Annotated in this window: 46 protein-coding genes and 1 pseudogene (1 of these 47 running past the window's edge); 30 read left to right on the top strand and 17 right to left on the bottom strand. The window is 68.7% G+C overall.

Annotated elements, in window-relative coordinates:
- The 8 genes from ACFFGN_RS22990 to ACFFGN_RS22955 all read left to right on the top strand — a co-directional run.
- A protein-coding gene (locus tag ACFFGN_RS22990; RefSeq protein WP_380051128.1) for a S1 family peptidase crosses the window boundary here: on the top strand, positions 1-759 show its 3' portion. 387 nt of this gene lie to the left of the window's left edge; only the last 759 of its 1,146 coding nucleotides appear in the window; its start codon lies beyond the left edge, outside the window; its stop codon occupies positions 757-759.
- 143 nt (positions 760-902) lie between these two features.
- On the top strand, positions 903-1,727 hold the full coding sequence (gene folP / locus ACFFGN_RS22985; RefSeq protein ID WP_380051126.1) for a dihydropteroate synthase: 825 nt from the start codon (positions 903-905) through the stop codon (positions 1,725-1,727).
- The gene (locus tag ACFFGN_RS22980) at positions 1,724-2,191 is read left to right on the top strand and encodes a nuclear transport factor 2 family protein (RefSeq protein ID WP_380051124.1); all 468 of its coding nucleotides are present in this window, start codon (positions 1,724-1,726) and stop codon (positions 2,189-2,191) included. Before folP ends, ACFFGN_RS22980 begins: the two co-directional genes overlap by 4 nt.
- Before the next feature lie 95 nt (positions 2,192-2,286).
- Entirely contained in the window at positions 2,287-2,649 is a 363-nt protein-coding gene (folB, locus tag ACFFGN_RS22975) for a dihydroneopterin aldolase (protein WP_446685217.1), read from the top strand.
- Complete coding sequence (gene folK / locus ACFFGN_RS22970) at positions 2,646-3,212, top strand: 2-amino-4-hydroxy-6-hydroxymethyldihydropteridine diphosphokinase (protein ID WP_380051120.1); 567 nt, start codon at positions 2,646-2,648, stop codon at positions 3,210-3,212. The genes folB and folK overlap by 4 nt, the downstream gene beginning before the upstream one ends.
- 179 nt (positions 3,213-3,391) lie before the next feature.
- Complete coding sequence (locus ACFFGN_RS22965) at positions 3,392-3,844, top strand: DUF3180 domain-containing protein (RefSeq protein ID WP_380051118.1); 453 nt, start codon at positions 3,392-3,394, stop codon at positions 3,842-3,844.
- A gap of 95 nt (positions 3,845-3,939) precedes the next feature.
- Positions 3,940-4,296, top strand: a complete 357-nt coding sequence (locus ACFFGN_RS22960; RefSeq protein WP_380051116.1) for a hypothetical protein — start codon at positions 3,940-3,942, stop codon at positions 4,294-4,296.
- A 342-nt stretch (positions 4,297-4,638) separates the two neighbouring features.
- Positions 4,639-5,460, top strand: coding sequence for a PDDEXK-like endonuclease domain-containing protein (locus ACFFGN_RS22955; protein ID WP_380051114.1), 822 nt, complete (start codon positions 4,639-4,641; stop codon positions 5,458-5,460).
- A 152-nt stretch (positions 5,461-5,612) separates the two neighbouring features.
- Here the strand turns inward: ACFFGN_RS22955 and ACFFGN_RS22950 are convergent, their stop codons facing one another.
- Entirely contained in the window at positions 5,613-6,818 is a 1,206-nt protein-coding gene (locus tag ACFFGN_RS22950; RefSeq protein WP_380051112.1) for an NADH-quinone oxidoreductase subunit D, read from the bottom strand.
- A gap of 26 nt (positions 6,819-6,844) precedes the next feature.
- Between ACFFGN_RS22950 and ACFFGN_RS22945 the strand changes: the two genes are divergently transcribed.
- Positions 6,845-7,333: a PH domain-containing protein gene (locus ACFFGN_RS22945; protein ID WP_380051110.1), complete on the top strand. Its 489-nt coding sequence runs from the start codon at positions 6,845-6,847 to the stop codon at positions 7,331-7,333.
- Positions 7,330-8,748 (top strand): PH domain-containing protein, encoded by a 1,419-nt coding sequence (locus tag ACFFGN_RS22940; RefSeq protein ID WP_380051108.1) that lies wholly within the window; start codon positions 7,330-7,332, stop codon positions 8,746-8,748. Before ACFFGN_RS22945 ends, ACFFGN_RS22940 begins: the two co-directional genes overlap by 4 nt.
- 107 nt (positions 8,749-8,855) lie before the next feature.
- On the opposite strand, the pseudogene ACFFGN_RS22935 reads toward ACFFGN_RS22940, so the two are convergent.
- A pseudogene (locus tag ACFFGN_RS22935) lies at positions 8,856-9,269 on the bottom strand (SAM-dependent methyltransferase); the annotation flags it as partial.
- Positions 9,270-9,536: 267 nt separating this feature from the next.
- Between ACFFGN_RS22935 and ACFFGN_RS22930 the strand changes: the two are divergent.
- From ACFFGN_RS22930 to ACFFGN_RS22880, 11 genes are all read left to right on the top strand, one after another.
- Positions 9,537-12,377, top strand: coding sequence for an AAA family ATPase (locus tag ACFFGN_RS22930; RefSeq protein WP_380051106.1), 2,841 nt, complete (start codon positions 9,537-9,539; stop codon positions 12,375-12,377).
- A gap of 105 nt (positions 12,378-12,482) precedes the next feature.
- Positions 12,483-13,445: a Rossmann-like and DUF2520 domain-containing protein gene (locus ACFFGN_RS22925; protein WP_380051104.1), complete on the top strand. Its 963-nt coding sequence runs from the start codon at positions 12,483-12,485 to the stop codon at positions 13,443-13,445.
- Positions 13,442-14,269 (top strand): pantoate--beta-alanine ligase, encoded by an 828-nt coding sequence (gene panC / locus ACFFGN_RS22920; protein ID WP_380051102.1) that lies wholly within the window; start codon positions 13,442-13,444, stop codon positions 14,267-14,269. The genes ACFFGN_RS22925 and panC overlap by 4 nt, the downstream gene beginning before the upstream one ends.
- 491 nt (positions 14,270-14,760) lie before the next feature.
- Positions 14,761-16,437 carry an L-aspartate oxidase gene (locus ACFFGN_RS22915; RefSeq protein WP_380051100.1) on the top strand — a complete coding sequence of 559 codons (1,677 nt, stop codon included), beginning with the start codon at positions 14,761-14,763 and terminating at the stop codon, positions 16,435-16,437.
- The gene (nadC, locus tag ACFFGN_RS22910) at positions 16,430-17,278 is read left to right on the top strand and encodes a carboxylating nicotinate-nucleotide diphosphorylase (protein ID WP_380051098.1); all 849 of its coding nucleotides are present in this window, start codon (positions 16,430-16,432) and stop codon (positions 17,276-17,278) included. Before ACFFGN_RS22915 ends, nadC begins: the two co-directional genes overlap by 8 nt.
- A gap of 2 nt (positions 17,279-17,280) precedes the next feature.
- The gene (locus ACFFGN_RS22905) at positions 17,281-18,045 is read left to right on the top strand and encodes a type III pantothenate kinase (RefSeq protein ID WP_380051096.1); all 765 of its coding nucleotides are present in this window, start codon (positions 17,281-17,283) and stop codon (positions 18,043-18,045) included.
- A gap of 86 nt (positions 18,046-18,131) precedes the next feature.
- The gene (locus tag ACFFGN_RS22900) at positions 18,132-19,445 is read left to right on the top strand and encodes a hypothetical protein (RefSeq protein ID WP_380051094.1); all 1,314 of its coding nucleotides are present in this window, start codon (positions 18,132-18,134) and stop codon (positions 19,443-19,445) included.
- A gap of 243 nt (positions 19,446-19,688) precedes the next feature.
- Positions 19,689-20,537: a phosphoribosylaminoimidazolesuccinocarboxamide synthase gene (locus ACFFGN_RS22895; RefSeq protein ID WP_380051092.1), complete on the top strand. Its 849-nt coding sequence runs from the start codon at positions 19,689-19,691 to the stop codon at positions 20,535-20,537.
- A gap of 93 nt (positions 20,538-20,630) precedes the next feature.
- Positions 20,631-22,151, top strand: a complete 1,521-nt coding sequence (lysS, locus tag ACFFGN_RS22890) for a lysine--tRNA ligase (RefSeq protein WP_380051090.1) — start codon at positions 20,631-20,633, stop codon at positions 22,149-22,151.
- Positions 22,152-22,411: 260 nt separating this feature from the next.
- Entirely contained in the window at positions 22,412-22,747 is a 336-nt protein-coding gene (locus ACFFGN_RS22885) for a histone-like nucleoid-structuring protein Lsr2 (protein ID WP_380051088.1), read from the top strand.
- Between the two features lie 328 nt (positions 22,748-23,075).
- On the top strand, positions 23,076-25,619 hold the full coding sequence (locus ACFFGN_RS22880) for an ATP-dependent Clp protease ATP-binding subunit (RefSeq protein ID WP_380051086.1): 2,544 nt from the start codon (positions 23,076-23,078) through the stop codon (positions 25,617-25,619).
- 970 nt (positions 25,620-26,589) lie between these two features.
- On the opposite strand, the gene ACFFGN_RS22875 is transcribed toward ACFFGN_RS22880, so the two are convergent.
- The 3 genes from ACFFGN_RS22875 to ACFFGN_RS22865 form a co-directional block, all read right to left on the bottom strand.
- A complete protein-coding gene (locus ACFFGN_RS22875; protein WP_380051084.1) occupies positions 26,590-27,780 on the bottom strand; it encodes a hypothetical protein in 1,191 nt (396 codons plus the stop codon).
- Between the two features lie 120 nt (positions 27,781-27,900).
- Positions 27,901-28,551, bottom strand: a complete 651-nt coding sequence (locus ACFFGN_RS22870) for a hypothetical protein (RefSeq protein ID WP_380051082.1) — start codon at positions 28,549-28,551, stop codon at positions 27,901-27,903.
- Positions 28,548-31,541 carry a hypothetical protein gene (locus ACFFGN_RS22865; protein ID WP_380051080.1) on the bottom strand — a complete coding sequence of 998 codons (2,994 nt, stop codon included), beginning with the start codon at positions 31,539-31,541 and terminating at the stop codon, positions 28,548-28,550. The genes ACFFGN_RS22870 and ACFFGN_RS22865 overlap by 4 nt, the downstream gene beginning before the upstream one ends.
- 126 nt (positions 31,542-31,667) lie before the next feature.
- Between ACFFGN_RS22865 and ACFFGN_RS22860 the strand changes: the two genes are divergently transcribed.
- Entirely contained in the window at positions 31,668-32,471 is an 804-nt protein-coding gene (locus ACFFGN_RS22860; RefSeq protein WP_380051078.1) for a hypothetical protein, read from the top strand.
- Positions 32,468-33,463 (top strand): hypothetical protein, encoded by a 996-nt coding sequence (locus tag ACFFGN_RS22855; RefSeq protein WP_380051076.1) that lies wholly within the window; start codon positions 32,468-32,470, stop codon positions 33,461-33,463. The genes ACFFGN_RS22860 and ACFFGN_RS22855 overlap by 4 nt, the downstream gene beginning before the upstream one ends.
- On the opposite strand, the gene ACFFGN_RS22850 is transcribed toward ACFFGN_RS22855, so the two are convergent.
- Both ACFFGN_RS22850 and ACFFGN_RS22845 read right to left on the bottom strand, forming a co-directional pair.
- The gene (locus ACFFGN_RS22850; protein ID WP_380051074.1) at positions 33,460-35,991 is read right to left on the bottom strand and encodes a glycosyltransferase family 4 protein; all 2,532 of its coding nucleotides are present in this window, start codon (positions 35,989-35,991) and stop codon (positions 33,460-33,462) included. The two genes, ACFFGN_RS22855 and ACFFGN_RS22850, sit on opposite strands and share 4 nt — an antisense overlap.
- Positions 35,988-36,803 (bottom strand): hypothetical protein, encoded by an 816-nt coding sequence (locus tag ACFFGN_RS22845; RefSeq protein ID WP_380051072.1) that lies wholly within the window; start codon positions 36,801-36,803, stop codon positions 35,988-35,990. Before ACFFGN_RS22845 ends, ACFFGN_RS22850 begins: the two co-directional genes overlap by 4 nt.
- Before the next feature lie 122 nt (positions 36,804-36,925).
- Here ACFFGN_RS22845 and ACFFGN_RS22840 point away from each other — a divergent pair, with 122 nt between their 5' ends.
- The 3 genes from ACFFGN_RS22840 (at position 36,926) to ACFFGN_RS22830 (ending at position 40,829) form a co-directional block, all read left to right on the top strand.
- Positions 36,926-37,318, top strand: coding sequence for a VOC family protein (locus tag ACFFGN_RS22840; protein WP_380051070.1), 393 nt, complete (start codon positions 36,926-36,928; stop codon positions 37,316-37,318).
- 162 nt (positions 37,319-37,480) lie between these two features.
- Positions 37,481-39,799 carry a kinetoplast-associated-like protein gene (locus ACFFGN_RS22835; protein WP_380051069.1) on the top strand — a complete coding sequence of 773 codons (2,319 nt, stop codon included), beginning with the start codon at positions 37,481-37,483 and terminating at the stop codon, positions 39,797-39,799.
- A gap of 79 nt (positions 39,800-39,878) precedes the next feature.
- Positions 39,879-40,829, top strand: a complete 951-nt coding sequence (locus tag ACFFGN_RS22830) for a DivIVA domain-containing protein (protein WP_380051068.1) — start codon at positions 39,879-39,881, stop codon at positions 40,827-40,829.
- Positions 40,830-40,885: 56 nt separating this feature from the next.
- Here ACFFGN_RS22830 and ACFFGN_RS22825 read toward each other — a convergent pair whose 3' ends face one another.
- Positions 40,886-41,863, bottom strand: coding sequence for an iron-sulfur binding domain-containing protein (locus tag ACFFGN_RS22825; protein WP_380051067.1), 978 nt, complete (start codon positions 41,861-41,863; stop codon positions 40,886-40,888).
- Between the two features lie 32 nt (positions 41,864-41,895).
- Between ACFFGN_RS22825 and ACFFGN_RS22820 the strand changes: the two genes are divergently transcribed.
- On the top strand, positions 41,896-42,522 hold the full coding sequence (locus tag ACFFGN_RS22820) for a hypothetical protein (RefSeq protein ID WP_380051065.1): 627 nt from the start codon (positions 41,896-41,898) through the stop codon (positions 42,520-42,522).
- On the opposite strand, the gene ACFFGN_RS22815 is transcribed toward ACFFGN_RS22820, so the two are convergent.
- The gene (locus ACFFGN_RS22815) at positions 42,519-43,994 is read right to left on the bottom strand and encodes a DHA2 family efflux MFS transporter permease subunit (protein WP_380051063.1); all 1,476 of its coding nucleotides are present in this window, start codon (positions 43,992-43,994) and stop codon (positions 42,519-42,521) included. The two genes, ACFFGN_RS22820 and ACFFGN_RS22815, sit on opposite strands and share 4 nt — an antisense overlap.
- Positions 43,995-44,007: 13 nt before the next feature.
- Positions 44,008-45,102, bottom strand: coding sequence for a DNA integrity scanning diadenylate cyclase DisA (disA, locus tag ACFFGN_RS22810; protein ID WP_380051061.1), 1,095 nt, complete (start codon positions 45,100-45,102; stop codon positions 44,008-44,010).
- A gap of 138 nt (positions 45,103-45,240) precedes the next feature.
- Here disA and ACFFGN_RS22805 point away from each other — a divergent pair, with 138 nt between their 5' ends.
- A complete protein-coding gene (locus ACFFGN_RS22805; protein ID WP_380051059.1) occupies positions 45,241-46,029 on the top strand; it encodes a GNAT family N-acetyltransferase in 789 nt (262 codons plus the stop codon).
- 94 nt (positions 46,030-46,123) lie between these two features.
- On the opposite strand, the gene ACFFGN_RS22800 is transcribed toward ACFFGN_RS22805, so the two are convergent.
- From ACFFGN_RS22800 to ACFFGN_RS22780, 5 genes are all read right to left on the bottom strand, one after another.
- Positions 46,124-47,062, bottom strand: a complete 939-nt coding sequence (locus tag ACFFGN_RS22800; RefSeq protein WP_380051057.1) for a beta-ketoacyl-ACP synthase III — start codon at positions 47,060-47,062, stop codon at positions 46,124-46,126.
- Positions 47,063-47,191: 129 nt separating this feature from the next.
- The gene (gene radA / locus ACFFGN_RS22795; protein ID WP_380051055.1) at positions 47,192-48,592 is read right to left on the bottom strand and encodes a DNA repair protein RadA; all 1,401 of its coding nucleotides are present in this window, start codon (positions 48,590-48,592) and stop codon (positions 47,192-47,194) included.
- A 39-nt stretch (positions 48,593-48,631) separates the two neighbouring features.
- The gene (locus ACFFGN_RS22790) at positions 48,632-49,333 is read right to left on the bottom strand and encodes a class I SAM-dependent methyltransferase (RefSeq protein WP_380051053.1); all 702 of its coding nucleotides are present in this window, start codon (positions 49,331-49,333) and stop codon (positions 48,632-48,634) included.
- Positions 49,333-50,667, bottom strand: a complete 1,335-nt coding sequence (locus ACFFGN_RS22785; protein WP_380051051.1) for an alpha/beta fold hydrolase — start codon at positions 50,665-50,667, stop codon at positions 49,333-49,335. Before ACFFGN_RS22785 ends, ACFFGN_RS22790 begins: the two co-directional genes overlap by 1 nt.
- A gap of 229 nt (positions 50,668-50,896) precedes the next feature.
- Positions 50,897-52,174, bottom strand: coding sequence for an MFS transporter (locus ACFFGN_RS22780; RefSeq protein WP_380051049.1), 1,278 nt, complete (start codon positions 52,172-52,174; stop codon positions 50,897-50,899).
- A 188-nt stretch (positions 52,175-52,362) separates the two neighbouring features.
- Here ACFFGN_RS22780 and ACFFGN_RS22775 point away from each other — a divergent pair, with 188 nt between their 5' ends.
- Positions 52,363-53,766 carry a beta-N-acetylhexosaminidase gene (locus ACFFGN_RS22775; protein WP_380051047.1) on the top strand — a complete coding sequence of 468 codons (1,404 nt, stop codon included), beginning with the start codon at positions 52,363-52,365 and terminating at the stop codon, positions 53,764-53,766.
- Between the two features lie 18 nt (positions 53,767-53,784).
- The gene (locus tag ACFFGN_RS22770; RefSeq protein ID WP_380051045.1) at positions 53,785-55,164 is read left to right on the top strand and encodes a WS/DGAT/MGAT family O-acyltransferase; all 1,380 of its coding nucleotides are present in this window, start codon (positions 53,785-53,787) and stop codon (positions 55,162-55,164) included.
- 24 nt (positions 55,165-55,188) lie between these two features.
- Here the strand turns inward: ACFFGN_RS22770 and ACFFGN_RS22765 are convergent, their stop codons facing one another.
- Together ACFFGN_RS22765 and ACFFGN_RS22760 are read right to left on the bottom strand one after the other, a co-directional pair.
- Positions 55,189-56,379 (bottom strand): MFS transporter, encoded by a 1,191-nt coding sequence (locus ACFFGN_RS22765; protein WP_380051043.1) that lies wholly within the window; start codon positions 56,377-56,379, stop codon positions 55,189-55,191.
- On the bottom strand, positions 56,376-57,155 hold the full coding sequence (locus ACFFGN_RS22760) for a DeoR/GlpR family DNA-binding transcription regulator (protein ID WP_380051041.1): 780 nt from the start codon (positions 57,153-57,155) through the stop codon (positions 56,376-56,378). Before ACFFGN_RS22760 ends, ACFFGN_RS22765 begins: the two co-directional genes overlap by 4 nt.
- Positions 57,156-57,671 lie beyond the last annotated feature (516 nt).

The raw sequence follows: 57,671 nt of genomic DNA, 5'->3' as shown, positions 1-57,671 counted from the left end.
GTCCGGTCCTGGTACGTCGATCCCGCCAGCGGCACCGTCGTGGTGAAGGTGACCGCCGGCGCCAAGGACGCGGCCACCCAGCAATTCCTGCGTCAGGTCAAGGCCCACGGCGCGAAGGTGAGCGTGAAGCCCGCCTACGGCAAGGTCCGCACCACCGCCGATCTGCTCGGCGGCCACCAGGTCAACATGAGCAACGGATACCTGTGCTCGCTCGGCTTCAACGCCAAGACGTCGAACGGCACTCGCATCTTCATCACCGCGGGCCACTGCACCGACGGCCGCCCGTCGTTCTCCCGCAACGGAGTGGCGATCGGCACTACGAGGTCCAGCAGTTTCCCCGGTAACGACTACGGCGCGGTGAACATCACCAGCACCAGCTGGACCCAGCGCGGTCTGGTCGAGCGCTGGAGCGGTACGGATGTGCCGGTCCGTGGCCGCAGCGACGCGCCGGTGGGTTCGCCGCTGTGCAAGTCCGGGCGCACCACGCACTGGACCTGCGGCGTGATCGTGGCAAGGAACGTCTCCGTGAACTACGGCGGCGGTGAAGTGGTCAGCGGTCTCTACGAGCACACCGCGTGTGTCGAGGGTGGTGACTCTGGCGGAGCCAACCTTTCCGGTAACTACGCGCAGGGTGTCACCAGCGGCGCGGGTCTGATCGGAGGCCTCTGCCTGGAGAAGTACGGCCAGCAGAACGAGTCCTTCTCCCAACCGATCGGTGAGGCGCTGTCCGCTAGCGGCGCCTCATTGGTGCTGGGTTAGCAAACGTCGGCGGGCAGCCGGCGATTGATGGGGGCCCAGGCACCTAGGTGGGGCAGTTCGTGAACGGCCACTACGGTGGTCGCGTGCGAACTGCCCCACCAACTAACGTTCAAGGCCTTCCCACGCCCGGCAGATGCCTGGTGATGGGGGTCGTCAACGTGACCCCTGATTCCTTCTCCGACGGCGGTGAGTGGTTCGAACCCGCCGCCGCCATCAAGCACGGCCACGAGCTGCTCGCCGAAGGCGCGGACCTGCTGGACGTCGGTGGGGAGTCGACTCGGCCCGGCGCCGAACGGCCTACCCGCGCGGAGGAACTGCGCCGCGTGCTGCCGGTGATCGAGGCCCTCGCGGCCAAGGGCGCCGTACTGTCGATCGACACCATGCGGGCCGACGTGGCCGCGCTGGCCCTCGACGCCGGGGCCTCGATGGTGAACGACGTGTCCGGCGGCCTGGCCGATCCGGACATGCTGGCGCTGATCGCCGAACGCCAGGTCCCGTTCGTCTGTATGCACTGGCGCGGGCATTCGGCCGACATGCAGGACCGGGCCCGGTACGACGATGTGGTGACGGACGTGATCGCCGAACTCCGGCTGCGGATCGACGCGATCGCCGCCGCCGGTATCGACCTGAACCGGGTGGCGCTGGACCCGGGCCTGGGGTTCGCGAAGAACGCCGATCACAACTGGGAGATCCTGCGCCGGTTGCCCGAGTTCGCCGTACTGGGATTGCCGTTGCTCGTCGGTGCCTCCCGGAAGGCGTTCCTGGGTAGGCTGCTCGCCGACGCCGCAACCGGCGCGCCACGTCCTGCCGTTCGCCGGGACGACGCGAGTGCGGCGGTTTCGGCACTGGCGGCGGCGGCCGGTGCCTGGTGTGTCCGCGCCCACGCGGTGGCGGCCAGCGCCGACGCGGTACGGGTGGCGGCGCGATGGAGCTCTGGAGTGAGGACCGAGGACATGGGGAATGGATGACTGAGGAGCAGGGCGGAGCCCGTCAGCAGCGGCCGGCGGCATCGGCCGAAAGCGTTGTGCTGAACGCGAACACCACGTTCTACAACGCCTTCGAGGCCGGTGACCTCGATCTGATGGCCGCGGTCTGGCTGCCGGAACCCGATCCCGTCTGCATTCATCCGGGTAACGCGGCCATCTACGGCTATGCCGAGATGATGCGGGCCTGGGCGATGATCTTCGCGAACACGCCCTACATCCAGTTCTTTCTGACGGACGTTCAGGTACGAGTGGATGAAGACGTGGCATACGTCACGTGTACGGAGAATGTCCTTTCCTCCGGAGAAGGCGCCCCGGAGGAGGGTTTTGCGGGTGGCAAGGCGCTCGCGACGAATGTGTTCCGCCGGACGAAGTCCGGGTGGAGGTTGTGGATCCACCACGCCTCCCCGGTACTGTCGTCTGGGGGTCGACAGGAGGAGGCGGAGTGAGCGGTTCCTCGACGTCCGCGGCCAGCCCGGACACGGGGCCTGATTCGGTGGTTGGTGCAGCGCCTGTTCCGGCGCCTGCCGCAGGGCCTGCCGACGTGATCGAGATCCGGGGTATCCGGGGATTCGGGCGGCACGGCGTGTTCGACCATGAGCGGGCCGACGGGCAGGAGTTCACCGTCGACGTCCGGCTCGAACTGGATACCCGCAAGGCCGCCGCGTCCGATCTGCTGGCGGACACCGTCGACTACGGCAAGATCGCCGAGCAGGTGCACGCGGCGATCGAGAACGACCCCGTTGACTTGATTGAGACACTGGCCCAACGCATCGCGGACATCTGCCTCGCCGACAACCGGGTGAGCGGAGCCGCGGTCACCATTCACAAACCCTCGGCACCGATCACCGTGCCGTTCGACGATGTTGTCCTGACAGTGCAGCGTAGACCCGGAGAAACCTCGTGACTGAGACCCCAAGTCCCCACGTGATCGACGCGGACACCCTGAGCGGTGGCCTGAAACCGATCCGCCAGGTGATCCTCTCCCTGGGCAGCAACCTCGGCGATCGCGAGGCGAACCTGCAGGGTGCGGTCGACGCGCTGCGGGATACCCCGGACGTCGTCGTGGTCGACGTCTCGCCCGTCTACGAGACCGTCCCGGTCGGTACGCCGGACGACTCGGGCCCCTTCCTGAACATCGTGCTGCTGGCCGACACCACCGTTGCGGTGGAGACCCTGCTGGACCGCGCCCACGCGGTGGAGCAGGCCTTCGGCCGCGAGCGCAGCGTGCCCGGCGCCCCGCGCACGCTGGACGTGGACCTGATCACGTACGGCACCAAGGCGATCGAGACCGATGAGCTCACCGTGCCGCACCCCCGTGCGCACGAGCGGGCCTTCGTGCTGGCGCCCTGGCTGGACATCGAGCCCGAGGCCGTTCTGCCGGGCGTGGGCCGGGTCGCCGACCTGCTCGCCGAGATCGGAACCGACGGGGTCAAGCGCGTCGACGACCTCGTCATCGAGCTCCAGTAGTGGCTTCAGGTAGTCCCGGCTCAGGCAATCCCGGCGCGGGCCGCTCGGGTTCCGGTGCGGGTCGTTCCGGCCCGGGGTCGGGCGGCTCCGGCCGCTCGGGCTCGGGTCGCTCGGGCGGTTCGGGTTCGGGCGGTTCGGGCGCAGGTGGTTCCGGGTCTGGTGCGGCGCGGCCGGGAAGTGTGCGGCCGACGTCGCGCCGGCTGCTGGTGGCCCTGGCCGTCCTCGGTACGGCCGTGGGCTGGACGATCATCGGCGCGATCGAGAGCAACGGTGGCGTCGCGCCTTCGCTGTCCTGGCTGACCCCGGTCGCCTGGGCGTTCCTCGCCGCGCTGCTGTTCGCCGCCGCGCGCAACACCCACCAGCGGATCCAGCTCCGCCGCGAACGCATGGAACCCAGTCGCGCCGTCTTCCTGTTGATGCTCGCGAAAGCCAGCGCGATTGTCGGCGCGTTGTGCACAGGGGTTTACGCAGGGTTCGCGTTACGCTTCGTTGACGCCTTGAGTGTCGCGGGTCCCCGGAACCGCGTTGTGGCGGCCGGAATCACGGCCGCGATCTCCGTACTGGTCGTGGTGGCCGGATTACTGCTCGAACGAGCGTGTCGTATCCCCGAAGACGGTGCCGACGTCCCCTAAGGTGTGCATCCATGGGGTCAAGGGGTAGCCGCCGACGCGCCAGGGCCACAGTCCTCGCCGTAGCTTACGGATTGCTGGTCATCGTCTGTCTGGGTGTGAGCATCGCGCTCTTCGCCCAGTCCGCCTGGGTGCTGCGCGCCGCCGCGGCCGGTGCCGCACTGGCCGCGGTCGCCGCCACCATGCTGGTCAGACACCAGCTCCTGATCGAACGCCTGGCCCACAGCGACGACCGCGTCCAGGTAGCCCAGGAGTACTCCCGCATCACCAGCGCCCGCGTGGTCGAGAACGCCGAGTTCGTCGACCTGATGCAACGCCGCCTGGACCGCATCGACGAACGCCTCGACAAGATCGACGAGGAAGTCGCCACCGTCATCGCCGCCGGCGACAAGCACTCCGTAGCCGACGCCCCCACCGTCGTAGACCTAAAACTCCGCGCCCAAGCCGCCTCGTAGCCCCTCCCGGCGTGTCACACATCCATCATCGGACCCTTGTGACGCGGCGTGTCGCCCATCATCGGACGCTTGTGACCATCCCCCGGCGCGTCGTCGGACTCTTGTGACGCGGCGTGTCGGGCATGATCGGACTCTTCTGACCACGGCCTGTGGATAACTCGACCTGCCCAGTGGGCTCTCAGGGCCATCTTCTCTGGCATGGAACTCTCGCCACCGGCGCTGTTGACGCCCTTCTCACACTTGTTCATGGACGGCCTTCCGTTCACTCGCGCAGAGGCACGCGCGCACGGCTTCGAGGCCGCGCATCTTCGCCGCCTTACTAACCTCCACCAGATTCGTTCCGTGATTCGCGGGGTTTACATCGACACCCTCGTTGAGGATTCGCTGCCGTTGAGGGCGGCAGCCGTTGCCAAAGTCGCACCACCCGACGCCGTCGTCTGCCGCCGTACCGCAGCCTGGCTGTACGGCGTGGACGTGCTCGCTTTGCAGGAGCTGGCGGAGTTGCCGAGTCCCGACTTCGTTCGCCCGACCGACGAACGAGCCTTGCGCTCCACCAGTGCTAGCGGTCACTCGCAGACCTTGTTGACGGATGACGTCATCGATTGGGGCGTTCTACGAGTCACGTCGCCGCTCGCGACTGCGGTTCATCTCGCGCGCCATCTCCAGCGCCCGTTCGCCCTGTCCGCCCTCGACGCGATGGCCCGGGCCGAGCTGATCACCCTCGACGGCGTGCAGAACGCCGTACGGCGGTATCCGCATCATCCGGGCATCGTGCAAGCGCGGGAACTCGTCAATCTCGTAGATCCGGCAGCCGAGTCGCCGGGGGAATCCTGGCTGCGGTTGCGCATGATCGACGCGGGCTTTCCGCATCCGGTCCCGCAGGTGCGAGTCAGCGATGGGGTCAACGCCTACCGGCTGGACCTGGGCTTTCTCGATCCGCTGCCCGGCACCAACGGGCGCCATCTCGGTCTGGAGTACGACTCCGACCAGTGGCACGGTACGGCGGAGCGGCGAGAGGCCGACACCCGTCGACGGCGAAGGCTGGACGGACTCGGCTGGGAGATCGTCTCTGTCCGGCGGTGGCAACTGTGGAGTCGGGAGAACGACCTCGAGCAGGAGGTCGGGCGTCTGCTTGGTATCCGTCCACAGCAGCGGACGTGGTGAGGCCGTGGTCACAAGCGTCCGATGAACGGCGACACGCCCTGCATCTAGCGTCCGACGACACGCCGGGAGGCGGGCACAAGCGTCCGATGAACGGCGACACGCCTGGTAACTGGCGTCCGGTGACACGCCGGGAGGCGGGCTGGCCGGAGGGGTTATTTGTCGATGTCGCCTACTACGAAGAACATGCTGCCGAGGATGGCGACCATGTCGGCTACTACTTCGGAGGGGAGCATTTGGGGGAGTACGGCGATGTTGTTGAAGCTGGCGGAGCGGAGTTTGAGGCGCCAGGGGGTTTTGTCGCCACGGGAGACCAGGTAATAGCCGTTGATGCCGAGGGGGTTCTCGGTCCAGGCGTAGGTCTGGCCTTCGGGGACCTTGAGGATCTTCGGGAGGCGGACGTTGACCGGGCCGGCGGGCATTCCCTGCAGGCGGTCGATGCAGGCGTCCACCAGGTTGAGGGAGACCTTCACCTGTTCGAGCAGTACGGCGAACCGGGCGAAGCAGTCGCCGTCGGTCCGGGTGACCACCTCGAGTACGCCGTCGCGGGCCAGTTCCTCGTAGGCCAGGTACGGCTCGTCCCGGCGGAGGTCGGCGTCCACGCCGGAGGCACGGGCGATCGGGCCGGAGACGCCGTACGCGTTGATCAGTTCGGGGGAGAGCCGGCCGACGCCGACCGTACGGGCCCGGAAGATCTCGTTGCCGAGGATCAGGTTCTCGATATCCGGCAGGCGCTTGCGAACGGCGGCGACGGCGGCACCCGCGCGGCCGAGCCAGCCGAGCGGCAGGTCTTCCTTCAGCCCGCCGACGCGGTTGAACATGTAGTGCATCCGGCCGCCGGACAGTTCCTCCATCACGGCCTGCACGGTCTCCCGCTCGCGGAACGCGTAGAAGACCGGGGTGATCGCGCCGAGTTCGAGCGGGTACGACCCCAGGAACATCAGGTGGTTCAGCACCCGGTTGAGCTCGGCCAGCAGCGTACGGAGCCAGACGGCCCGGATCGGTACCTCGAGGCCCATCATGCGTTCGACGGCCAGGACCACGCCCAGCTCGTTCGAGAAGGCGGAGAGCCAGTCGTGGCGGTTGGCCAGTACGAGGATCTGGCGGTAGTCCCGGACCTCGAAGAGCTTCTCCGCGCCGCGGTGCATGTAGCCGATGATCGGTTCGCAGGCGAGGATGCGCTCGCCGTCGAGGGTGAGGCGCAGCCGCAGTACGCCGTGCGTGGCGGGGTGTTGCGGGCCGATGTTCAGCACCATGTCGGTGGTCGGCAGCTCGGAGCCCGGCTGCGTGCCGCCACGTTCGTACAGGGTGTCCAGCCCGGCCGACCCGGCGCCGATTCCGACCACTCGTTCGGTGCTCATGACCCCTATCGTGACAGGCTGGCAGTGTGAACGAACTCTTCGCTCCGTCCGACGTCACCTGGACGCCGGTATCACCGAAGCTCGCGAACCTGCGCCGGGTCAACGCCGGCATCACCTTCGGCGTGATCGCGCTGGTCGCGGTGCCGTCGCTCGGGTTCCTGCTGAGCTGGGCATGGGCGGTCGTGGCGCTGGTCGCGCTGGTGGCCGTGTTCGCCTGGTCCTGGGTGCTGATCGGCCGCAACCAGCGTTCCTGGATGTACGCCGAGCGCGAGGACGAGTTGCTCGTCAGCCACGGGGTGATGTTCCGCCAGTTGGTCGTCGTGCCGTACGGGCGGATGCAGTTCGTCGACGTCGCCGCAGGTCCCTTGGAGCGCTCATTCGGCCTGGCGACGGTTGAGCTTCATACGGCTACTCCGGCCACTGATGCGAAGATCCCCGGGCTTACGCCGGATGAGGCGGCCCGACTGCGCGACAGGCTGTCCGCGCTCGGCCAGGCTCAGGCGTGGGGCCTGTGAGCACACCCGCCCCACTGCCTTCGGCGCCACCTGTAGCGCCCCCGAAGCAGGGTGTACGTCTCCACCCGCTCACGCCGTTCGTGCGTGGCTGGGGCTATCTAGCCGTCGCCGCCGTCGCCATGGTCAACAACGAAGGCCTGCGCAGCGATCTCAGGATTGCCGGGCTCGGGCTGCTCGCAGTACTTGTAGGCGGGATCCTGCTCGGGGCGCTCTCTTGGTGGTTTACGAAGTACCAGTTGACCGACGAGGCTCTACGCGTTGACAGCGGGTTCTTGTTCCGCCGGACGCGCATCATCCGGTTCGACCGCATCCAGGCGATCGACGTGGCGCAGCCGTTGGTGCCCAGGTTGTTCGGGATGGCCGAGCTGCGGATGGATGTGGCCGGTGGAAGTAGTAGCGACGGGCGGTTGAGCTACCTGACGTTGGACCACGCTCAGCAGCTTCGGGCCACCTTGCTGGCTACAACGCATGGCGCTCGCCAGGAGGAGCAGGCCGAGGTTCAGGACGCTAGGCCGGCACTGCTCGTCGTACCGACCTCTAGGTTGCTCGGGTCTACCCTGCTGTCCTCGACCGTCCTTGGTTCGGTGGCGGCGCTGGTATGGCTCGTGATCGCTACGACGGTCTTCGAGTACCACGTTGGTCTGTTCGCGGCGATCCCGCTGCTGCTGGGTGTGTTCTCCCCGATCTGGAAGCAGGTCGTCGGCAACCACAGGTTCACCCTCACGGAGGCGGACGGCGGCTTGCAGACGAAGCGCGGGCTGTTCGACTTGCAGCGCCAGACGGTGCCAGCAGGTCGCGTACAGGGCCTGCTGATCTCGGAACCACTCTTGTGGCGTCGACTCGGCTGGTCCCGGGTAGAACTCGATATCGCCGGTGTAGCCGGCTCCAGCGGTGACGGCGAGGACGAGTCGGGTGGAGCCCAGCTACTGCCCGTTGGTACGACGGCCGAGGTGGCGGAGGTTCTTGGCCGGGTATTGCCGGGGCTGGACTTGAGCCGGATCGAGATGCACCAGGCGCCGGAACGGGCTAAGTGGCTCCGGCCGATCGGGTGGCGGTATCTCGCCTACGGGAACGACGAGCAGGTACTGGTGACTACCCAGGGCTGGATCAACCGGCGTACGTCGATCGTCCTGCACCACAAGACCCAATCGGTACGGCTAGAACAAGGCCCACTGCAACGCCGCCTTCGTTTGGCCAGTGTGCACGTGGATACTCCGGCGGGCCCGACCAACGCCGTAGCCCTCCACCGGGACATCGACGACGCCGCCCAGCTCCTAGCGGATCAAAGCGACAGAGCCCGCGAGGCCCGTCGTACCTCGGCACTACCGCCCGCAACCACCCAGACGAACGAACCAAGTCCGGAGGGGTCTAGTAGTTCGGCGGCCTCGCCGGCGGAGGAGAGCTCGGCCACGTAGCGGAGGGGTTCGGACCGGGCTAGGTCGTACGACGGTCGGGTGCTACTGATGCCGAGAGCCTGGAGCGCCTCGCGTTGGGTAAGTCTCAAACCGCCTTCGAGCGAGTCCACCGCCACGTGGGCGGTGATGTCGCAGGAGCCGTCTGGAACCGGGTCACACTCGCGGCCTTGGCGGAAGCCCGTCAGCGTCCCGTACGGCGGTCTGGAGCGTACGTCGTGCCCGTAGTCGATGGCGATGGCCAAACCGCCTTGTAGGCGCCGTACGACGTCTGCCCAGGCGAGGTCCCGCGGAAGGCCTACCTCGGCCCGGTCTCCTGGTTCCGCCAGTGGCCACCACTGGTCCAGCCAGGCGCGGTCAGGGCCCTCGACCGGATCACCCAGGCTTAGGTCTTCTAGGACGTAGCAGGGAGTTCCGGAGGGCGAGAGCTCTACGACCGGGCAAGGGATGTTGTCGAGCCACTCGTTGGCTATGACCAGTCCGGACAACTCATCCGGCAGTACGTCGTCCAGCTCGATGTTCATGACGGTGAAGTCGGGTAGACCCGCGCCGAGTTCACCTTCGCCCGCTCCGATGTCCGTGACGGTCGAACAGCCCAGGGACGAGGCGAGCCGCCCGATGGCCGTCGCGAACAGCGCGGAGGCGTGAACGGACGTGCGGAAGTGCGCGGCCGGGCGGTTGCGGCGGTAGAACCCGTCCGGGCCGTACAAGGCGTCGGCCCAGGCCGCTTCGAATGTCCTCATGATCTGCCTCGATCCTAGGATCAGGCCAGACGCGATCCGAGAGGGACCATGCCCGAGCTGCCCGAACACCTGCACGTTCTGCTGACCGATGAGCCGCATCTGCACATCGCCGGCCCGATCGACCCCTGGCGGGTGCCGGACGGATGGCTGGAGGATCGCCGGGCCCGGCTCAGGGTGCTGGTGGACGATCCGGCGTTCGACACGCCCGAGCTGCTCAAGACCTGGGCACCGAAGGTGATGCGGCCGGATTCGCCGTTCCTCGCTCGGGCGTTCTTCACGCTGGTCTGGGACATGTTCCCGCCGGTGGGCCTGATCACGGGCCCGGCCAGCGACTTCTACGCCCAGCTCTCGAACGAGTACCTGATCAAGCCGCGCAAGCTCGGCAACTTCGACAGCTGGGTGGTGGGCCTGGCCAACCCGACCTTGCCGCGCGGGTACTACGGCCGGATCAAGAGCCCGGAGCTGCGCGAGAAGCTGGTTCTGTTCTACCGCGAGGCGCTCGACCTGCTCGCGGACGTTCCGCCGTTCGAGCCGCGCCGCCAGGTGCTCGTCGCGGCGTACGACCGGATCGCCGCCGACGAGCGGTTGCTCGAGGGCCATCGCAGCTTGAGCCAGGACGACCTGGTGAAACTCTGGCGGGACGAGATCTTCGTCGACGACGCGGCGTTCGACGCGTTCCCCGAGCAGACCGGTAATCCGCTGGAGCTGCTGGTCTGGGCGATGGGCCGGCTGCGGGTGGCGTTCGACGCGATGTCGGCCGTCACGCCGGAGAAGGAGGAGTCCTTCGAGCAGCATGTGGCGGGCCACCTGCATCAGGTCAGACGGCTCGACCTGCCCGCGGGCTTGGCCTTCACCGAGCTCGGGTCCGAAGGCGCAGTCGAGGTTCAGCGGATTTTCGAACGTACAGCGGACAAGGTCGACCGGTCCGCCTGGCTGGCCGCCCGACGGGCCTGGCTGGCCCGAGCCGCCGAGGCGGGCGGAGCGGACGCGGCCCGGCACTGGCTGGCCGCGTCGTACCTGACGGGTGCCGCGCTCAAGGGGCTCCCGGGCGAGTCGAAGGAGTCCGAAGACCTGCGGCTGGTGATCAACCACCTGCGCGATCTGCGCAACATCTTCCGGATCCGCCGGATCGCCAAACCCGCGCCGATGCTCACCCCCACGGCGCCCGACGCGAGCAAGACGACCGATACGGCTGAGACGAAGGCCGAGGAGCCCACCGAAGGCAGCCTCGCCGATCCGATGGGCGAGCTCGACGCGATGATCGGACTCACGCCGGTCAAGGCGCGGGTGCGCGAACTCGCCGCCCAGGCCAAGGTCGCGAAGCTGCGCCACGACGCGGGGATGGCGGTCGGCTCGCAGGCGGGCCACCTCGTCTTCACCGGTAACGCCGGAACGGGCAAAACCACGGTGGCCAGGCTGCTCGCCGCCATCTACAAGGACCTCGGCCTGCTGTCGTCGGGCCACCTCGTCGAGGTCAGCCGCGCGGATCTGATCGGCCGGTTCATCGGGGAGACCGCGCCCAAGGTGGAACAAGCCGTGCAACGGGCGCTCGGCGGCGTGCTGTTCATCGACGAGGCCTACGCGCTGTTCAACGAGTCTGAGAAGGACTTCGGACATGAGGCGATCGCGGTCCTGATCAAGCTGATGGAGGATCATCGCGACGACCTCGTGGTGGTGCTGGCCGGTTATCCGCGCGAGATGAGCGATCTGCTCGACGCCAATCCGGGACTGCGCTCGCGCCTTCCGGTGACGCTGGCTTTCCCGGACTACTCCGATGACGAGTTGCACCGGATCTTCCTGCACCTGGTCGACGAGGCCGGATTCACCTTGGCCGAAGGCATTTCCGAACGGGTCGCCGCCACGCTCCGAAGGTTGCCGAGGGCCCCTGGTTTCGGAAATGCCCGGGCAGTTCGTTCACTGCTGGAGCAGATCGCCACCCGCCAGGCCGTACGGGTCGCGGGTAGCGAGGCGCCCACACCCGAGGAGATCCGCCAGATCACCGCGGCGGACCTCCCGACGGTCGAGTCGACGGCCCTGGCCACGGGTGGCGTCGTACCGCAGGTTGATCCGCTTACCGCGCTCGACGGCCTGATCGGGCTGACGGACGTAAAGGACGTCGTACGGCGCCTGTCGGCTGAGGCCGAAGCGGAGGTACTGCGGATCAAGGCCGGGCTGAAGCCGTCGACCCGGTCCCGGCACATGGTCTTTCTCGGCAATCCCGGCACGGGCAAAACGACGGTGGCCCGGCTGATCGCAGGGATCTACCGCGATCTCGGGCTGCTCGGGACAGGCCAGCTGGTCGAGGTGAGCCGCGGCGACCTCATCGCGCCGTACGTCGGCCAGACCGCGCCGCGCGTCCGCAAGGTGGTGGAGAAGGCCCTTGGCGGGGTGCTGTTCGTCGACGAGGCCTACGCGTTGTACGACGAGCACTTCTTCGGCGCCGAGGCGATCGCGACGTTGCTCCAGTTGATGGAGGAGTGTCGCGACGACCTGATCGTCGTACTCGCCGGGTACACCTTCGAGATGGAGCAGTTGCTCGACGCGAACAGCGGGTTGCGTTCGCGAGTGCCGACGCGGCTGGAATTCCCTGACTACTCGGTGGAGGAGCTGGGGGAGATCTTCACGAAGATCGCGACCGAGGCCGGGTACATCCTCGAGCCCGGGATCGCCGAGCGGGTGGGCCAGTTGCTCGCGCCGCTGCGCCGGGAGCACGGATTCGGCAACGGGCGCCAGGTGCGGAACGTGTTCGAGGACACGATCGCCCGCCAGGCCGTCCGGATCACCGCGCTGACAGGTCCGACTGTCGAGCAGATCCGCCAGCTACTCGTCGCCGACCTCCCCAGCAAGGTCACCGGCCCGCAAAGCAACGGCCCCGGCTTCAAGGTCTGACCGCTTTCCTCCCTTTTGAACGCAAAGGGGAAGGGCCCAAGTAAGCTGGGGCGAACCGCACGATCCGTCTGGTACCCGCCATGGGACTGGAACGTAAGGGCAGGTATGGAAAGCATCGGCATCATCGGTGCCGGCCGAGCAGGGACCGCCGTTGGGCAGGCCCTGACCGCCGCCGGGTACCGCCTCACCGGCATTACCGCGCGCACCCCGGCCTCGGCCGAACGCGCAGCCCGGCTTCTGCCGGGTATCGCCGTCCGGCCGCTCGAGGAACTCGCGGCCACCTCCGACGTACTGCTGCTCGCCGTACCGGACGAGGCCATCGCCACCGTGGCGGCGCAGCTCGACCTCCGGCCGGGGCAGTACGTCGTACACCTGTCCGGGGCGCACGGAACCACCCCGCTGGCCGCGGCCGGGGGTGTTCCGGTCGCGCTGCATCCGCCGATGACGTTTCCCCGTACGACGGGTACGGCGGCGCCGGAGCTGACCGCGGTGACGTTCACCGCCACCGCGCCGGACGAGGCCAGGCCGTTCGTGGAGCGCCTGGTGAAGGACCTCGGCGCGGAAGTTCAGTGGGTGCCGGAGGACCAGCGCGCGGCGTACCACGCGGGCGTTGTGCACGGCGCGAACCATCTGGTCACGCTGCTGGCCCAGTCGTTCGAGGCGCTGCGCGCGGCCGGGATCACCGATCCGTCGGCAACAATGCGGCCACTGCTGCAGGCGACTCTCGACAATGCCCTGCGGTCCGGTCATGATGCGCTCACGGGGCCAGTGGCTCGGGGCGATGCCGGCACGGTGGAAGCGCACCTGGCGGCACTACCGCCGGACACGGTGCCCGCGTACGTCGCGCTGGCCCGCGCGACCGTGGAGCTGGTCGCCGCGGACGGGCGGATCGACGCGTCTGCGGCGCAGCGGCTTCGCGCCGTACTGCCCGCGACAACAGACGAACTGCCCGCAACGAACGGCACGGCGACCGCGGCGAACGGTATGGCGAACGCAATGACCGCGGCGAGCACGGCGGGCGGTACGGCGACCCTGGCGGCAAACCCGGGACGGGAGGCGGCACGGTGAGGCTCACCCAGACGAAGGCCGAACTGAGGGCCGCCGCGGCGGTCCGGCCACGCGCGGTCGTGATGACGATGGGCGCGCTGCACGACGGGCACGCGGCGCTGCTGGCCGATGCCCGCGATCGCGTCGGGCCCGAGGGCAGCGTGGTGCTGACGATCTTCGTGAATCCCCTGCAGTTCGGGCCGTCCGAGGATTTCGAGCGCTATCCCCGCACGCTCGCGAGCGACCTGGCCGTCGCCAAGAACGAAGGCGTGGACCTGGTTTTCAACCCGTCCCGCGAGGAGCTCTATCCCAGCGAGCCGTCGATCACGGTGCATCCCGGGCCGCTGGCCGACGAACTCGAAGGCACGTTCCGGCCCGGGCACTTCGCCGGCATGCTGACGGTCGTCGCGAAACTGCTGCACCTGACCGCGCCGGATATCGCGCTGTTCGGCGAGAAGGATTACCAGCAGCTGACGTTGATCCGCGAGATGGTGGCGGATCTCGACTTCGGCGTCGACATCGTCGGCGTACCGACGGTGCGCGAGCCGGACGGCCTGGCCCTGTCGTCGCGCAACCGCTATCTCGAGGAAGACGAACGGCGCGAGGCCCTGGTGCTGCATCGGGCCTTGACCGCGGGCGCGAAGGCCGGCGGATTCGGTCCGGACGCGGTGCTCAAGGCGGCCCGCGACGTGCTGAACTCGGCCAAGGGCGTCGAGGTGGACTACTTCGCCCTGCGCGCACCCGATCTCGGCCCGGTCGTCGGTCCCGGCGAAGCCCGCATGCTGGTCGCCGCCCGCGTCGGCGGCACCCGCCTCATCGACAACATGTCCGTAACCCTCCGCTAAGCCCCTCCGGCGTGTCTGCATCCCGTTCATCGGGCGCTTGTGACGCGGCGTGTCGCCGTTCATCGGACCCTTCCGACCACGGCCCGGCGTGTCGTCGGACCCTCGTGACGCGGCGTGTCGGCACTCATCGGACCCTTGTGACCAAGGGACGGCGGGTCCAGTGGGCTTGCCTCATCGTCGGAATCTGCCCTCCATCCCGCCGCGAACCAGCGAAGCTCGCCGGTTGGGAGGGCGGATTCCGACGAATGAACGCCAGGGGAAGGTGGCCGGCGGATGCGATGGGAAGCCGGATCGTGCCCATCGTCAGAAGAGTCCGATGAACGGCGACGCGCCGCGTCAGAAGGGTCCGATGACATGCCGGGCCTTGGTCACAAGGGTCCGATGAACGGCGACGCGCCGCGTCACAAGGGTCCGATGAACGGGATACCGGTGGGTTGGGGAGGGGTGGACCGATGGAAGGGGTGGGCGGGGTGGATTGGTACGGTCGCGGGATGATTGCTCCTGCCGTGCCGCAACGGCTGGCCGCGCCGGCTCCGGGCTGGACCGACTCCGTCGACTTTGTCGTGATCGGGTCGGGAATCGCCGGTTTGACCGCGGCGCTTCGGCTGCGTTCGGCCGGTTCGGTGCTGGTGGTGACCAAGGACGTGATCGCGTCCGGATCCACCCAGTGGGCCCAGGGCGGGATCGCTGCCGCGCTCGGTCCGGGGGACACCCCCGAGGACCATCTCCAGGACACGCTGGTCGCCGGGGCGGGCCTGTGTGACGTGGAGGCCGTCCGGGCGCTCGTGACCGAGGGGCCGGCTGCCGTGCGGGAGCTGATCGATCTTGGCGCGCGGTTCGACGAGTCCGCCGCGGGGGTGTTGTCGCTGACCCGCGAGGGCGGGCACCACCGGAACCGGATCGCGCACGCGGGTGGCGACGCCACCGGGGCCGAGATCGAGCGGGCCCTGGTCGACGCGGTCACCCGGGCGGACGACATCCGCATCATCGAGCACGCGCTGGTACTCGATTTGCTGACGGCCGCCGATGGCGCTGTCGCCGGGGTCACCCTGCACGTGATGGGCGAAGGTCAGCTCGACGGCGTTGGCGCGATTCGCTGCCGTGCGGTTGTTCTGGCGTCCGGTGGCATGGGTCAGATCTATGCGGCGACCACCAACCCGAGCGTTTCGACGGGTGACGGAATGGCGTTGGCTCTCCGGGCCGGCGCGAAGATCCGCGATCTGGAGTTCGTGCAGTTCCACCCGACGGTGTTGTGGCTGGGCAAAAGCGCGAAGGGTCAGCAGCCGCTGGTTTCCGAGGCGGTTCGCGGCGAAGGCGCCGTCCTGGTGGACCACGAGGGCAAGCGGTTCATGCAGGGGCAGCACGAGCTGGCCGACCTGGCGCCGCGCGACGTCGTGGCCAAGGCGATCATGCGGCAGATGCTTGCCTCGGGCAAGGACCATATGTTGCTCGACGCCCGGCACTTCGGCGACGAGAAGTGGCGGGTGCGGTTCCCGACCATTCTGGCTTCGTGCCGTTCGCACGGTATCGACCCGGTGCGCGAGCTGATCCCGGTCGCGCCCGCCTGTCACTACTCCTCGGGTGGTGTGTGGACGGATTTGCAGGGTCGTACGTCGGTTCCCGGGCTCTACGCCTGCGGGGAGGTCGCGTGTACGGGCGTGCACGGCGCCAACCGGCTCGCGTCGAACTCGCTGCTCGAAGGGCTCGTATTCGCCCGGCGCATCGCCGTACTGCTGGCACAGGACCTGCCCGAATTCCGTGAACCGATCGAGGACGACCGGGTGGCCGGTCTGGTCGACGCGGACGTCGTACCGGAGCTGCAGCGGGTGATGACGATCGGCGCGGGCGTGATCCGCAGTGCGCCTGGGCTGGCCGAGGCCGCGGGGGCCGTGGCGAAGCTGATCGAGCAGACGCCGGGGGAGCCCGGAACGCCCGCTTGGGAGGCCACGAACCTGGTCACGGTCGGTTCCGCCCTGATCGCGGCGGCGCATGCTCGGGAGGAGAGTCGCGGTTCGCATTGGCGCGAGGACCACCCGGACCGGGATGATTCGGCCTGGCTCGGCGGTTTGGACATCACGCTGGCCGGTCAGAATGACGCAGCCCGCCCGGTGACGGCTTTTGCCGGCCGGGACTTCCCCTCAGATGCGGAGATAGCCAACCATGGATGACGCGCTCGACAGGCAATGGGTCGAGGACCTCGTCCGAGCCACCCTGGAGGAGGACCTCGACGGTGGCGTCGATGTGACCAGTACCGCCACCATCGACGCCGAGCAGGTGTCGGTCGGTGATTTCGTTGCGCGCAGCAACGGTGTGGTGGCCGGGCTGGAGGTGGCCGCGCTGGTGCTGCGGCTGGTGAACGACGAGGTCGAGGTCGAGCAGAAGGTTGCCGACGGCACCCAGGTGGCGACCGGTGACGTGCTGATGACAGTGCGCGGCAAGACCCGCCAGCTGCTCACGGCCGAGCGGACCGCGCTGAACCTGCTCTGCCACCTGTCCGGCGTCGCGACCCAGACGGCGTTGTGGGTGCGCGAGCTCGAAGGCACCGGCGCGGCCGTGCGTGACACCCGCAAGACGATGCCGTTGCTGCGCAGCCTGGAGAAGTACGCCGTGCGCTGTGGCGGCGGGGTGAACCACCGGATGTCGCTGTCCGACGCCGCGCTGATCAAGGACAACCACGTGATCGCGGCGGGTGGCGTGGCCGAGGCCTTCGCGCTGGTTCGCAAGGCCTTTCCGGACGTACCGGTCGAGGTCGAGGTGGACACCGTCGACGACGCGATCATCGCGGTCGAGGCCGGCGCCGATCTGATCCTGCTCGACAACATGGACGTGCCCGAGCTGCGTGCCGCCGTCGAGAAGGTGGCGGGCCGAGCCAAGCTGGAGGCCTCCGGTGGGCTCACGCTCGCGACCGCCCGGGCCGTCGCCGAAACCGGCGTGGACTACCTCGCGGTGGGCGCGCTGACGCACTCGGCACCCGTGCTCGACATCGCGCTGGACCTGCGGGAAGCCTGACGATGCTGCTGGCCGTCGCCGTTGAGAACACCCGCACCCTGGTCGGCGTACTCGATCAGGGTGAGGTCCAGCGGCACTGGTGGGTCGGCACCGATCCCCGGCGTACGGCGGACGAATGGGCCGTTCTGCTCAGCGGGCTGCTCGGTACGACGGAGATCGACGGAATAGCCGTCTGTTCGGCCGTGCCGAGCGTGCTGCACGAACTGCGCGAGGTGGTCGCCCGGTACTACGCCGAGGTCCCCGGTCTGGTGGTCGAGCCCGGGGTCAAGACGGGCCTGCCGGTGCTGGTGGACAATCCGCGCGAGGTCGGCACGGACCGGATCACCAACGCCCTGGCCGCGGTCAAGCTGTACGGCGGCCCGTGCGTGGTGGTCGATTTCGGTACGGCGACCACGTTCGAGGTGGTGAACGCGGCCGGCGCCTACATCGGCGGGGCCATCGCGCCGGGTATCGAGACCTCCCTGGAAGCGCTCGGGCGGCACGCGGCCCAGTTGCGCCGGGTCGAGCTGGTCCGGCCGCGCGCGGTGATCGCGAAGAACACGGTCGAAGCCCTGCAGTCCGGCGCGGTTTTCGGTTTCGCCGGTCAGGTCGACGGCATCGTGACCCGGATCGTCGCCGAACTCGGGGCCGACCGGGCAGACGTCACGGTCGTCGCGACCGGCGCGCTCGCCCCTGCCGTACTGGCGGAGTGCCGCGAGGTGGACCAGCACGAGCCGTTCCTGATCCTCCAGGGCCTCGCCCACGCCTTCAGCCGGAATCATCCGTAACAGGTTGGACGCGGGGTTATGGCTGTTGCCTTGTCAGTAGGTAGGGTCTGCGACGCGACGGATGCGCCGGCGCGGAAGTGAGGTTGGTGGCTTTGGGTACGTTCCGCCGCCCCTGGAGCCTGCCCGCCCTCGTGGCGATCGTGGTTCCGGTTCTGTGCGTGGCGGGCTGTTCGACCGAGCCCTCGCCAACCTCCGTCACGGTCGCCTGGTCCGACGCGAGCCGCCGGGGCATCACCGTCAGCTGGGCCGAGCCCAGCGACGTACCGAACAAGGTCTCGATCGAGGGCGTGGTCACGGCTTCACCGTCGTACCTGAAGTACACCAAGGCCGGCGAGCCGAACACGGTGACGCTGCCGCGGTCGGCTTTCCCGGTTGACGGGAACTTCCGGATCGCGGTCACGCACGGCACGCCGTCGTCCGGTTCGTTGAGTAAGCCGGGCCATTCGCCGATGTTCGACACCGACGGGCCGGTCGAGCCCGTCGTGACCGGGGTGACCCGCAGCGGCAACGCCGTACTGGTGCGCTGGCGGGCCGGGTCGCGCACGGTGGACTACACCCCGGGTGACCCGCTGGACCTGCCGGCCGGGCGACAGCTGTTCAGCCCGGCGGTCGGTCAGGCCGGCAAGGCCCTGCGGATTCTCGGCCGGAACACCTCGGCCACCCAGCGGCTGATCACGAACGTGCGGCCGCCGTACCGGTTCCAGGTGATGGCCGCGAACGAGTGGGGCACGACCTGGGGCGCGGTGGTGACGGCCGACACGACCGCGATCAAGGCGCAGATCCCGGGCACCGCGGCGTACGGAGCCTCGACGCTGGTCCGCGGTCAGGTCACCCAGAACCGGCTGGTCTGCCAGACCTCCAAGTGCGGTGTGCAGCCGGTTCCGGCCGAGGCGGGCATTCTCGTCGTGCTGCACGCGCGGGACCGGATGAGCGCGCCCTGGCGGGCCGTCGGCCGGACCCGGACCAAGCCCGGCGGTTTCTACTTCATCAGCGTGCCCTCACCCGGCACCCGGATGTACCGCGCGGTGGCCCCGACCTCCATCCGGTCCGCCGCCCAGGTCGCGGTCGGATCGACCAGCACCGCCAAGGTGACCCGGACCCGGGTGCGGCTGATCGCCGCCGGTTTCGCCGGGGGCAACGTGAAGCGCCGGGGCCAGGCGGCGCTGGCCATGGTCTCGTTCGCGCCCGCGATCAACGGCCGGGCCATGCTGCAGTACTGGAACGGCCGGGCCTGGTCGAACGCCGGCTGGGTTCCGGTCCGGGCCGGCCGCGCGGTCAAACAGTTCGGCGCCACCCGGCCGGGCGTCGCCGGTTACCGCTACGTCATACCGCCGCTGGTGCACGCCGGCCGCCCGATCGAAGGTGTCGCCACCGGAAGTTTTGTGCTGCGCACCTTCTGATTAGCCGGCCGGCAACCTTTTCGCGAATTCGTGCATCAAAGGTGTGTCAGCACGACCGAGGAGGGGTGGTTCGGGCTCGATGACCGTGGGGGCGCGGTTCATCGGCGATATCCGGACCCACCGTGCTGGTCGGGCGACAGCCCGGACCCTGGCGGCGGGCGGCCGCCACGGTCCGGGCACGCCTTGTGTCGCCGCGCTGGCCCGGCTGTCGGGCCGGCGTACCGGGCAGGCCACAATGTCCGGGTGAAGCATCTGCATACGGGCAAGGTCCGCGACCTCTACAGCGACCGGGACGGCGAACTGCTGCTGGTCGCGTCCGACCGCGTCAGCGTGTACGACGTGGTGCTGCCGACACCGGTCCCGGGCAAGGGCAAGATCCTGAACCAGCTCTCGCTGTGGTGGTTCGAGCAGCTCGCGGACGTGGTGCCGAACCACGTGATCTCCGCCACCGACGTACCCGCCGCGTTCGCCGGCCGCGCGATTCGCTGCCGCCAGGTGGACGTGATCCAGGTCGAGTGCATCGCCCGCGGCTACCTGGCGGGCGGCGGCTGGGCGTCGTACCGCGAGACCGGGCTGGTCTCCGGCGTGCAGTTGCCGCCGGGCCTGGTCGAGGGCGATCGGATTCCGGCCGGGCCGATTTTCACGCCGACCAGCAAGGTCGCGCCGGAGGTCGGTCACGACGAGCAGATCACCTTTGCCGAGGTGGCCGAGCTGACCGGTCCGGAACTGGCGGCAAAACTGCGCGACACCACGCTCGCGCTGTACAACCGGGCGTCCGCCATCGCCGAAAAGCGCGGTGTCATCCTGGCCGATACGAAATTCGAGTTCGGACTCGACGCGGAAGGCGAACTGATCGTCGCCGACGAGGTCTGTACGCCGGACTCGTCGCGTTACTGGCGGGCCGACGAATGGCAGCCCGGACACGCCCTGCCGAGTATGGACAAGCAATACCTGCGGGACTGGTCGTCGGCCGTGGAAGGCTGGGACAAGACCGCCCCGGGACCGGAAATTCCAGCCGAGGTGGTGGCCGAGCTGAAACGCCGGTACGTGGCGATGTACGAGCAGCTCACCGAGACGCCCTGGCAGGAGTGACCCGGCATTCGGGTGCGGTATTTACCGCTGCCGGTCTCACCGGCGGCTTAACGATTCGTTTCCAGGGGTGTGGAGTCACTAGCCTTTGCAGTTATGAGCGAACCACGTGAGAACCCGGTGACCCCCGACCACGGGCAGGACGACCTGCCCGAGCAGATCAGGGTGCGCCGGGAGAAGCGTGACCGCCTGCTGGCGGAAGGAGGTGCGGCGTACCCCATCGAGGTGCCCAGAACGCACACCCTGAAGGAATTGCGGGAGACCTACGACCCGCAGGAGCTGGTGCCGGATACCCGCACCGGCCAGCAGGTCGCGGTCACCGGCCGGGTCATCTTCCTGCGCAATACCGGCAAGCTGTGCTTCGTCCGGCTGCGCGAAGGCGATGGCACGGAAATGCAGGTGATGTTGTCACTGGCCGATCTGGGCGAAGAGGAATTGGCCCGCTTCAAGGCGCTGGTCGACCTCGGTGACCTGCTGGCGGTCGAGGGTGAGGTGATCACCAGTCGTCGCGGTGAGCTGTCCGTGCAGGCTTCGAGCTGGCAGATGGCGGCCAAGACGCTGCGCCCGTTGCCGAACGAGCACAAGCCGCTGAACGAGGAGGCCCGGGTCCGGCTGCGCTATGTCGACCTGATCGTGCGGCCCGAGGCCCGCGAGATGGTCCGGATCAAGGCCGCCGTGCTGAAGTCGCTGCGCGCCACGCTGGACGCGCAGGACTACGTCGAGGTCGAGACGCCGGTGCTGCAGCTGACCAACGGTGGCGCCGCGGCCCGGCCGTTCCGCACCCACCTGAACGCGTTCGACCAGCCGATGTTGCTGCGAATCGCGCTGGAGCTCGATCTCAAGCGCGCCATGATCGGCGGCGTCGACCGGGTGTACGAGATCGGCCGCACATTCCGTAACGAGGGCCTGGACTCCACTCACGCGGCGGAATTCTCGATGCTCGAGGCCTATCAGGCCTATGGCGATTACAACACGATGGCGACGCTGACCCGGGAACTGGTGCTGAATGCCGCCCGCGCGGTCGGCCGCACCGTGGTGACCGCGCGCGACGGTTCCGAGATCGACCTGGAACAGCCGTGGCGGACGGCGCGTGTTTTCGACCTGATCAGCGAAGCGGTCGGTGCGGCCGTCGACGCTGGAACCGACGCGGCCACGTTGACGAAGCTGGCCGAAACCCATGATGTCGAGTTGCAGCCCGGCTGGAATGCCGGCGAGATCGCACTCGAGCTGTACGAGAAGCTGGTCGAGCACACGTTGATCCAGCCCACCTTCGTGACCGATTATCCGGAGTCGGTGCGGCCGCTGGCCAAGCCGCACCGGGAAATCCCGGGTCTGGTCGAGGCGTGGGACCTGATCATCAACGGCGTGGAACTCGCGCCCGCCTACAGCGAACTGAACGATCCGGTGATTCAGCGCGAACGTTTGGTGGCGCAGTCGTTGCTGGCCGCCGCCGGAGATCCCGAGGCAATGGAACTGGACGAGGATTTCCTGCGTGCGATGGAGTTCGGTATGCCGCCGGCCGGCGGTGTCGGTATGGGCGTGGACCGGCTGGTGATGTTGCTCACGGGTGCCGGCATCCGCGAGACGATTCTGTTCCCGTTGCTGCGGCCGGAATAATCCCCGCCTTCGGCGCTGGTTCTGGTGCTTTCGAAACAACATCCCGAGCGGTCCACTGGATGGATTACAGCTCCGCTCGGGGTGTCGTTCCGAATACCGAAGGTCACAGTCCGAGTTCGCAGTGTCCACGTGGCGGATGATTTTGTGCAATTTACCCGCCGTTGAATGACAGCCGGCCGGGGTTTGCGGTAGTAATCTGTACGAAGTATTTCTTCCAGGGGAATGTGCCTGGGTAACGGCCACGGAAAGGACTGTCATCGATGGCGCAAAAGATTCAGGTGCTGCTGGAGGACGATCTCGACGGCGGTAAGGCCGATGAGACCGTCACCTTCGGTCTGGACGGGACGATGTTCGAGATCGATCTGTCCAAGAAGAACGCCGCCAAATTGCGCGACGCCCTCGCCGCGTATGTCGGCGCTGCGCGCCGGGTCTCGGGTCGTCGGGGCGCTGCCGCCGGGCGCGGCACGCGGGGCCGTGGCCGTTCGGCCACCGACTCGGCCGACATCCGCTCCTGGGCCAAGGAGAACGGGTACGAGGTCAGCGAGCGCGGCCGTATCTCGGCCGAGGTGCGTGCCGCCTACAACGAGGCGAAGTAACGCATTCAGCAGCGGACCGGTCCCGGCAGCCCCAGCGGCGCCGGGACCGTCCGCATTCCGGCCGGTTTTCTCCCGGCCGGGTAGGTTCACAGGTAGCTGCGCGCGAGCCACGCGGGTGCCTGAGAAAGCAACAACTTGGAAGTCTTCGCTGGTGGCGAACAAGGGAACACTCAGCCGGTCCCGGTGGTTGTTCCCTTGTGATTCCCGGTGGCCCGTTTCGCGATGTGTTCGCTGAGAGCGAGCGTGTCGGTACCGGGGACTAGCATGCATGTACGGGGGTTGGACACACGGCTCGTCCGACTCCTCTGAGGCAAGGAGTGCTTTGGCGATGTTTGAACGATTTACGGACCGCGCCCGTCGGGTAGTCGTCCTGGCTCAAGAAGAGGCCAGGATGCTCAGCCACAACTACATCGGGACCGAGCACATCCTGCTCGGCCTGATCCATGAGGGTGAGGGTGTCGCCGCCAAGGCTCTCGAGAGCCTGGGTATCTCGCTGGAAGCCGTTCGTTCCCAGGTCGAGGAGATCATCGGCCAGGGGCAGCAGGCTCCCAGCGGGCACATCCCGTTCACCCCCCGAGCCAAGAAGGTGCTGGAGCTCTCCCTGCGGGAGGCGCTGCAGCTCGGACACAACTACATCGGTACCGAGCACATCCTGCTCGGTCTCATCCGCGAGGGTGAGGGTGTCGCCGCACAGGTCCTGGTCAAGCTGGGTGCCGACCTGAACAAGGTCCGGCAGCAGGTCATTCAGCTGCTGAGCGGTTACCAGGGCAAGGAGACGGCAGCCGCGGGGGCTCCCGCCGAGGGGGCGCCCAGCAGTTCGCTGGTGCTGGACCAGTTCGGCCGGAACCTCACCCAGGCCGCGCGCGAGTCCAAGCTCGACCCGGTGATCGGGCGCGAGAAGGAGATCGAGCGGGTCATGCAGGTGCTGTCGCGGCGCACCAAGAACAACCCGGTCCTGATCGGTGAGCCCGGAGTCGGCAAGACCGCGATCGTCGAGGGCCTGGCCCAGGCGATCGTGCGTGGCGACGTGCCCGAGACGCTCAAGGACAAGCAGATCTACACGCTCGACCTCGGCGCGCTGGTGGCCGGGTCGCGCTATCGCGGTGATTTCGAGGAGCGCCTGAAGAAGGTGCTCAAGGAGATCCGCACCCGCGGCGACATCGTGCTGTTCATCGACGAGATCCACACCCTCGTCGGGGCCGGCGCGGCCGAGGGCGCGATCGACGCGGCGAGCATCCTGAAGCCGATGCTGGCCCGTGGTGAGCTGCAGACGATCGGCGCGACCACGCTCGACGAGTACCGCAAGTACGTCGAGAAGGACGCGGCGCTGGAGCGTCGTTTCCAGCCGATCCAGGTGGCCGAGCCGTCGATCGCGCACACCATCGAGATCCTCAAGGGTCTGCGCGACCGCTACGAGGCGCACCACCGGGTCACCATCACCGACCCGGCCCTGGTCGCCTCGGCGCAGATGGCCGACCGGTACATCTCCGACCGCTTCCTGCCGGACAAGGCGATCGACCTGATCGACGAGGCCGGTTCCCGGTTGCGGATCCGCCGGATGACGGCGCCGCCGGACCTGCGCGAGTTCGACGAGAAGATCGCGAACGTGCGCCGGGAGAAGGAATCGGCGATCGACGCCCAGGACTTCGAGCGGGCGGCGAACCTGCGCGATGACGAGAAGAAGCTCATCAACGCGAAGGCCGAGCGCGAGAAGCAGTGGAAGGCCGGCGACATGGACGTTGTCGCCGAGGTCGACGAGGAGCTGATCGCCGAGGTGCTCAGCACCGCCACCGGCATCCCCGTCTTCAAGCTGACCGAGGAGGAGTCCTCGCGACTGCTGAAGATGGAGGAGGAGCTCGCCAAGCGGTATGTCGGTCAGGACGACGCCGTCAAGGCGCTGTCCCGGTCGATCCGCCGGACCCGTGCCGGTCTGAAGGACCCGAAGCGTCCCAGCGGCTCGTTCATCTTCGCCGGTCCGTCCGGTGTCGGTAAGACCGAGCTGTCCAAGGCGCTGACCGAGTTCCTGTTCGGTGACGAGTCCGCGCTGATCAGCCTCGACATGTCGGAGTACTCGGAGAAGCACACGGCCTCGCGGCTGTTCGGCTCGCCTCCCGGTTACGTCGGCTACGAAGAGGGCGGCCAGCTGACCGAGAAGGTGCGGCGCAAGCCGTTCAGCGTGGTGCTGTTCGACGAGGTCGAGAAGGCCCACCCGGACATCTTCAACTCGCTGCTGCAGATCCTGGACGAAGGTCGTCTGACCGACGCCCAGGGCCGCGTGGTCGACTTCAAGAACACGGTCATCATCATGACCACCAACCTGGGTACCCGCGACATCGCGAAGTCGGTGCAGCTGGGCTTCAACCAGGTCGGTGACACGGCCGGTAACTACGACAAGATGAAGGCCAAGGTCGCGGACGAGCTCAAGCAGCACTTCCGCCCCGAGTTCCTGAACCGCGTCGACGAGATCGTGGTCTTCCACCAGCTCCAGCGCACCGAGATCGTGCGCATCGTGGACCTGATGGTGGCCCAGATCGAGGAGCGCCTGAAGGACAAGGACATGGGCATCGAGCTCACGCCGGCGGCGAAGGAACTGGCCGCCGACCGTGGCTTCGACCCGGTTCTCGGCGCCCGTCCGCTGCGTCGCGCGCTACAGCGTGACGTCGAGGACGCGCTGGCGGAGCGGATCCTGTTCGGCGAGCTCAAAGCCGGTCAGATCGTGGTGGTCGACGTCGCTCCGGAAGGCACCAAGAGTGCCGACGGCGTGACCGAGTACTTCACCTTCACCGGTACCCCGAAGGCTCCGGCCCAGGACGCCGATCTGGCCCTGACCGAGCTCACGGGCGGCCCGTCCTCAGGTGTCCAGGACAGCTGAGTAGCAGTTCCACAAGAAGGACCCCGCGCGATTCGTTCGCGCGGGGTCCTTCCCTTTTGCGCCGCGGACCTGGTCTCTCCCGACGCCGCGACCTCGTCCTCTTTGCGCCGCGACCTGGTCCCTCGTTGCGCCGCCGCGTGGTCTCTCGTTGCGCCGCGACCTGGTCCCTCTTTGTGCCGCGAGTGGGCGCGTCTGAACCTCCGCAACGGCTTCTGCCGCCGCGCCGCTGGGGTTCAGACGCGACCACTCGCGGCAGAAGGAGGTTCAGGGCCCCGGTGTGCAGCGCGTCTGGTTTGCCGTCGGTTTGGCCGGCTGGCGGGTGGCCGGTGGCGGGTGGCGTGGTCTGGGGCCGGCTGCCGGCTTTTGGTGCGGCTACCTGGTTGCAACCGGGTAGTGGCGCAACAACTCGGCAGTGGGGACACCAAAGCCGGGTAGTCGGGCGAAAGCCCGGTACCGGACCGCGTCCCAAACCACCCGCTCCGCCACATGCCGCAGTCGGGCCGCTCCGCCACATGCCGGTCGGGGCCGTTCCGCCACGTGCCGGTCGGGGCCGTTTCGCCACGTGCCGGTCGGGGCCGTTTCGCCACGTGCCGGTCGGGGCCGTTTCGCCACGTGCCGGTCGGGGCCGTTCCGCCGGTTGACCGGGTGCGTGCGAGTGGCCAGCCATGCGGATGGTGGGTTACCACCTGGGGTTCCGGGGTGGTAACCCACCTTGCCGATGGCCAGCCACTCCGAGGGCCGGTCCAGTCGGTGGCGGTCGCGTCTGAACCCGGCAGGGTTGCTCGGCGGAAGCCGGCGCGGCGGTTCAGACGCGACCACTCGCGGGAAGAGGAGACGCTGCGAAGGAGGACGCGACCACTCTCGCGGCAATAGAAGGTGACGCTGCGGAGGAGGATGCGACCACTCGCGGGAGGGGGAGACGCTGCGGGGGAGGACGCGGCCACTCGTTGCAGGCGAGGGGGCGCCGGGGTTAGGGCTGGTGGCAGGTGGGGCAGGGGGTGCGGCGGCGGTAGTAGTAGGCCGCGGTGGCCAGGCCGACCGAGGCGCCCCAGACCGGGAACGGGAAGAGCAGGAACCACTTCAGGTTGTCCCAGCTGGAGCCGCCCTGGGACCAGGTCATCTCGATCAGCGAAGGGCTCGCGACCAGCAGCAGTACGGTCGCCACCGCGCCGGGAATCACCGCCGCCTTGATCGGTACCGGGCGACCCGCCAGCACCGGCATCCAGCGCGGCCAGATCTCGCCCCACGGCCGGATCAGGCCGAGCGTCACCAGACCGGCAGCGAGCGCGACCAGACCGAGCCCGAGGCCGAACAACCGGATGCCCGGGTCGGCGTCCAGCTCTTCGGCGCTGAAGCCGATCGGGTTCGGCAGCAGCCAGGTCATCCGGAGCAGCGCGTACGGCATCGGGCAGAGCACCGCGACGATCGTGGCCCAGAATCCCCAGCGACGGGCCACCTCGGGCCGGGTCCAGCGTGCGCCGGGACGACCGCAGGCCAGGCAGCGGTGGCGGGCGGCCCGGGAGCCCTGGATGGTGAGGATCGCCCAGGCCACGCCTAGCAGGAAGGCGCCGAACACGTACAGCGGCCGCGTCCCCAGTTTGTCCGGCACCGTGGCCATGCCCTCGCCCAGTTGCCGGAAGGCGGCCCAGTCGAACAGCCCGACGGTCAGCTGCGCGACGACCACGAACACGGCCGCCACCACGGCCAGCAGCCGGAGGGTTCGCTGCCGCCAGGCCCCGATCAGCAGGAAGACTGCGGCGGCCGGAATACCGAAGACGGCCAGCAGGTAGCCGGTGATGACCACCACGCTGAGGTCTGTGGCGAGCAGGCCGAACACGAGGGCCTCGACCGCCGCGAACACCAGCAGCGGCCGGAACGCCGACGGACTCCAGTCGTAGCGCCGGAAGGCCAGCGCCGCCGGAATGCCGAGCCAGCCGAGTACGGCGAGTAGGCCCGCGCTCAGGTCGTTCGGAAGGTGCGAGAGCAGCGAAGGCATCGTCTCGCCCGAGGCGCCCAGCGGGTATTCCCACCAGCCGAAGGCCCAGCAGGTTCCGAAGATGCCGAAGAGCAGGGAGATCCCGGCCACCGCCAGGGGTAACCACCCGGAGCCGGTGTCGGGCCGATGCGCCTCCACCTCGTCGAGGCTCTGCGTACTGGTCACGGTTGTTCCTCCCGCCCGGGCGATTGCGACGACCTCAACGTCGTACTGGCTCAATCGCCCTGTACCAGCCACTCTCGCGACGTGCGGGCTGCGCCGGATCGGCCTTGGGAGGGGACCGGCTCACTCGCCTGGGTGAGCTCGGCCTTCCGGCTGGTTCGGAGTCGCGGCCCAATGGGCGGGCAGGTCGAGCGGACGTTGTGCGCGCGTACGGCGAAGCCGGGTGCGGGCCTGTTCGAGCGCCTTCGGGTCGGGCGGGGGAGCGGGCCGGCGGCGCTCGGCGAGCAGCCGGACCACGCAGGCGAGGATCCAGATCAGGCCGAGGGTGAGTGCGGCCGAAGGTCCGGGACCGGGCCAGGTGTCGCTCCCGGACGGCAGGCCGTTGTCCTGCCAGGCCCAACCGGTGAAGATCAAGGCGGTACTGGCCGACACCCCGAGCGGGATCAACGCGTGGCGCAGGCGCCAGGCGGTGATGGCGGCGGCGAATCCGAGCAGCCAGGCGATGCCGAGGACCGGATGCTGCTCGATGCCGAGGCGCCAGACCTGCAGGCCGAGGCGGCGGCTGTACGTCCAGGGCAGCAACAACGTCCAGCCGGCCACCAGCGTGATGCCGACCACCAGCCGGTCCAGGCCTTCGCGATAAGCCCGGTCCAGGCGTTTCCCGGCGGCGGCGATCTGCGCTGGCACATCCTGATCCGGCAAGGCGGACCTGACGCCGGTGGGCACGTCGTCGGGCGCGTTCAACGGCTCGTACGGCTCGTACGGCGAATTCATCGGGCCACCTTCGTACGCACCCGGAGCACGTCGTCGCCGAATTCGAAGTAGAGGTCCGTCCCGATCCTCGTGACGGCGTAAGCCACTTGCGGAAGGCCGTCCTCGGGTCCGGCGATCACTGTCACCTTGCCGACGCCATCCACCCGATAGAGGTGGCTGCCGTCGTACCCCCACAAGCGCCCGTCGGGTCCGCCGAACCACGTGCCTTCGGCTGACCACTTGTCAGGCGGGATTCGGTGCTTCAACGCGGACCAGATGGACCATTGCTCCTCACCGGGTCCACCGAAGAGGTCGACCTGGCGGCCGTCGGGCGTCACCGAGACCAGCCGGCCCTGCAAGACGATGCCGGCGGCTCCGCTACTCGTGAGCCCTATGACGGGTTTGCCTGAGCCGGCGTCATTCGTGCTCACCGGCACCTGCTTGGCCTGGCCGGACGGCCCATAGAAGCCGTACCGGTCTTGGCCCATCGGTGCGACGAACTGATCGCCGTACGCCGCTGCGGAGCCTTCCCGTCGTCGCGCGACGGCCGGTACCGGGTCCTTGACCGTGATGGCGGTTCGGGCCCGCGCCGGTAGGTGCACCGCGGTGAAGTGGCGAGGGTTTGGCGCCTCGGTTCGCTCGGCGGTTCCCCACCACAGGCCGCCTTCGCCGTCTGGAGCGACTACTATCGACTCTTGCGGGTACTGCAGGCGTACGAGCCGTCCGGACGGGTCGAGCGCCAGCAGACCGTGCGCAGAGTGATACCGAGGCGCGCCCGGCTTCCCGTCAACGGCGACGGGCGAGACCACCTCAGGCACGTCAGGCACCTCAACCCCGCTGTACGGCTTCCCGCTTGCCTGCTGGACTGGTCCACGGCAGCGGTCTGAAGGTGGTGGCGCCGCTTTGTAGTGTGCTGCGGCCTTGGCAGCGTTCGGGATCACCAGAAGTCGGGTTTCCCGGCCTGCACGCGTCTCCAGAACGACTGAGCCGTCTGGGCGCGCCACCACCTCCCAAACCCGCTGTGTGAGGCCCGGAACGATTCGGAGCGTGCCGTCGGGGGTGAGCACTGCGGCCGGAATTCTGGCGTCTCCGGAGACCCAGATGTTCCCGCCGGTGTCCACCGTGAAGGCGGCTGTGCCTAGGTCCGAGCCCGTGATGTCCGAACTGACCGGGCAACCCTTCGCGGAGCGGCCGGTGAGCTGTTCGATCCCACGGCCCGGCCTCATCACGGCGATCCCTTGTCGGCCGTTCCACCAGGCCATGGTTCCGTCGGGTGCTGAACTGAGTTTGCTGCGAGAGCCCGGGCCCAGGTCGATGGCGAAGCTGTCCAACCGCAAGCCGGTGCGCAGCTCAGCCAGCGGCACGCGCCAGGTGCGGTCCTCGTTCCACATGGTCACGGTGCTGTCGGCGCTGCTCTGCAAGCGCATGAACCCTTCGCCCTGGGCCAGCCGCTCGACGCCCGGTGTCACGTAATAGCTGCCGTCGGCGTTGCGGTGCTTCAGGCCCAAGTCGGCGAACGGCAGGTTCAGCGGCACTGCCAGCAGGGCCCACCTCCGATCCCGAGCGTGTGCGGTCAGCAGCAGCATCCGGCCGCCGGACACCCCGATGAGGATGGGTGGGCTGTAGCCATGACTGAGACTTGTCCGAGGCAGCGCGAGGCCGTGGCGCAAGTCGAAGACCGTCGAGGTGTCGGAGCCGGTCCGGCCCATCACCCAGAAGCCGGGCCCGCCGTCGAGATCCCAGGCGACCGAGTTCAAGGCGTTGTGCGACCCGAGTGATACGCGCAGGCCCATCGGGTCGCTGAACAGGCCGCCCCTGAGGTCGAGCAGGCTATGCGGGACACCGTCACGCGTCTCGGGCTGGGAAACCTGTTCAGTCACTGTCGGCGTGGCAAGGCTGGTAGTGACGCCTACGACCGCTGCGAGGAATACGGAGGCGAGCTGGACCGGCCACCCGCGCGAAGTCCGCCGTACGGCTTGAACGAGGCTTGCGAGGCCTAGGACGGTCAAAGCCAGTCCGAGGGCTAGAGCGAGCCAGGCGCCGACGCCCGCGCGGTAGCCCACACCGTCCGCTAGACGGGGCGGGAAGCGCAGTACGGACACGAGGAGGCCGGTGGTGGTTACGAGGCCTGTAGCAGTCGCACCCGCCAGCAGGATGGCGTGCCGCGCATAGCGGGCGATGGGCGTAGTCGCGGAAATGACCGCGGCCAGAATCGTCGTCACGGCCGTTGCGACCAGTACGACGGGCCAGCTGCCGGTGAACCGCATCTCCCAAAGCTGGAACCGCGGGAGACCGGCCTCGGAACCGGCCGTACCCGTAGCAACCGGGTCGACCAATTCCCACCAAGGCAGCACCGTACTGAGCAGGAGCAGGCCTGAGGCGCCTGCCGCGAGTGGAGCCAGTCTGAGCACGTGCGAGGCCTTCAACCGGTCCAGGACTTGTTGGAGGTAGACGAAGGCAACACGCAGTTCGGCCTGGTTGAGCGGCTCGGCCTCGGCCTTCGCGTCGGCTCCACCCGGCAGGAGCTGGGGAACTGGCTTCTCCTGGTGCCGGGCCCAGACGATCATGGTGACGGTGGCGATCAGGCCGAGCGTCACTGTGCCGACGATGGCGGGGGAGCTGCCACAGTTCGTTCTGCCTTGGGTGACGAGCCCGCCCCAGGCGAAGATCGTCAGCACGCCGAGAACGACGGCACCCCAGCCGCGAAGGCGGAGCCGTTGCGTACTGCGCTCGGGCAGCATCGCGTCCAGCAGAACCACCGCAAGCGTGATCAGCGGCAGCAAGCTCGCGACGAGCCGGCCCATGGTCGGATCGGACGACGCGCGCCACAGGTAGCAGCTGTTCTCGCCCGATCCTGGAAGCAGCACCGTCACCAGTAGCCCGGCGGCGCACGCCATGAGAACCGGAGGCGGCCAAACGGCCTTCCGGTCCTGCTGACGCTGCCGGAGCGCCTCGAGCTGCAAGAGCGCGTCCGCCGCCTCTTCCTCGGTAGGCAGTTTTCGCAACGGCATGACAAGAACCTAACCCGTCAATGGACCTGCTGCCGGGGACACTGCCGGGGATGGTCCCTGGCTGGATAGGCTCGCCCCGGTAGCTGGTTGGCCGTGGGGGCGCAGCCGCTTGGCAGAAGGAGTTCGATGAACTGGGAACAGGCCCTCGCCGAGGTGTCCGCGCTGGCGGCCCGTCAATCGGGACTGGTGGCGATGGCTCAGGTCGAACGTCTCGGTACCGATCGCGCGGAACTGGACGACCTCGCGCAGGCGGGCCTGGTCACGCTGCTGGATTGGGACGTCTACGAAGTGGCCGGTGCCGCACTCGGCCCCCGGTACAGCTATCCCTACGCCGCGTGGCTGGCGTTGGCCCCGGCGACCTTCGTCTGGGAGCGGCCCAAGGACCGTACGAAGGATGCCGTCGTCTCGCACGAATCCGCATGCCGACTCCTCGGACTAGGTGCTCCCAGCATCGGCGGCATCACCTTCACCGCGCCGGGCCCGTTGCCCGAGCCGAGGTCCACCCGCGTTGTGGTGGCCGAGCTCCGGCAGGACGAGATCACCGTGCACGAAGGCATACCGGTCACCACCGCCCACCGGACCGTGCTGGATCTCCTACGCGACCACACCGACCACACCGAGCTGCGCCGCGTCATGACCGACGCCCTGCGCTTGGACCTGGTTGATCTCGCCACCTTGTACGACGACCTGGTGCCGCTCAGCGACCAGTACCGGTTCCCTGCGGCTGGTCCCGAGTTCGCCCGGTACTTCCTGTCCGAGCTGAACCTCGCCACCCTGTCCATCCCGAACCTCCGGGCCTTCGCCAGGCTGGTTCTACCCGACCAGGTCGAGCGAACCGCCGCCGCGCTGGCGGAGGCCTTGCCGGGCGTGGACCGGGCCATCCTCGACGACGTTGCGGCCGAACTGGCCGGGAAGGTGGGACCGGCGTGACCATGGCCGATTTCGGGCAGCTCTACTCCGTGGCCGCGCGCATGCTCGGGGCTCAGGGCTCGCCGACGTGGCGGGAGGACCGTTGGCCGGCCCAGCGCCGAGTAACCTTCACGGAGCTTGAGGCGGAACTGACCGGTGCCGGGTTCGAGAACTCCGGAGACCCGGCGCGGGACCTAGTGACGATTGGTGCCACCTTCCCGGTCGCAGCGATCTCGCTGACCGAGTACGTGCAGGCGGATCCCGAAGGCGTGGACGACCCGCTCGTACTGGCCGGACCCCTGCACACGGCTATCAGCGGTGCCTTGGACGAACTGGCCGCGCGACTGGCCCCAGGCCGTCCGGACGTCGCGATTGGTAGTGCGGGCGCCGAGGCCTCCGAGAGCCTGCAGGAGCTTGCAACCGCTATACGGGCTGGGCTGGATCAACCTCCGTCGGCGCCGCGGCGGATCCTGGCCGACTCCGTACCGGTTTCCGCCGATCCGGCGACTCACGAGCGGCTTGCCGCCTTCGCGAAGACCGCCGCGGACGCCGTGCCAGCGCCGGATGAGCTGGGCGACGACTTCTCCGTTCGGTACGACGTTGCCGTCGCGGCGGCGGATCTACGGGCCCTCGTGGCCGGTGAGAACGTTCCTGCCTGGCGGGAGCGTCAGCCCGGTATCGAGGCCGACCGCCACCTGGTGACGGCCTACCGCTGGGAAGGCGCCGAGGGCCGTCCGGTCGACCTGGCTGAGTGGGCGGCGGAACTACGCGAGGCCCTCTCGGCTGCGGGTGCGCCCTGGCGGCCTACGCCGGATAAGCCCGTGCCGGCCGAGTCTGCGGAGAAGGCCTGGATCCTCTATCCGAAGCGCCAGGCCCTGGTCACGGCGGACCTGCTGGACGAACTCGCCGTACGGCTCGCGCCTGGAGCCAAGGTCGGCCTGATCCACTTCTCGTCGTACCCGCTGCAGCAGTTCATCGCGCACACGCTGCGAGCGGGCACCACCGAGATCTAGCGGTCGAAGCCCCGCTCGACGGGCTTGACGGCGCCGCGCTGGGTGCGGTCGGCCTCGCCGGTCGAGGGCGTCTCGGCCTGGGCAGGTGCCGACGTTGGCGAGCCTGATTGCAGGAAGCGCCCGAGGTCGCTGGTTTGGTTCGACTGGCCGCTTTCGGAGTGGCCTTCGGTCTGGGCTTCGGCTTGGGCCGCGGCCTGAGTGTTGACCGGGGGAGCGGCCCCGGTGGCTACGACTGTCGGAGGGCGGTCGACCGGCATGACTTGGCCGTTCGGGCCTTGCATGGTTGAGCGGTTCGCACCTGGGTGGACCTCGCGCGCAGCGGCTAGAAGGGCCTTGGCGCTGTTCTCCCGGGTGTAGTTCTGGAGAACGCCCTTGAGCTCGCCGGCCGCCTCGCGACGGTTCGGGTAGTTGGCGCGCAGGTCCTGGATCGCCCCGGCCCAAGCCTCGACCCGGCCCGCCTGGTCGTTGCGCAGACCCTGATCGGGAACAACACAAGCGGCACCGAGGCGCTCGGGGATTCGGTTGCCATCGGCAAGGAACTTGCCGACACCACTTTCGGCGTTCACCAGCACCGGTACGCCGTGCGCGGCGGCTTCCGCGCCGACCAGGCCGTAGCCCTCGATCTTGGAGGGCATCACCGCCGCATGCGCCCACTGGTAGTCACCCAGCAGTTCCTGCTTGTCCGTTGTGTAGGGCAGCACCTGCACCACGCCGGGCCGGCCGATGGCCTGGTCCGCGCGCTGTTGTTCCGCCTGCAGCTGGTCCGGTTTGACGCCGCGCACCCGGAGCTGCACCGGTACGCCGCGATCCGCGAGTTCCTTTGTGGTGGCGAGCAGGTCGTCGTACCCCTTGATGGGATCGCCGACCCGGCCGCTGAACAACATGTTGAAGTTCTCGCCGGCGGGCGGATCGCCTATCTCGCCCAGTGTCTCCACGCCCGGAACCAGCTCGTGGAAGCTCGGCGGAATGCGCGCGCCGTCGGCCATCTCGGCCCCGAGCTCGGTCAGCAACGGCCCGACGCCGACGACGATATCCGCGTTCTGTACGACGGCGGACTCGATCCGGTGCGACTCGATGCCGCGCTGGACCTGGCCCTGCACCTCGCCGTACTCCCTGGAGGGCATGTGCATCACGTGCGCCAGCTGGGCCTGGGGATACCAGCGGTTGCGGATCAGCATCGCCTGATAGCCGGAGAACCGCGCGTGCCCGACGACCAGGTCGAACGAGTCACTGTTGGCCGGCGGCATGCCCGGGATCTGGTCCGGACTGCCGGTGGTGGCGACGTCGAGCAGTTGCACCCGCGGGGACTGCTCGTTCGGGGTGATCGAGATGATCTTGGCTTCGCCGTGCTGCTCGGTCTCGCCGACCGTGAGCAGGGTGACCTCCGCGTTCTCCAGGCCGGCCAGTGCCTTGGTGAGATCACCGCTCGCGACCGGGAGACCGCCGAGGCCCGCGCTCCGGCCGCTGGCGTGCGCGACCACCAGGACACGCTGTTTCGGCAGCTGCGTGCCGAGCTCGACGCCTTTGCCCTGGACCGAGCTGGTCTGCCCGGTCCAGCGCATGGCCTGCGGATCCCAGGTGCCGGTGGCCACCTTGGTCCGGTCGAGCAGCGGATCGAGGAACTCCTTCGCGACCGGCCGGGCCGCGTCGATCGTCTTGAACGGCAGGCCCGGCGTCGCCGCGGCGTACTTGGCGAAACCCTCGGCCCAGGTGGGGTTCGGTACGTAGAACTTGTTCGGCACCCGCAGCGGCTCGCCCTGCCTGATCCGCCAGCTGAACTCCTCGTGCAGCATCGCCTGCACGGTGCCGGCGTCCCACTCCTGGTTCGTCGCGATCATCATCACGTCGACCATGTCCTGCACCCGGTACGGCAGATCGCCGCTCTGGCAGGCCCATTGCCCCTGCGACCGCGGCAGGCAGTCACCGCATTTGGTCTGCTCGGTCTTCACGCCCTGCGTGTACATGCCGGAGACCTTGTGGGCGAGCGTGTCCGTCAGTGAGATCACCCGCAGCTGCGGATTCTCGCCGCTCGCTCCGGTCGACATGATCTGCTCGGGGAACTTGATCAGCTCGGGCTCGGCCCACATCGGCCGGTCCCGCGGTGGCGCCAGGTCGACGCTCACCTCACCGACCTCGCGGCCGGCGCAGAAGGCGCGGTGCTTCATCCGGGCGCCCTTGCCGTGCTGGAGTTCGCCGTCGTACTCCAGCTCGAAGGTGAGATGGTCGTCCAGGTCCTGCGCCAGGGCGCTGGTGTAGTTCTCCACCATCGTCGCCCGCGAGGCGCCGGGCATGCCGACCATGTCGATATCGCTGGTGGACCGGCCGTCGGGCCAGCGCGCCAGCAGGGTCTGGCCGCCCTTGATCATCCAGGCGTCGGGATTGGCCGTGAACTGGCGGGCCATCACCCGCTGCAGCACGAACTGCTGGAGTTCCTCCTGCGAGCTGGTACCACGACGCTCGGCGGTCTCCCGGACCTTCCGGGTCAGCTCCTGGTAGAACGCGTTCGCCTGCCGGGGATCGCTGGTCATACCTGCTCGCTCCTCCCGACGATGTCCGCGGCGAGTGTTCGTACGGTCTGTGCGTCGGCCCGATCACCGCCGGGCACCTTGGCCAGCGCAGCCGCGAGGGCGCGCTCGGTCTCGTCCACTCGATCGGCCAGTACGACGGCGGTCAGCGCGCGGCGGTTCCGGGGCGACAGGCTCGCCGGATCGACCTCGGGCAGGAAATACCCGGCGAACTCCGGGCCCTCCGCCGGGAACTCGTGGTGGTCCGCCAGCGGCACCAGGTCGTCGTACAACCGGGCCAGATCGACGGCGTCACGCAGTACGGCGTCGGTGATCGCGCCACGCACCTCGCCGTGATCGGTATGGCTGCGGACGAGATCCACGATGGTCCGGTGCGGCGTCGTCACGGTCACGCCGCCGAGCACCATCACGTCCGGTGGCGCGAGCTTGTCCACGTTGACCTCGACGGCCCTCGGCAACCGCCCGAACCGCTGGATCGGCGCCAGGAACGTCATCACGGGAGCGCCGACCGCGCCCAGCCCGTGCAGCCGTGCGGCCGAGCCCTGGGACAGTACGGCGTCACCGCGGGTGCGTTCCGACGCGAACTTGTCCGGGGCCAGCGCCAGCCAGGCGGCGTACGGATAAGCGAACCGTGGGGCGAGCGGGCTGGACGTCAGCTGGTGCACGTCCCAGTCGAGTTCGAACAGCAGGCCGCCACTCGACAGACGTTCCAGTTCGGCCTTGCCAAGACCGGTCCGGGCCGCTTGGGCGCCGGTCACGAGGCCGGACTGACCGGCCGCCACGGAGGTGAGCTGCTGGAACAACTCTGAAGCCATCGAACTCCCGTCTCGACCCCGTGAAACCTGCTCACGAAACCCTACTCGGGCGCAGTGGCCGGCAGCAGCCTGGTGCCCATTCGTTCAAGACCGGCCGGCGATGGCGCGCCTAGTTTGGCGGGATGACTCGTTCAAGTGTTCGCGCGCAGCCGATGATCGCCGTGACCGCTGTCGAGAAGAGCAGTGCTTGGTACCAGCTGGTGCTGGGCGTCTCGAGCGGCCACGGCGGGACCGAGTACGAGCAGCTGCGCTCCGACGGCGTACTGGTCATGCAGCTGCACCGCCTCGAGGTCGGCCATCACCACGGTGCCATCGGCGATCCCGCCCTGCCGGTCGGTAACGGCGTGGCGCTCTGGTTCGAGCTGGACGACCTGGACGAGGCCGTTCGCCGTACGGCGTCCGCCGGGGTCGAGGTGGTGACCGAACTGCATCACAATCCGAACGCAGGTCACCGAGAGCTTTGGCTTCGTGACCCGGACGGCTATCTTGTGGTGCTCGCCGATCAGGTCGCTTGACCTGACCCTGGCAGGGACATTTCGGCGATCGGACGGCGTGGCAGGTTGCCCGGTCCCGATCCAGGGATCACCAGCGGCGACTTGGCTCGTTGTAGGAGCGTGAGTGCGCATGGTGACCCCGGGCTGTCGTAGATGGGGCCGTTGATGGAATCATCTCTTCGCATGGACGCCCCGCGTCTGCCGATGACCCAGGAACCGGTCCCTGACGCCGGTTCCTTTGGCGTGCGGCAGGCTGGCGGCGTACTCGAGCGCGCTCAGCGGATAGCGGACACGCTACGTGAGCAAGCCGAGCTCGAGAACGACGCCGCTCGGGAAAAGGCCGACAAATTGCTGGCGCAGGCCGAGGCCGCGTCGGCCCGCCTGCGCGCGGACGCCGAGGCGTACGACGCGGAATCCCGCCGCGCCGCCGACGAATACGTGCAGCTCACCCGCCGGGAAGCCGACGAGTACGTCGAGACCACCCGCCGCGAGGCCGACGAGTACGTCGAGACCACCCGCCGCGAGGCCGATGAGTACGGCGAGTCGACCCGGCGCGAGGCCGATGAGTACGGCGCGGTCACTCGGCGTGACGCCGATGCGTATGCCGAAACGGCTCATGCCCGCGCTGACGCGTATGTCGAGTCCACCCGCGGCGAGGCCGACGCGTATGCGCTGCAGACGCGAACCGGGGCTGACTCGTACTCGGAGCAGATCCGGGTCGAGGCTGCCACGGAGGCCGAGCGCCTTCGGGCGGAAGCGGCCGACGCGGCCGGGCAGGTCCGCGCGGCGGCGACCGCCGAGGCCGAGGAACTCACCTCGGTCGCGACGGCCGACGCCGAGCGGTTGCGCGATGACGCCGCTCAGGCCGCTGAGCAGGTGCGCGCCGAAGCCACCGCCGAGGTCGAATCGCTGCGCGCGGAGGCGACCAGCGAGGTCGAGGCACTGCGCACTGGCGCTACCACCGAGGTAGAGCAGCTCAAGGCGGCGACGGCGACCGAGGTCGAGCAGCTCCGCAGCGAGGCGACAGCCGAGGTCGAGAAGCTGCGGGCGGACGCTGCTGCCGAGCTCCAGAGCCTGCGGGCCGAGGCTGCTGCCGAGGTGGAGAAGCTGCGCGCGGACGCCGCCGCAGAGGCCGAGCGGGTCAAGACGGAGGCGCTCGCCGAGGCCGCGCAGGTCCGCAAGGACGCCGAGGCCGCCGCGAAGAAGCTGGACCTCGAGGCCAAGGCGATGCTGGTCAAGGCGCAGCAGCAGCGGGACATGGCCGAGGAGACCATCGCGTCGGCCAGCCGCGAGGCGCAGGAACTCGTTCGCGACGCCGGCGAACAGGCCGCCTTGGTCTCCCAGGCCGCGCTGAAGACCGAAGCGGAACTGATCGCCCGGGCCGAGGCCGAGGGCACCGAGCTACGGTCCGCCGCCGAGAAGGAGGCCGAGACCGTTCGGGAGCGCTCCCGGACCGAGATCGCCGCGGCCCACGCCGAGATGGAACGCCTGCGCGGCGAGAGCCTGGCGGAGGTGGACCGCCGGATCGCCGAACTGGAGGAGACCGAGCGGGCCCGGCTGGCCGCGATCTCGGTCGAGGTCGAGCGGATCCGCGCCGAGGCCACCGAGGAACTGGCCGAGCGCCGGGCCGAGGTGCAGGCGGAGAACGAGCGCCTGATGGCCGACGCGCAGGCCCAGGCCAAGCTGGTGATCGACGAGGCCGAGGCTCAGCGCCGTACGGCGGCCGCGGAGGCCCGTCGCATCGTCGACGAGGCCACCGAGAGCGCCGAGGGCCAGCTCGCGGCCGCGGCGGAACAGGCGCAGTCTTCCAAGCAGGCGATCGAGAAGCTGCTCGCCTCAGCCGAAGCCGACGCCGAGGCCACCCGCGAGCAGGCGCGGACGCACGCCGCGGAGATCGTCCGGCAGCGCCGGGCGCACCTGCGCCGCGTGGTCGGCCGGACCACCAGCAGGCTGAAGGACACCCAACTCGCGATCGCGGCGGAGAACGCCGAGCTCACCGCCCGGGCCGAGGCCGCGCTGAGCGAGGCCCAGGCCGAGGCCGAGCGCAGGCTGACCGAGGCCAAGGATGAGGCGGCCCGGATCAAGGCCGAGGCGGAGGCGCTGACCGAAGGCGCCGCCGAGCGGGCCGAGGCCACCGCCAAGGAGATCGTCGACCGGGCGAACCGCCGGCAGGCCGAGGCGGAGTCCAGCGCCCGGGTGCTGCGCGAGCGCGCCGCGGACGATCTGGCTCAGGCGCAACGCCAGTCCCACGACCTGTTGCGCAAGTCCCGGGCGGAGGCGATGCAGATCGAGGCGCAGGCCCGTGAACACGCCGACGAACTGCGCGCCCAGGCCCGAAAACATCTCGCCGACGCCGAGGCGAGGGTCGCGACGCTGAACCAGCGACGCGACGAGATCACCAAGGAACTGACACAGTTGTCCGGTGTGATCGAGGCACTCGCTGTTCCTGGACTCCACCTTGGTGGTGGAATGTCGGGGCAAGAGGGTTCCACGGGGGAATGAAAGACGAGGACGTGACAGCCCGATCCTCGTCAGTGACAATGTGTGATCCACCCACCCACCGAAGTGAGCATCAGAAGACATGAGCAGTGAAGCGCCAACCCCCTTCCGTACCGTTCTGCGCGGCTACGAGCCGGCCCAGGTGGACCAGCACGTTCGTGAGCTGACCACCTCGCTGACCGCGCTGCAGCAGCAGTCCGAGCAGCTGCAGCGTCACGTCCAGGAGATGCAGAGCCGCCTGGACGCCGCGGAATCGGCCGTGGTCTCCGCCCAGGAGGACTCGCGCGACAAGACGCCCACCTTCACCGAGTTCGGCGAGCGGGTCGCGAAGATCCTCTCCCTCGCCGACGACGAGGCGCGTGACCTCGTCACCCGTGCCCGCGCCGACTCCGAGGGCATCATCGCCGACGCCGAGGCGCACGCGAAGAAGGTCCGCAAGGAGGCCGAGCAGTACTCCCTGGACTGGAAGAGCGAGGTCGACGCCGAGGCTGCCCGCATCCTCGAGGAGGCCCGTACGCAGGCGGACGACATGCGCGACGAGGCCGAGCGCGACGCCACCGCTCGCCGCAGCGAGGCCCAGGCTCTGTACGAGCAGGAGCGCGCCAAGTCGGCCCAGGCCGCTGCCGCCTTCGAGACCACCCTGGCCGAGCGCCGTGGCAAGGTCGAGCAGGAGTTCGCCGCCCGTACCGCCCTGGCCGAGCAGCAGCTGGCCGCGGTCACCGACCGTGCGGCCCAGGTGCAGCGCGAGGCCGACCGTTCGCGTTCCGAGGCGGAGCGCTTGGCCCAGCAGCAGCTGGCCGACGCCAACCGTCAGGCGCAGGAGATCGTCGCCGCGGCCAAGGACAAGGCCGAGCGCATCCGCGCCGAGTCCGAGCGTGAGCTCGCCGCCGCGACCCAGCGTCGCGACAGCATCAACGCGCAGCTGACCAACGTCCGGCAGATGCTGGCCACGTTGTCCGGCAGCCCGGCGATGCCGCTCGACCTGCTCGAAGACGAGCCGGCCGAGGCGAACGGGAACTCGAAGAAGAACTGATTGCTTTGAGCGGTCGCTTCCGGGCGGCCGCTAGCTCACTGCGGTAGGCGACCGCGTTAGATCGGTAGGCGGAAGCGAGAACGCGCCAAAGGCTCCACCAAACCGTCGGCCACCAGGCCGTCGAGGGCGCGTTCTCGCTGGGCCACGTCCGGCCAGGCCCTGTCGAGACGGGCCTTGCCGACCGGACCAGCCGAGTCCCGGAGTACGGCGAGCAGCCGGCCCCGGGCCTGACGGTCCGTACCGTCATAGGTCTGGCCCTTGCGGGGTGGCCCGTCATACGCGGGCCGCCCGGCCAGCGTCCAGGCACACCGCTCGACGATCGGGCAGTGCCCGCATTTCGGCGTGCGCGCGGTGCAGATCAGCGCGCCCAGTTCCATCGTCGCGACCGCCCATTTCGCCGCCGTCGCGGCATCGAGCGGCATAGCCTGTTCGGCCCGGCGTAGATCTGCCGCGGTCGGGGAGATCGAAGGCTGCGCGTCGCCGCCCAAGGCGCGCGCGAACACCCGGCGTACGTTCGTATCGACCACGGCGTGCCGCTGGCCGAAGGCGAACGACGCGATTGCTGCCGCCGTGTAGGTCCCAACTCCCGGTAAAGCCAGCAAGTCGGCGTGGTCGTTAGGGACTTCGCCGCCGTGGTTGTCCGTAATGGCCCGTGCAGCCGCGTGCAGGCGCAGGGCCCGGCGGGGATAGCCCAGCCGTCCCCAGGCCCGTACGGCCTCTCCAGGCGGTTCTGCCGCTAGGGCCTTCGGTGTCGGCCACCGGTCCATCCAGATCGCGTAGACGGGCAGTACCCGGACTACCGGCGTCTGCTGCAGCATGAACTCGCTGACCATGACGGCCCAGGCCCCGGCGTCCGGCTCTCGCCACGGCAGCACTCGGGCGTTGGCGTCGTACCAGCTCAGAATCGGCTCGTGTAGCTCTGCCGCGGCTGCGGTGGCTGAGGTGACTGCGGCGGCCGTGCGCGGCTTGGCCGCTTTCGGCCTCTGCGGGCGGGCCTGGGGCTGAGATGCGTCGGAGCGCGGCGAGTCGGGCATGGCGCCACGATCCTGCCATCTATCGTGCTGCCATGAGCAGCCTGCTCCGTCCGGTCGGGCACTTGCCGGCCAACGTGTACTGGTTCCGTCGCGGATTGCTGCTCGTCGCCCTGTTCGCCCTCATCTTCGTTCTGCTCCGTGTACTCGGCGGTGGCGGCGACGAAGACCCGAAACAGGCCTCCAGCGGCGTTACCACCACCCCGACCTCCACGCCCACGGCGGGAAGCGGCACCGGTACGCCGACTTCGACGGCTACAACGACTCCGGGTGAGGTAGGGCGTTGCGCCGGTTCCGACATCCGCATCGGCGTGGCCCCGGGCACTCGCACGATCCTCGCCGGAGGAACGCTCAACTTCGGAATCGTCATCGGCGCCCTGAGCGGTTCGTGCAAGGCCGAGATCGATCCGACCCGCCTGACGCTCACGGTGATGTCGGGCAAGGACCGGATCTGGACGAGCGCGCACTGCCAGAAGGCCGTCACGAAAACCACGGCGACTCTGGCCGACAAACTCGACTACACCGGCACGATCCGCTGGGACGGCCGCCGCTCCGTCCCCGGCTGCACCCCAGGTCAGCCGATCGCTCGCCCCGGAACCTACACAGCCCAAGCCGAGTACGACGGCCGCGCCTCCGCCATCCAGGCCTTCCGAATCAACTAGCTCACGGTCTTTCGCATGTGTTGAGGGCGTTCGAACCAGAGGGCGGCGGCTAGGCCGGCTACTAGAACTAGGGCCGGTAGGTAGAGGGATTGGGCCATCGCGGCGCTGAAGCCGTCGTGGAACTGCGCTGGCAGGTGGCCGCCGAACTCGTCGGCTCCAGCGTCCGCGGCGGGTAGTTCGACGGCAAGGCGAGCTTCCATCAGTACGGCGATACCGGCGCTACCGAGTACCGCACCGACCTGTCGGGTGGTGTTGTAGATACCCGCGCCAGCGCCCGCCTGATGCATCGGGAGGTTCCTGGTCGCCGTACTGCCGATTGGTGCCCACATGAACCCGTTGGCAACGCCTAGAAGGCCTATCGGCAGTAGGAGTTCCCATACGTGGGCTTGCGGCGTCATGACCTGTGCGAGCCATACGAGCGACACTGGGAAGCAGAGCAGGCCTAGCCCGGCCAAGTACCTGGGGTGGACCTTGTCGGTCAGCCCTCCGACGAACGGCGCGAGTGCACCCGAGATGACCGCCATCGGCACCAGCAGCAACGCCGCCCGGGTGGGACTCAATCCGCGGACGGACTGCGCGTACAGCATCAGGGGAAACGTCATCGCGGTGATCGAGAAGCCGATCGTGGTAATGGCGATATTCGCCAGCGAGAAGTTTCGATCGCGGAAGAGGCTCAACGGCAGCAGGGGCTCGCGCGGATTGCGGTACTGCCAGAACAGGAACAACCCGATCACGATCAGGCCCGCGATGATCAGGGACCAGACCGAAATCGGACCGGTGATCCGGCCCCAGTCGTACTGCTGGCCTTCCTGGATGCCGAACACCAGGCAGAACAGGCCGATCGTGATCAGCGCGACGCCGAGCCAGTCGAACCGGTGCTGATTGGTCGGCAGATCCGGGACCAGCCGCACCGCCAGCACGAACGCGATCACGCCGACCGGCGCGTTCACGAAGAAGATCCACTCCCAGCCGAGGCCGTCCACCAGCACGCCACCGAGGATCGGCCCGACCAGCGTGGCGACCCCCGCGACGGCGCCCCACAGGCTCATCGCCCGGCCGCGTTCGTTCGCCGGGAAGATCCGGGTGATCACGGCCATCGTCTGCGGCGTCATCATCGAGGCGCCGAAGCCCTGGAAGATGCGCGCCACGATCAGCATCTCGACCGAGGTGGTCAGGCCGCACCAGACCGAGGCGAGGGTGAAGACCACCAGACCGGTCAGGTAGAGGTTCTTCGGGCCGAAACGGTCACCGAGCCGGCCGGTGATCAGTAGCGGAACGGCGTACGCCAGCAGGTAGGCGCTGGTCACCCAGACCACGCTGCCGACATCGGTACCGAGTTCGGCCAGAATGGCGGGCGTCGCCACCGAGACGATGGTCGAGTCGACCAGGATCATGAAGAACCCGATCACCAGCGCCCAGAGCGCCGGCCACGGTTTCAGCTCCGGTTTCCCGACCTCGGTCTCGACGGCCATTCAGCTGCGTCGGTCAGACGTAGCGTTCGAGAATGCTGGATTCGGCCAGCCGGGACAGGCCTTCGCGAACCGTGCGGGCGCGGTTCTCACCAACGCCATCAACGGTCTGCAGGTCGTCGATGCTGGCGGCGAGCAGCTTCTGCAGGTGGCCGAAGTGCTCGATCAGGCGGTCGATCACGGCACCCGGCAGGCGCGGCACCTTCGCGAGCAGGCGGTAGCCGCGCGGCGTGACGGCGGCGTCCAGTTGCTCCGCGCCACCCAGCTGCAGGGCCCGGGCGACCTGGGCGATGTCGAGCAGATCGGCCGCGCTGACCGCGTCGAGCTCGTCCAGTACGTCCTCGGCGGTCTTCGCCTTCCGGCCGGTCGCCGGCGGCAGGTAGTCCCGGACGACCAGTTCGCGTTCACCGGCCACACCGGCGACGAGTTCGTTCAGCTGCAACGTGAGCAGCCGGCCGTCGGTACCGAGCTCGATCACGTAGCCGTCGATCTCGGCCGCGATCCGGCGCACCATCTCGAGGCGCTGCGCGACCGCGGCGACATCCCGAACGGTGACCAGGTCCTCGATCTCCAGCGCGGACAACGTGCCGGAGACCTCGTCCAGGCGCATCTTGTAGCGCTCGAGCGTCGCCAGGGCCTGGTTCGCCCGGGACAGGATGGCGCCGGAGTCCTCCAGCACATACCGCTGGTCGTCGACGTACAGCGCGATGATGTGCATGGACTGCGATACCGAGATGACCGGGAAGCCGGTCTGCCGGGCGACCCGGTCGGCGGTGCGGTGCCGGGTACCGGTCTCGTCGGTGTGGATCGACGGATCCGGCATCAGGTGCACGGCGGCGCGCAGCATCCGGCTGACGTCGCGGTCGAGAATGATCGCGCCGTCCATCTTGCTGAGTTCGCGCAGACCGGTGGCGCTGAACTCGACGTCGATCTCGAAGCCGCCGGTCGAAATCGAGTCGACGGTCTTGTCATGCCCGACCACCAGCAGCGCGCCGGTCCGCCCGCGCAGAATCCGCTCGAGGCCTTCACGTAGCTCCGTACCCGGGGCCACGGCCGCGAGCGTTGCCCGCATCCGGACGCCGGTGCTGTTCTTCTCCGAGGAGTTCGCCACGGTCACCGAGTCTATGCGGCCCGGCGCCACGCCGTGACCGCCCGCGCCCGAAGGCGGGCGAATTCGCCCTGCCGGTACCCAGCTGCACGCCGGCAAATCCGCTGGCCGGACGCGCGGTGGCCGTGCCAGTCTCGCGTCATGACCTCTCTGCTCGATGAACTCCTGGCCGCGTACGACGAACAACTGCGTGACGGGGAGCCGACCGGCGACGTGGTTCAAACGACTGACGGACCGCTGGTGCGAGTGGAGTATCCGCGGCGCGGCTTCATCGGCTGTCGCACACTAGGCGGGCTCGAAGGCGCCGACTTGGACGCGTTGATCGCCCGGCAGGTGGAGTTCTTCCGCGAGCGCGGTCTGCCCGTCGAGTGGAAGACCCGAGGGCACGACCTGCCCGCGGATCTGCCGGATCGGCTGATCGCCGCGGGCTTTGTACCGGAAGAACAAGAGACCGTCATGATCGGCGAAAGCCAGGCCGTCGCGGATCGCCTCGCGGACGTGGTTCTGCCCGACGCGGTGACGATCCGGCGGGTGACCGAGCGGGACGACCTCGACCGGATCGCGGCGATGGAGTCGGAGGTGTGGGCCGACGACTGGGGCTGGCTCGCCGAGGACCTGGACTCCCGGATCAACGCGGACCCGGAGGCGATGGACGTGTACGTCGCGGAGGCCGACGGCCGGGTGGTCTCGGCCGCGTGGGCGGTTCATCGCGAAGGCACGGACTTCACCGGCCTGTGGGGCGGATCGACCCTGGCCGCTTGGCGCCGCAAGGGCATCTACCGCGCGCTTGTCGCCGTCCGGGCGCGTCGAGCCGTCGAACGCGGCCACCGCTACCTGCAAGTGGACGCGTCCCCGGACAGCGCCCCGATCCTGCAGGCCCTCGGCTTCCACGCCGTCACCACCACCACGCCGTACGTCTACACGCCCTGATCCCGCCATTTCTTCCGCGAGTGGTCGCGTCTGAACACCTCGCGTGGGCGTCTGGGGCCGCCTAGTTCACACGCGCGGAAGAGGCTGGGCGGGGTCAGGGGCAGCGGACGATTTGGCCCGCGTAGGAAAGGCCGCCGCCGAAGCCGAAGAGCAGGACCGGAGCGCCCGTGGGGATCTCGCGGCGTTCCACCAGCTTCGACCAGGCGATCGGAATGCTCGCGGCCGAGGTGTTGCCGGACTCGATGACGTCGCGGGCGATCACCGCGTTCACCGCGCCGAGGCGCTTGGCCAGCGGCTCGATGATGCGCAGATTCGCCTGGTGCAGCACGACCGCGCCGAGATCCGCCGGGGTGATGCCGCTCTTCTCGCAGACCTGCTGGGCGATCTTCGGCAGCTGGGTGGTGGTCCAGCGGAAGACGCTCTGGCCTTCCTGGGCGAACGTGCCGTCGCGTCCCTCGATCCGGACCGCGTCCGACATCTCCGGCACCGAACCCCAGACCACCGGGCCGATCTCGGGTTCGTCCGAGGCGACCAGCACCGCGGCGCCCGCGCCATCGCCGATCAGCACGCAGGTGGTGCGATCGGTCCAGTCCGTCCAGTCGCTGAGCTTCTCGACCCCGATCACCAGGGCCTTGGTCGCGGCGCCGGCCCGGATCGCGTGATCGGCCGTCGCGATGGCGTGGCTGAATCCGGAACAGGCGGTGTTCACGTCGAGGGCAGCGGGCGCGGTCAGACCTAGGCGCGCGGCGACCCGGGCGGCGATGTTGGGCGACCGGTCGATCGCCGTACAGGTCGCGACCACGACCATGTCGAACTCGCTCGCGTGCAGACCCGAGTTGGCGATGGCTTTTTCGGCGGCCCGCGCGGCCATTTCGTCGACCTGCTCGTCCGGCGCGGCGATCCGGCGCTCACGAATACCGACGCGGCTCTGGATCCACTCGTCGTTGGTATCCACCATCGTGGCCAGCTCGGCGTTCGTCAGTACCCGATCGGGCTGGTAGTGGCCGAGGGCAACAACTTTGGAACCGGTCATCTCGCACTGCCTTCCACTGGGTCGACCGGCAGTCTACTCGCCAGTACGCCGCCGCCCCGCCCCGTCTCACCCTCCGGCCGCCCCTGCACCTCGCCTTCATCCGGACCGATGAATGCCAACGGAGGGTGGTCAGGCGGTGATGCCGGCGGCGAGGAGGGCGCTGCGGATGTCGGCGGCGGAGAAGACCTTGAGGCCGTACTTCGCCTGGATGTCCATCGGCTTCAGGTCCTTGCCGCGGTTCGGCGTATCTGCGGGCACGATGGCCTTGGTGAAGCCGAGGCGGGCGGCTTCGGCCAGACGTTTCTCCAGCCCGCCGACGCGCCGGACCTCGCCCGCCAGGCCGACCTCGCCGATGGCGATCAGGCCCGGGTGGATCGCCTTGTCCATCACCGAGGAGGCGACGGCGATCGCGACGGCCAGATCCGCGACCGGCTCGGTGATCTTCACCCCGCCCACGGTGGCGACGTACACCTCCATATCGGACAGTTTGATGCCCGCGCGATTACCGAGCACGGCGAGCACCATCGCGACGCGGCTGGACTCGAGGCCGGACGTCGTACGCCGTGGCTGGGGGGCTCCGGACGGGCCGACCAGGGCCTGCACCTCGGCCAGCAGTGGACGGCGGCCCTCCATCATCACCGTGACACACGTACCCGGAACGGGTTCGGCATGGCGGGAGACGAACAAGCCGGTCGGATCGGTGACCTCGACGATGCCGGTGTCCACCATGTCGAAACAGCCGACCTCGTCCGACGGGCCGAAGCGGTTCTTTGTCGCGCGCACCATCCGGAAACCCGAATGCCGGTCGCCGTCGAACGCGAGCACCACGTCGACCAGGTGCTCCAGCATGCGCGGACCGGCGATCGCGCCCTCCTTGGTGACATGGCCGACCAGCACGATCGCGATATTGCGCTCCTTGGCGAGCCGGACCAGTGCGCCGGTCACCTCGCGAACCTGGGTGACCCCGCCCGGCGCGCCGTCGACCTCGGGATGCGCCATCGTCTGCACCGAGTCGACCACCAGGAACGTCGGTTGCACCGCGTCGACCTGGCCGATCACCGAGCCGAGATCGGTCTCCGCGGCCAGGAACAACTCGTCCACCAGCGCGTCGGTCCGGCCGGCCCGAAGGCGGACCTGGGCGGCCGACTCCTCACCGGAGACGTACAAAGTGCGCTGGCCGCGACGAGCCGACTGGGCCGCGACCTCCAGCAACAGGGTGGACTTGCCGACGCCGGGCTCACCCGCGAGCAGGATGACCGCGCCCGGCACCACGCCGCCACCGAGCACCCGGTCCAGCTCGCTGATCCCGGTCGGGCGGGACTCGGCCTCGACGGCGCTGACCTGGCTGATCGGCATGGCCGGATGGGACACCGCGCTGGCGACCACCCGGTTGGCCTTGGGCGCGCCGATCTCCACCACCGTGCCCCAGGCCTGGCACTCGCCGCAACGGCCGATCCACTTCGCCGCCGTCCAGCCGCACTCCGTGCAGTGGAAGGGCGATCGCGTTGTTTTGGTCGCTGTCTTGGCCATGTCCGACAACCTAGAGGACGCCGCCGACAAAACCCGGGACTAGTACGAACGGCTCCACAGGTTGATGGCGTAGTCGACCTCGGTAATGCCCGGATGTGCCGCGATGATCCGCTCGGCCAGTGCCGGTTCGAACTCGATCCGCACGACGGCCTCGAAGTCTTCCCGCCGTTCGAACCGCCATCCCATGTCGAGGGCCCGGCGCTGCCAGCCGCGCGACGACCAGAACCTCTCCACCTTGTCCGGTTCGATCATCGGATAGCCCTCGCGGAACCAGCCGCCGAAGGTCGAACGGCTCGCGTCGTTGTCGATCACGAACGCCGTACCGCCGCGGCGCATCACGCGGTCCAGTTCGGCCAGGCCCGGTTCGCAACCAGGTCCGAAGAAGTACGCCCAGCGCGCGTGCATCACGTCGATCGAGGCGTCCGGCACCGGCACGGCCTGCGCGGTGCCCTGACGTACGTCGACGTTGCCGAGGCCCGCCGTACGGCGCCGGGCGGCCGCGGCCAGCGTGGCGTGCGGCTCGACCCCGATCACTGCACGGGCGGTCGCCGCGAACATGGGCAGGTGGTAGCCCGTGCCGCAGCCGAGATCGAGTATGGCGGTGCCGGCCCAGTCGTGGATCTCCCGCATCGTCGACTCGATCACGCCGTGCGGATCAACGGCCTTGTTCTCGATCTCGTAGACGGCCGGGTGGTGCCAGATGTTGGGGCTGGGAATGCTGCCCGGGGGGACGTCGGCCATCAGGGCTGGAACCAGACCGGCGGCTTCATCGTGATGAACCCCTGCGAGGTCGGGAACTTCTCCGGCTTGGTCCCGATCTGCACCCAGGTGTTGAGGGCCTCAACCGCCGTGTAGATCTGCAGCGGGCTGAATTGGCAGTGACCCTTACCGGAGGTCCAGGCGTTCGCAAGCCACTGCTGCGTTTGCGCCCGCTCGACCGTCTCGCTGTAGGCCTGAGAGCTTGCGGGCGGGATAAGCGCGTCGGTCCTCGTCCCGAGCAGCAGGACCGGGCGGCTGATCAACCCGCTGAACTCGGCGTACTTCTCGGCGTAGGGCCGGCCGGCTCCGGGCGCGATCCGCAGGGCGCTCATCCGCGAGATGGTGCTGTCGATCAGCTGGTCGTTGATGCCGATCTCGTTCAGGTGATTCCGCTCCTTGGGGGAGACGGCGTAGTGGTGGTCGAGGTTCTGCCCGACGGGTCCGCCGGAGCGCCGCTCCAGGTCAGCCCGGGTCTCGGTCGCGAAACCCCAGACCCGCTTCCACCACTCGGCGCCCTTCGGAATGCCCGCCAGGATCCGGATCAGCTCGAACTTGGCCGGGCCGTCGGCAGCGCCGTACTGCTGGAGCAGGGTCGGCTGCACGTCGCGCTCGAAGTCGAGGTCATCCCGCACGTCCGCGGGCGTGCCCCAGTTGGACGGCCAGCCGTAAACCGCGTCATAGGCGAGCGACAGCGCCAGCATCGCGTCGAACGTGCGCGGTGTGCCGGCGCCGACGGGACAGCCCGCCAGTACGCCGTCGTACAGCTCGTTGCGCTCGAGCTCGCTGAGCGCGATCACCGAGCCCATCGAGAAGCCCGCCATCAACGTCGTCTGGGGCTGACCCACGACGGCCTTGAAGTGCTCGAACAGGGCCCGCATGTCGTCGATGCCCTCGGCAACGGCCCAGCCGTCCTGACGGTACGCCGAACCCGCGACGGCGTATCCCTTCTCCAGCATCAGCTCCTCGGCCTTGTCGCTGAGGAAGGCCGAGACCTCGCGGGGCGCGCCCCGGGCCTCAGAGGTGTTGCGCAGGCCGTGCGCGTAGAGCAGCAGCGTGCCGTTCCAGTCGGCGGGCACGCGGATCTCGAACGCCGCGCCGTCGAGCACGCCGGACAGGTTCTGCGCCGGGCGCGAGTCGGCCCCGGGCCGGGTCGGATCGGGATTGCCACCAGAGTCGCCGGTGATGCTCGGCTGGGGCATCGGCGAGACCGGCGGCGCGACCACCAACTGGTTCGAGAAAGCGCGGCCGAGCCCGAACAGCAGAGCAAGCACTACAACGATGGCGATCCCCGGCACGGCGACGCGCAGACGTGACATCGTCGCCTTCCAGTCGGGCCCAACGGGCGTTCGGGTCCACACAGCATGCTGAGTTCCAGCCCGCAGGAAAGGGCAGGCAACTCCGCGTGAAGCGGTGCTGCCTGACAGTCATATCAGGTGGCCGGCTGGAACCGAAGCGAATGATATCCGGCGGCAAACCCGTCTGGACAACACCGGGTCAGTCCCTGTGGATAACTCATCACCAGACTGTTATGACCCGAGCGCCACGCTATGGCCGGGCCGGCGCCTGAGTGGTCACGGCCAGCACGGCGACGGGGATCAGCAACAGCCCGCAGAACACCGCGAGCCAGTGGAAACCGAACGCGGCGAGAACCGGTCCGGCGGCGGTCCCGGCGACCGACGCGAAGATCCCCATGATCAGGTCGGACATGCCCTGGGCCGACGTGCGGAGGTCGACCGGCACCGACTCGGACAGCAAGGCCGAGCCGGCGACCAGGCAGGCCGACCAGCCGAGACCGAGCAGAACCAGCGCGGTCGCGGTCAGGCCATGCGCCGAGTCGGGCGCGAGGGCCGCGACGAGCATGGCGGCGGCGAGAATCGCCAGGCCGATACCGATCGTGCGGATGCGGCCGAGGTTGTCCGCGAGCCAGCCCATTACCGGGGACAGCGCGTACATGCCGGCGACGTGCCCGCTGATCACGAATCCGACGATCGTGAGTGAGGCGCCGTGATGGCGAAGGTGGACCGAGGTCATCACCATCACGCCGACCATCACCGCGTGGGCCGTCGCGATGGCGATCAGGCCGAGCCGCGCCGGGGGATTGCGGAAGACCTCGCGGAACGTGGTCGCCAGCGGCTGCCGAGCGACTGGGCCAGTTGCGGCCGTCTTAGCCGTCGTGGCCCGGTGCAGACGGCGTAGCCCGGTTATGACGACTACCAGGCTCAGGCTGAAGGCAACCACGGAGAACAGGTAGGGCCCGGCCAAAGAGGTAATGCCCACGCTGGTGCCTAGGGAACCACCTACGCCGGTCAGGTTGGGCCCGACGACTACACCGATCGTGGTGGCCCAGACGACGACCGAAAGGGCTCGGGCGACGTGTTTGGGATCAGCCGCATCCGTGGCGGCGTACCGGGCTTGGAGGTTTGCGGCGGAGCCACTGCCGAAGAGACATCCACCGATCAGTAGTAGCGCCAGCGAGTCGGTTTGCGCCGCCACGATGCTGAGGACGGCTCCAGCCAGTGCGATGACGTAACCCGCACTCAGCGACGTACGACGGCCTCGGGCGCGGGCAAGCTTCGCCAACGGTACGGCCAGTACGGCGGCGCCGATGGTCATCGAGGTGGCAGCGAAACCTGCCATGGACGTGGAGCCCGAGATGTTCTCCGCGAGCAGTGGAGCCACAGCGATGCCACTGGCCACGGCAACGCCGCCGAGCACGTTGCTGACCACAAGGACCCGTACGGTCTGTCGTTGCAGCTCACCCCTCGTCAGGCCGGCAGTGTCGGCAGGAGCGGGCAAATCCGGTGGAGGCGTGTGGGCAGTCACCTGGCCACCTTCTCACCGGTATGGCTCCGTGGCAGCCGGATTAACGCACGGGGACGACTTGTGTGCAACCGGTCGCAGAATGGACCTGACCTGGTAAAGAACTGGTCTTGCTCGATAGGGTTCGAGTAGCCCGTGTTCGGAACAGTAATGCCCTTGCCACGTCGTCGAAGCCCTGACTGGAGTTCGGTATGTCCGACCTGATCGCGATCATTCCCGCACCGCGAGAGCTCGTCCGTGGTGAGGGCTACTGGACCCCAGCGGACCCGGCCGGTGAGGCCGTCCGCTCGGTGGTGGAGAACCTGCCGGACGAGGAGTACCGGATCGACGTGACGCGGGACGGCGCCCGCCTGTCGGGCGGTTCGGACCAGGCCCTGCGGCACGCGGAGCAGACCTTCGCCCAGCTGATCGGGCCGAACGGTGTTCCGGTCGTGAACATCGTCGACTCCCCGCGGTTCGAGTGGCGCGGCCTGATGCTGGACGTCGTACGCCACTTCATGCCGAAGGAGTTCGTGCTGCGCGTGATCGACGCGCTCGAACTGCACCGGATGAACCGGTTGCATCTGCATCTGACCGACGACCAGGGCTGGCGCGTCCAGATCGACGCCTATCCCAGGCTCACCGAGGTCGGCGCCTGGCGGCCGGAGACCATGATCGGCAAGATGTCGCACGGCCAGACCGAGTTCACGTACGACGGCAAGCCGCACGGCGGGTTCTACACCAAGGACGATCTGCGCGAGATCGTCGAGTACGCCGAGCAGCGCGGCATCACCGTGGTGCCCGAGATCGACCTGCCCGGCCACATGCAGGCGGCGATCGCGGCCTACCCGGAGCTCGGCAACCACCCCGGCAAGCAGATCGGCGTACGGCAGGTCTGGGGTATCTCCGAGGACGTGCTGAACGTCAACGACTCGACGGTCGAGTTCGTCCGCACGGTGCTGCGCGAGGTGCTCGAGATCTTCCCTGGGCCGTACATCCACCTCGGTGGTGACGAGTGCCCGGCGAACCAGTGGCGCGAGTCGCCCGCTGCGCAGGCCAAGCAGGCCGAGCTCGGGCTCACCGACGCGACCCAGCTGCAGGGCTGGTTCACCGCGCAGGTGTCGACGGTGCTGGCCGAGGACGGCCGCCGCCTGGTCGGCTGGGACGAGATGGTCGAGACCGACTGCCCGAAGGACGCGGTGATCATGGCCTGGCGTGGCGCCGATCGTGGCGAGATCGCGGCCAAGGCCGGGCACGACGTGGTGATGGCCGCGCACGAGTCGGTCTACTTCGACTACTACCAGGCCGACCCCGAGACCGAGCCGCTGGCGATCGGCCACTTCACGCCGCTGGAGAAGGTGTACGACTTCGACGTCATCCCGGCCGGCCTGACGCCGGAGGAATCCTCCCGCATCATCGGTACGCAGTGCCAGGTGTGGACCGAGTACATGGAAGACGAGCAGCACGTCGGGTACATGCTGTTCCCGCGCATGTCCGCCTTCGCCGAGCGGGCCTGGGGATCACCGAAGACCTCGTACGACGAGTTCGTCGAGCGCCTGCGCGTGCACCTGCCCCGGGTCACCGCTCTCGGGATCAACCATCGCCCGCTCGACTGACGGTTCCATGAGTGCTGCATGAGCGCGCCGGTGGGGCCGCTGGACGCGATGTTCCTCGCGGGGGAGTCGCGGCAGCTGCCCATGCACGTCGGCGGGCTGATGCTGTTCGACCTGCCTGAGGACGCCGGGCGCGACCACCTTGCGAAGTTGTACCGCGAGATGGTCGACCCGGCCCAGGTGGTGAATCCGCTCTTCGGCCGTCGCATCCGGCACAGCGCCGCCAACCTCGGTTATTGGTCGTGGGAGCCGGACGACGAGATCGATCTGGAGTACCACGTCCGGCTGTCGGCGCTGGCACGTCCCGGCCGGATCCGCGAGCTGCTCGAACTCACCTCCCGCCTGCACGGCGCCCGGCTCGACCGGCATCGGCCGTTGTGGGAGATCCACGTCATCGAAGGCCTGCGGGGACGCCGGCTCGCCTTGTACAGCAAGGTCCATCACGCGATGCTGGACGGCGTGAGCGCCTTGCGCTGGATGCAGGCCACGCTCACCGACGACCCCACTCGTCGGCACATGCCCGCGCCGTACGCTCTGCCGGATCGCCAGCCCCAGCAAGCGCCGGAGCCGGGTTTGCTGGAGTCTGTCGCCAAGGTTGGTGGTGGCGTCGGCCGGGTGCTGACCGATCTGGCCGGGCTCACCCCGGTGGCGTTGCGTGGAGCGATGCACAACCTGCGCGCCGAGCATGCCGCGGTCGCGTTCCAGGCGCCGCAAACGATCTTGAACCGGCCGATCACCGGCGCCCGGCGGTTCGCGGCGCAGTCCTGGCCGATGGAACGGCTGGCCACGGTCCGCGCGAGCACCGGCGCCACCTTCAACGACGTCATGCTCGCCATGTGTGCTGGTGCCTTGCGCAACTATCTGCTCGAGCTGAACGCCCTTCCGGACCAGGCGTTGACCGCGATGGTGCCGGTCTCACTGCGCGGCGCCGATGACGAGTCGAACGGCAACGCGCTCGCCACCTTGCTGTGCGACCTGGCGACCGACGAGCCCGATCCGGAACGACGCATGCGCCGCGTCAGCGAGTCGACGAAGTACGCCAAGCGCGTGCTGTCGCAGCTCACACCCCTGCAAAACCTGATGATCGGGGCCGTTGGCCTGGGTTCGGCCGGCCTCGGCGCGGTGATACCCGGCGCGGCCGGGCGGACCCCACCGCCGTACAACCTGGTGATCTCGAACGTGCCCGGGCCCGTCGACAGCACGCTTTACTGGAACGGCGCCCGGCTGCGCGGGTTGTACCCGATGTCGATTGTGCTCAACGGTCAGGCGCTCAACATCAGCGTGACCAGTTACGACCACCAGTTGCACTTCGGCCTGATCGGTTGCCGCCGCAGTGTGCCGCATCTGCAACGGCTGCTGGGTCATCTCGAGACATCGCTGACCGAGCTCGAACGACTCTAGAGCGGGCTTTCGTCTGGAGCGGCTTCAATCGCGTGGTGCGATGGCCGAGGCGAAGAACACGGTGATGGTGCAGAGCGCGATCGGCAGGATGAACGCGATGTTCAACGGCACCCAGTGCGCGAGTCCGCCGATCAAGGCCGGCCCGGCAAGCAGACCGACGTAACCCAGACCGACGACCCGGGCCATCAGGGCGCCGGACGCGCGGGTGTCGAGATTGCCCGCGGCGCTGAACAACTGCGGTACGCCGCCCGCGAGGCCGAGACCGAACAACGCCCAGCCGACCAGCGCCAGCGGCACCCACGGCGAGACCACCACGATGGTCAGACCGACGGCCGCGAGGCCCGCGCCGTACCGGATGATCGCGACCGGGCCGATCGCCGCCGCCACCCGGTCGGTGGCGAACCGCCCGATCGTCATCGCGACGGCGAACGACCCGTACGCGAAGGCCGCCGTACTGCTCGACGTACCGAGAATGTCCTTGAAGTGCAGGGCGGCCCAGTCGTTCGCGACCCCCTCGCCGAGCATCAGCGCGAAGGCCAGACCACCGAGCAGCCAGACCAGTCGCTTCGGCGCGGCCGTACGTCGTTCCGGCTGCTCGGCGTCGTCCGGAGCGGGGTCGCTGTGCGTGGGCTCGAGCAGGTGGCGCGCGGCGATCAGCGAGATGACGATGCTGAGCGCGCCACACACACTGAGCGACACCGCGGTCGGTACTCCGCCCCGAAGCGTGGCGGCGCCGACAACGGCCGCGAAGGCCCCGCCGATCGACCACATGGCGTGGAAGGCGGCCATGATCGGACGGGGATAGGCCCGTTCGACCACGACGGCCTGGGCGTTCATCCCGACATCCAGTGAGCCGTTGCTGAAGCCGAACACCGCCAGCGCCAGGCCGAGCGTCCACCATGAATTGGCGAGACCCGGTCCGAACAGCGAGAGCCCCATCAGGACCCCGGCGGCCGGAACCAGCCGGCGCTGGCCGTACTTGTCGTTCAACGGGCCGGCTACCTGCATCCCGATGAAGGCCGCGCCGCCGAGGATGAGCAGGAGGAACCCGAGCGTGCTGTGGGTGATACGCGTCGCCTGTTCGACGTTCGGAATGTGCACGACCCACAGGCCCATACCGAACCCGTTCAGACCGAAGAACACCCAGGTCGCGATCCGCGCCGCCACCGGCCGGGCCGTTGTCGGGGTGTCGGAGAGTGGCTGTGCGGCGGTCATGCGGCGGTACCTTCCTCAGCAGTGGTGACGACATGAACGCCCAGTTCGGTCAAAGCCGCGCGCTGATCGGCCGGCGCGGACGGATCAGTGACGAGTACGTCGGGCCGATCCGCCGCGCACACCACCGCGAGCGCCGTCCGGTCCCACTTCGCGCCATCCGCCATCACGATCGACCGGTCCGACACCTCGAACGCGGTCTGCTTGACCGCGGCATCGCCCAGATCGTGCGCGGTCATTCCGGCGCCGAGGCTGAACCCGCACGGACTCAGCACCGCGACGTCGAACCGCAACGCCTTCAGGGCGGCCAGCGTCAACGGACCGACCATGGCCAGCTCACCCGGGCGTGGTTCGCCGCCGGGCAGGATCAACCGGACCTTCGGCGCATCGAAGAGCACCTGGGCGGCGTGCATCGACAAGGGCATGACGGTCACCGGCCGGCCGCGAAGGAGGTGGGCGACCTCCAGGGCGGTGGTGCCGCTGTCCAGGACGATCGTTTCGCCGTCGTGAATCAGCTCGGCAGTCGCGGCCGCGATCGCCTTCTTCGCGGTGGTGGACGCGGTCGCTCGGGCGGCGAAGGGTGGTTCTAGTCCAGAGGGCGAGGCCAGTACGGCGCCGCCGTGCACGCGTCGCAGCACGCCTTCGGCCGCTAGGAGGTCCAGATCGCGGCGAATCGTCATCTCGGAGGTGCCGATCGTTTCGGCGAGTTCGGTGACGCTGACGCGGTCGGATGACCGGACGCGTTCGACGATGATCCGCTGACGCTCGGCGCTTTTCACCGGTAGAAGCTAACAAGGTTCTGGTCATTCGCACAAGGACTGTGTGCGAATGAACGTGTTGGCGGTTTGGGGTGAGTGGTTGGGGGGAGGGGTTCCGGGTGGCACCCGTCCCCCTGAGTCTTTCGAATTGTGAGGTCGGTTCGGGCCGCGTCAAGGGTTGGGAATCGGCTGCGCCGACGCGTTCGCGCCCTTGACGCGGCCCGAACCGACCAAAGGCGGCAGCTATCAGGGGGACGGGTGAGGTCTGGCCGGGTTTGGGGATGTTCCGCACGCTCCGCGCCGGAGGTCGCGCACCCTCCGCGCCGGGAGGTCGCGCACGCTCCGCGCCGGGTGGTCGGGTGGCGCCGCGCGGGGGCTACGTCATCCGTCGGGCGGGCCACCTGGCGGTCCCGACGGGCCGGTTGGCGGTTCCGAGGGGCCGGATGGCGGTTGACTCGAGCCGACTACCGACTTTTTGTACGACTACCCGGCTGCAGAGCCTGTTGAGGAATGGGTTCGGGTGGTGGTGGGGTAGGG

The sequence above is a fragment of the Kribbella deserti genome (assembly GCF_042434725.1).
In the GTDB taxonomy this organism is placed as follows: domain Bacteria; phylum Actinomycetota; class Actinomycetes; order Propionibacteriales; family Kribbellaceae; genus Kribbella; species Kribbella deserti.
Note: the sequence above shows the minus strand (reverse complement) of the source record. Positions and strands in the feature narration are given on the sequence as shown.

Excerpts from the sequence above, each read along its gene's own strand:
- ACFFGN_RS22870 (WP_380051082.1), bottom strand. The coding sequence starts at position 28,551 with ATGAATTCGCCGTACGAGCCGTACGAGCCGTTGAACGCGCCCGACGAC.
- ACFFGN_RS22845 (WP_380051072.1), bottom strand. The coding sequence starts at position 36,803 with ATGGCTTCAGAGTTGTTCCAGCAGCTCACCTCCGTGGCGGCCGGTCAG.
- ACFFGN_RS22865 (WP_380051080.1), bottom strand. The coding sequence starts at position 31,541 with ATGCCGTTGCGAAAACTGCCTACCGAGGAAGAGGCGGCGGACGCGCTC.
- ACFFGN_RS22860 (WP_380051078.1), top strand. The coding sequence starts at position 31,668 with ATGAACTGGGAACAGGCCCTCGCCGAGGTGTCCGCGCTGGCGGCCCGT.
- ACFFGN_RS22815 (WP_380051063.1), bottom strand. The coding sequence starts at position 43,994 with ATGGCCGTCGAGACCGAGGTCGGGAAACCGGAGCTGAAACCGTGGCCG.
- ACFFGN_RS22820 (WP_380051065.1), top strand. The coding sequence starts at position 41,896 with ATGAGCAGCCTGCTCCGTCCGGTCGGGCACTTGCCGGCCAACGTGTAC.
- ACFFGN_RS22830 (WP_380051068.1), top strand. The coding sequence starts at position 39,879 with ATGAGCAGTGAAGCGCCAACCCCCTTCCGTACCGTTCTGCGCGGCTAC.
- folP (WP_380051126.1), top strand. The coding sequence starts at position 903 with ATGGGGGTCGTCAACGTGACCCCTGATTCCTTCTCCGACGGCGGTGAG.
- ACFFGN_RS22905 (WP_380051096.1), top strand. The coding sequence starts at position 17,281 with ATGCTGCTGGCCGTCGCCGTTGAGAACACCCGCACCCTGGTCGGCGTA.
- ACFFGN_RS22825 (WP_380051067.1), bottom strand. The coding sequence starts at position 41,863 with ATGCCCGACTCGCCGCGCTCCGACGCATCTCAGCCCCAGGCCCGCCCG.
- lysS (WP_380051090.1), top strand. The coding sequence starts at position 20,631 with ATGAGCGAACCACGTGAGAACCCGGTGACCCCCGACCACGGGCAGGAC.
- ACFFGN_RS22800 (WP_380051057.1), bottom strand. The coding sequence starts at position 47,062 with ATGACCGGTTCCAAAGTTGTTGCCCTCGGCCACTACCAGCCCGATCGG.
- ACFFGN_RS22915 (WP_380051100.1), top strand. The coding sequence starts at position 14,761 with ATGATTGCTCCTGCCGTGCCGCAACGGCTGGCCGCGCCGGCTCCGGGC.
- radA (WP_380051055.1), bottom strand. The coding sequence starts at position 48,592 with ATGGCCAAGACAGCGACCAAAACAACGCGATCGCCCTTCCACTGCACG.
- ACFFGN_RS22765 (WP_380051043.1), bottom strand. The coding sequence starts at position 56,379 with ATGACCGCCGCACAGCCACTCTCCGACACCCCGACAACGGCCCGGCCG.
- ACFFGN_RS22885 (WP_380051088.1), top strand. The coding sequence starts at position 22,412 with ATGGCGCAAAAGATTCAGGTGCTGCTGGAGGACGATCTCGACGGCGGT.
- nadC (WP_380051098.1), top strand. The coding sequence starts at position 16,430 with ATGGATGACGCGCTCGACAGGCAATGGGTCGAGGACCTCGTCCGAGCC.
- ACFFGN_RS22790 (WP_380051053.1), bottom strand. The coding sequence starts at position 49,333 with ATGGCCGACGTCCCCCCGGGCAGCATTCCCAGCCCCAACATCTGGCAC.
- ACFFGN_RS22785 (WP_380051051.1), bottom strand. The coding sequence starts at position 50,667 with ATGTCACGTCTGCGCGTCGCCGTGCCGGGGATCGCCATCGTTGTAGTG.
- ACFFGN_RS22880 (WP_380051086.1), top strand. The coding sequence starts at position 23,076 with ATGTTTGAACGATTTACGGACCGCGCCCGTCGGGTAGTCGTCCTGGCT.
- ACFFGN_RS22770 (WP_380051045.1), top strand. The coding sequence starts at position 53,785 with ATGAGCGCGCCGGTGGGGCCGCTGGACGCGATGTTCCTCGCGGGGGAG.
- ACFFGN_RS22805 (WP_380051059.1), top strand. The coding sequence starts at position 45,241 with ATGACCTCTCTGCTCGATGAACTCCTGGCCGCGTACGACGAACAACTG.
- ACFFGN_RS22930 (WP_380051106.1), top strand. The coding sequence starts at position 9,537 with ATGCCCGAGCTGCCCGAACACCTGCACGTTCTGCTGACCGATGAGCCG.
- ACFFGN_RS22925 (WP_380051104.1), top strand. The coding sequence starts at position 12,483 with ATGGAAAGCATCGGCATCATCGGTGCCGGCCGAGCAGGGACCGCCGTT.
- ACFFGN_RS22980 (WP_380051124.1), top strand. The coding sequence starts at position 1,724 with ATGACTGAGGAGCAGGGCGGAGCCCGTCAGCAGCGGCCGGCGGCATCG.
- ACFFGN_RS22835 (WP_380051069.1), top strand. The coding sequence starts at position 37,481 with ATGGACGCCCCGCGTCTGCCGATGACCCAGGAACCGGTCCCTGACGCC.
- ACFFGN_RS22850 (WP_380051074.1), bottom strand. The coding sequence starts at position 35,991 with ATGACCAGCGATCCCCGGCAGGCGAACGCGTTCTACCAGGAGCTGACC.
- ACFFGN_RS22775 (WP_380051047.1), top strand. The coding sequence starts at position 52,363 with ATGTCCGACCTGATCGCGATCATTCCCGCACCGCGAGAGCTCGTCCGT.
- ACFFGN_RS22950 (WP_380051112.1), bottom strand. The coding sequence starts at position 6,818 with ATGAGCACCGAACGAGTGGTCGGAATCGGCGCCGGGTCGGCCGGGCTG.
- ACFFGN_RS22840 (WP_380051070.1), top strand. The coding sequence starts at position 36,926 with ATGACTCGTTCAAGTGTTCGCGCGCAGCCGATGATCGCCGTGACCGCT.